The organism is Flavobacterium sp. SP2 (genome assembly GCF_057626655.1).
On sequence record NZ_JBVHBT010000002.1, the window covers coordinates 403,700 to 461,370 of the forward strand.

51 protein-coding genes and 2 tRNA genes (2 of these 53 running past the window's edge) are annotated in these 57,671 nt (G+C 33.5%); 21 read left to right on the forward strand and 32 right to left on the reverse strand.

The features are described 5' to 3' along the window. From ACZ098_RS06255 to ACZ098_RS06275, 5 genes are all read right to left on the reverse strand, one after another. Positions 1–657: the 5' portion of an efflux RND transporter periplasmic adaptor subunit gene (locus ACZ098_RS06255; protein WP_487310884.1), read on the reverse strand. 426 nt of this gene lie to the left of the window's left edge; the window shows 657 of its 1,083 coding nt (coding positions 1–657); its start codon is at positions 655–657; its stop codon lies beyond the left edge, outside the window. A 171-nt stretch (positions 658–828) separates the two neighbouring features. Beyond that, positions 829–1,224 (reverse strand): hypothetical protein, encoded by a 396-nt coding sequence (locus tag ACZ098_RS06260; protein WP_487310885.1) that lies wholly within the window; start codon positions 1,222–1,224, stop codon positions 829–831. A 150-nt stretch (positions 1,225–1,374) separates the two neighbouring features. Continuing rightward, positions 1,375–1,833: a hypothetical protein gene (locus ACZ098_RS06265; protein WP_487310886.1), complete on the reverse strand. Its 459-nt coding sequence runs from the start codon at positions 1,831–1,833 to the stop codon at positions 1,375–1,377. A gap of 8 nt (positions 1,834–1,841) precedes the next feature. Then, positions 1,842–2,807: an OmpA family protein gene (locus ACZ098_RS06270; RefSeq protein ID WP_487310887.1), complete on the reverse strand. Its 966-nt coding sequence runs from the start codon at positions 2,805–2,807 to the stop codon at positions 1,842–1,844. 342 nt (positions 2,808–3,149) lie between these two features. Beyond that, the gene (locus ACZ098_RS06275) at positions 3,150–3,911 is read right to left on the reverse strand and encodes an exodeoxyribonuclease III (protein WP_487310888.1); all 762 of its coding nucleotides are present in this window, start codon (positions 3,909–3,911) and stop codon (positions 3,150–3,152) included. Positions 3,912–4,080: 169 nt separating this feature from the next. On the opposite strand from ACZ098_RS06275, the gene ACZ098_RS06280 reads away from it, so the two are divergent. Continuing rightward, on the forward strand, positions 4,081–5,883 hold the full coding sequence (locus ACZ098_RS06280) for a GNAT family N-acyltransferase (RefSeq protein WP_487310889.1): 1,803 nt from the start codon (positions 4,081–4,083) through the stop codon (positions 5,881–5,883). 60 nt (positions 5,884–5,943) lie between these two features. Here ACZ098_RS06280 and thiL read toward each other — a convergent pair whose 3' ends face one another. Further along, entirely contained in the window at positions 5,944–6,990 is a 1,047-nt protein-coding gene (gene thiL, locus ACZ098_RS06285; RefSeq protein ID WP_487310890.1) for a thiamine-phosphate kinase, read from the reverse strand. 95 nt (positions 6,991–7,085) lie between these two features. On the opposite strand from thiL, the gene ACZ098_RS06290 reads away from it, so the two are divergent. Further along, positions 7,086–8,015 carry a 1-phosphofructokinase family hexose kinase gene (locus ACZ098_RS06290; RefSeq protein WP_487310891.1) on the forward strand — a complete coding sequence of 310 codons (930 nt, stop codon included), beginning with the start codon at positions 7,086–7,088 and terminating at the stop codon, positions 8,013–8,015. A gap of 149 nt (positions 8,016–8,164) precedes the next feature. Here ACZ098_RS06290 and lepA read toward each other — a convergent pair whose 3' ends face one another. From lepA to ACZ098_RS06330, 8 genes are all read right to left on the reverse strand, one after another. Further along, entirely contained in the window at positions 8,165–9,961 is a 1,797-nt protein-coding gene (gene lepA, locus ACZ098_RS06295; protein WP_487310892.1) for a translation elongation factor 4, read from the reverse strand. Between the two features lie 125 nt (positions 9,962–10,086). Continuing rightward, entirely contained in the window at positions 10,087–10,446 is a 360-nt protein-coding gene (locus ACZ098_RS06300) for a hypothetical protein (protein WP_487310893.1), read from the reverse strand. A gap of 1 nt (position 10,447) precedes the next feature. Further along, a complete protein-coding gene (locus tag ACZ098_RS06305) occupies positions 10,448–10,930 on the reverse strand; it encodes a DoxX family protein (RefSeq protein ID WP_487310894.1) in 483 nt (160 codons plus the stop codon). A 33-nt stretch (positions 10,931–10,963) separates the two neighbouring features. Next, entirely contained in the window at positions 10,964–11,575 is a 612-nt protein-coding gene (locus tag ACZ098_RS06310; protein ID WP_487310895.1) for a GIN domain-containing protein, read from the reverse strand. An 81-nt stretch (positions 11,576–11,656) separates the two neighbouring features. Then, a complete protein-coding gene (locus ACZ098_RS06315; protein WP_487310896.1) occupies positions 11,657–12,010 on the reverse strand; it encodes a hypothetical protein in 354 nt (117 codons plus the stop codon). Between the two features lie 145 nt (positions 12,011–12,155). After that, on the reverse strand, positions 12,156–12,641 hold the full coding sequence (locus ACZ098_RS06320) for a hypothetical protein (RefSeq protein ID WP_487310897.1): 486 nt from the start codon (positions 12,639–12,641) through the stop codon (positions 12,156–12,158). Position 12,642: 1 nt separating this feature from the next. Beyond that, the gene (locus ACZ098_RS06325; RefSeq protein ID WP_487310898.1) at positions 12,643–13,536 is read right to left on the reverse strand and encodes a hypothetical protein; all 894 of its coding nucleotides are present in this window, start codon (positions 13,534–13,536) and stop codon (positions 12,643–12,645) included. Between the two features lie 73 nt (positions 13,537–13,609). Next, positions 13,610–14,818: a helix-turn-helix domain-containing protein gene (locus ACZ098_RS06330; RefSeq protein WP_487310899.1), complete on the reverse strand. Its 1,209-nt coding sequence runs from the start codon at positions 14,816–14,818 to the stop codon at positions 13,610–13,612. Positions 14,819–14,923: 105 nt separating this feature from the next. On the opposite strand from ACZ098_RS06330, the gene dusB reads away from it, so the two are divergent. After that, complete coding sequence (gene dusB / locus ACZ098_RS06335) at positions 14,924–15,916, forward strand: tRNA dihydrouridine synthase DusB (protein ID WP_487310900.1); 993 nt, start codon at positions 14,924–14,926, stop codon at positions 15,914–15,916. Here the strand turns inward: dusB and ACZ098_RS06340 are convergent. Together ACZ098_RS06340 and rbfA are read right to left on the reverse strand one after the other, a co-directional pair. Then, a complete protein-coding gene (locus tag ACZ098_RS06340) occupies positions 15,913–17,121 on the reverse strand; it encodes an ABC transporter permease (protein ID WP_487310901.1) in 1,209 nt (402 codons plus the stop codon). The genes dusB and ACZ098_RS06340 overlap by 4 nt on opposite strands. Beyond that, positions 17,122–17,514: a 30S ribosome-binding factor RbfA gene (rbfA, locus tag ACZ098_RS06345; protein WP_487310902.1), complete on the reverse strand. Its 393-nt coding sequence runs from the start codon at positions 17,512–17,514 to the stop codon at positions 17,122–17,124. A 205-nt stretch (positions 17,515–17,719) separates the two neighbouring features. On the opposite strand from rbfA, the gene mce reads away from it, so the two are divergent. The 3 genes from mce to ACZ098_RS06360 all read left to right on the forward strand — a co-directional run bounded on the left by mce (position 17,720) and on the right by ACZ098_RS06360 (position 18,676). After that, a complete protein-coding gene (mce, locus tag ACZ098_RS06350) occupies positions 17,720–18,121 on the forward strand; it encodes a methylmalonyl-CoA epimerase (RefSeq protein WP_487310903.1) in 402 nt (133 codons plus the stop codon). A 98-nt stretch (positions 18,122–18,219) separates the two neighbouring features. Then, positions 18,220–18,293, forward strand: a tRNA-Ile gene (locus tag ACZ098_RS06355). A 182-nt stretch (positions 18,294–18,475) separates the two neighbouring features. Further along, the gene (locus ACZ098_RS06360) at positions 18,476–18,676 is read left to right on the forward strand and encodes a PID-CTERM protein-sorting domain-containing protein (protein ID WP_487310904.1); all 201 of its coding nucleotides are present in this window, start codon (positions 18,476–18,478) and stop codon (positions 18,674–18,676) included. Positions 18,677–18,707: 31 nt separating this feature from the next. Here the strand turns inward: ACZ098_RS06360 and ACZ098_RS06365 are convergent, their stop codons facing one another. Continuing rightward, complete coding sequence (locus ACZ098_RS06365) at positions 18,708–19,295, reverse strand: riboflavin synthase (RefSeq protein WP_487310905.1); 588 nt, start codon at positions 19,293–19,295, stop codon at positions 18,708–18,710. A 60-nt stretch (positions 19,296–19,355) separates the two neighbouring features. Here ACZ098_RS06365 and pdxA point away from each other — a divergent pair, with 60 nt between their 5' ends. From pdxA to accC, 6 genes are all read left to right on the forward strand, one after another. Beyond that, positions 19,356–20,402 (forward strand): 4-hydroxythreonine-4-phosphate dehydrogenase PdxA, encoded by a 1,047-nt coding sequence (pdxA, locus tag ACZ098_RS06370; protein ID WP_487310906.1) that lies wholly within the window; start codon positions 19,356–19,358, stop codon positions 20,400–20,402. Positions 20,403–20,497: 95 nt separating this feature from the next. Beyond that, the gene (locus ACZ098_RS06375; RefSeq protein WP_487310907.1) at positions 20,498–21,040 is read left to right on the forward strand and encodes a YceD family protein; all 543 of its coding nucleotides are present in this window, start codon (positions 20,498–20,500) and stop codon (positions 21,038–21,040) included. A gap of 9 nt (positions 21,041–21,049) precedes the next feature. After that, positions 21,050–21,244 (forward strand): 50S ribosomal protein L32, encoded by a 195-nt coding sequence (gene rpmF, locus ACZ098_RS06380; RefSeq protein ID WP_487310908.1) that lies wholly within the window; start codon positions 21,050–21,052, stop codon positions 21,242–21,244. A gap of 149 nt (positions 21,245–21,393) precedes the next feature. Continuing rightward, entirely contained in the window at positions 21,394–22,383 is a 990-nt protein-coding gene (locus tag ACZ098_RS06385) for a beta-ketoacyl-ACP synthase III (RefSeq protein ID WP_487310909.1), read from the forward strand. A gap of 32 nt (positions 22,384–22,415) precedes the next feature. After that, a complete protein-coding gene (accB, locus tag ACZ098_RS06390) occupies positions 22,416–22,898 on the forward strand; it encodes an acetyl-CoA carboxylase biotin carboxyl carrier protein (RefSeq protein WP_487310910.1) in 483 nt (160 codons plus the stop codon). A 97-nt stretch (positions 22,899–22,995) separates the two neighbouring features. Continuing rightward, positions 22,996–24,342, forward strand: coding sequence for an acetyl-CoA carboxylase biotin carboxylase subunit (accC, locus tag ACZ098_RS06395; RefSeq protein ID WP_487310911.1), 1,347 nt, complete (start codon positions 22,996–22,998; stop codon positions 24,340–24,342). A 153-nt stretch (positions 24,343–24,495) separates the two neighbouring features. On the opposite strand, the gene pbpC is transcribed toward accC, so the two are convergent. From pbpC to ACZ098_RS06410, 3 genes are all read right to left on the reverse strand, one after another. Further along, entirely contained in the window at positions 24,496–26,871 is a 2,376-nt protein-coding gene (gene pbpC / locus ACZ098_RS06400) for a penicillin-binding protein 1C (protein WP_487310912.1), read from the reverse strand. A gap of 101 nt (positions 26,872–26,972) precedes the next feature. After that, positions 26,973–32,696: an alpha-2-macroglobulin family protein gene (locus tag ACZ098_RS06405; protein WP_487311210.1), complete on the reverse strand. Its 5,724-nt coding sequence runs from the start codon at positions 32,694–32,696 to the stop codon at positions 26,973–26,975. A 199-nt stretch (positions 32,697–32,895) separates the two neighbouring features. Further along, positions 32,896–33,339, reverse strand: a complete 444-nt coding sequence (locus ACZ098_RS06410; protein WP_487310913.1) for a nucleoside deaminase — start codon at positions 33,337–33,339, stop codon at positions 32,896–32,898. Positions 33,340–33,400: 61 nt separating this feature from the next. On the opposite strand from ACZ098_RS06410, the gene ACZ098_RS06415 reads away from it, so the two are divergent. The 3 genes from ACZ098_RS06415 to ACZ098_RS06425 are packed head-to-tail and all read left to right on the forward strand — an operon-like array spanning position 33,401 to position 37,135. Next, complete coding sequence (locus ACZ098_RS06415) at positions 33,401–34,333, forward strand: energy transducer TonB (protein WP_487310914.1); 933 nt, start codon at positions 33,401–33,403, stop codon at positions 34,331–34,333. 28 nt (positions 34,334–34,361) lie between these two features. Beyond that, on the forward strand, positions 34,362–36,143 hold the full coding sequence (locus tag ACZ098_RS06420; RefSeq protein WP_487310915.1) for a 1-deoxy-D-xylulose-5-phosphate synthase: 1,782 nt from the start codon (positions 34,362–34,364) through the stop codon (positions 36,141–36,143). Between the two features lie 38 nt (positions 36,144–36,181). After that, positions 36,182–37,135: a DUF3078 domain-containing protein gene (locus tag ACZ098_RS06425; RefSeq protein ID WP_487310916.1), complete on the forward strand. Its 954-nt coding sequence runs from the start codon at positions 36,182–36,184 to the stop codon at positions 37,133–37,135. A 30-nt stretch (positions 37,136–37,165) separates the two neighbouring features. Here ACZ098_RS06425 and ACZ098_RS06430 read toward each other — a convergent pair whose 3' ends face one another. From ACZ098_RS06430 to ACZ098_RS06450, 5 genes are all read right to left on the reverse strand, one after another. Next, positions 37,166–37,969, reverse strand: coding sequence for a M48 family metallopeptidase (locus ACZ098_RS06430; RefSeq protein ID WP_487310917.1), 804 nt, complete (start codon positions 37,967–37,969; stop codon positions 37,166–37,168). Further along, on the reverse strand, positions 37,969–38,400 hold the full coding sequence (locus tag ACZ098_RS06435; RefSeq protein WP_487310918.1) for a magnetosome magnetite crystal formation protein family: 432 nt from the start codon (positions 38,398–38,400) through the stop codon (positions 37,969–37,971). The genes ACZ098_RS06430 and ACZ098_RS06435 overlap by 1 nt, the downstream gene beginning before the upstream one ends. Next, a complete protein-coding gene (locus tag ACZ098_RS06440) occupies positions 38,397–38,801 on the reverse strand; it encodes a DUF2752 domain-containing protein (protein WP_487310919.1) in 405 nt (134 codons plus the stop codon). Before ACZ098_RS06440 ends, ACZ098_RS06435 begins: the two co-directional genes overlap by 4 nt. A 3-nt stretch (positions 38,802–38,804) precedes the next feature. Next, complete coding sequence (locus tag ACZ098_RS06445; protein WP_487310920.1) at positions 38,805–39,143, reverse strand: TM2 domain-containing protein; 339 nt, start codon at positions 39,141–39,143, stop codon at positions 38,805–38,807. 83 nt (positions 39,144–39,226) lie between these two features. Then, a complete protein-coding gene (locus ACZ098_RS06450; RefSeq protein WP_487310921.1) occupies positions 39,227–40,183 on the reverse strand; it encodes a 2-hydroxyacid dehydrogenase in 957 nt (318 codons plus the stop codon). A gap of 366 nt (positions 40,184–40,549) precedes the next feature. Between ACZ098_RS06450 and ACZ098_RS06455 the strand changes: the two genes are divergently transcribed. Next, entirely contained in the window at positions 40,550–41,479 is a 930-nt protein-coding gene (locus ACZ098_RS06455) for a magnesium transporter CorA family protein (protein WP_487310922.1), read from the forward strand. On the opposite strand, the gene mgtE is transcribed toward ACZ098_RS06455, so the two are convergent. The 5 genes from mgtE to serS form a co-directional block, all read right to left on the reverse strand. After that, positions 41,476–42,828, reverse strand: coding sequence for a magnesium transporter (mgtE, locus tag ACZ098_RS06460; RefSeq protein ID WP_487310923.1), 1,353 nt, complete (start codon positions 42,826–42,828; stop codon positions 41,476–41,478). The two genes, ACZ098_RS06455 and mgtE, sit on opposite strands and share 4 nt — an antisense overlap. Further along, positions 42,818–43,597: a 16S rRNA (adenine(1518)-N(6)/adenine(1519)-N(6))-dimethyltransferase RsmA gene (gene rsmA / locus ACZ098_RS06465; protein ID WP_487310924.1), complete on the reverse strand. Its 780-nt coding sequence runs from the start codon at positions 43,595–43,597 to the stop codon at positions 42,818–42,820. Before rsmA ends, mgtE begins: the two co-directional genes overlap by 11 nt. Positions 43,598–43,644: 47 nt before the next feature. Beyond that, a complete protein-coding gene (locus ACZ098_RS06470; protein WP_487310925.1) occupies positions 43,645–43,956 on the reverse strand; it encodes a DUF4286 family protein in 312 nt (103 codons plus the stop codon). A 130-nt stretch (positions 43,957–44,086) separates the two neighbouring features. Next, positions 44,087–45,862, reverse strand: a complete 1,776-nt coding sequence (locus tag ACZ098_RS06475; protein WP_487310926.1) for a tetratricopeptide repeat protein — start codon at positions 45,860–45,862, stop codon at positions 44,087–44,089. Positions 45,863–46,041: 179 nt separating this feature from the next. Continuing rightward, on the reverse strand, positions 46,042–47,313 hold the full coding sequence (gene serS / locus ACZ098_RS06480; protein ID WP_487310927.1) for a serine--tRNA ligase: 1,272 nt from the start codon (positions 47,311–47,313) through the stop codon (positions 46,042–46,044). A gap of 180 nt (positions 47,314–47,493) precedes the next feature. Here serS and ACZ098_RS06485 point away from each other — a divergent pair, with 180 nt between their 5' ends. Continuing rightward, entirely contained in the window at positions 47,494–49,410 is a 1,917-nt protein-coding gene (locus ACZ098_RS06485) for a M1 family metallopeptidase (RefSeq protein ID WP_487310928.1), read from the forward strand. Positions 49,411–49,471: 61 nt separating this feature from the next. Here the strand turns inward: ACZ098_RS06485 and ACZ098_RS06490 are convergent, their stop codons facing one another. After that, positions 49,472–50,620, reverse strand: a complete 1,149-nt coding sequence (locus ACZ098_RS06490) for an MFS transporter (RefSeq protein ID WP_487310929.1) — start codon at positions 50,618–50,620, stop codon at positions 49,472–49,474. 288 nt (positions 50,621–50,908) lie between these two features. On the opposite strand from ACZ098_RS06490, the gene rseP reads away from it, so the two are divergent. The 4 genes from rseP (at position 50,909) to ACZ098_RS06510 (ending at position 56,448) form a co-directional block, all read left to right on the forward strand. Then, entirely contained in the window at positions 50,909–52,237 is a 1,329-nt protein-coding gene (gene rseP, locus ACZ098_RS06495; protein ID WP_487310930.1) for an RIP metalloprotease RseP, read from the forward strand. A 129-nt stretch (positions 52,238–52,366) separates the two neighbouring features. Then, a tRNA-Asn gene (locus ACZ098_RS06500) sits at positions 52,367–52,440 on the forward strand. Between the two features lie 424 nt (positions 52,441–52,864). Further along, entirely contained in the window at positions 52,865–55,771 is a 2,907-nt protein-coding gene (locus ACZ098_RS06505) for an HsdM family class I SAM-dependent methyltransferase (RefSeq protein WP_487310931.1), read from the forward strand. Further along, complete coding sequence (locus ACZ098_RS06510; protein ID WP_487310932.1) at positions 55,771–56,448, forward strand: hypothetical protein; 678 nt, start codon at positions 55,771–55,773, stop codon at positions 56,446–56,448. The genes ACZ098_RS06505 and ACZ098_RS06510 overlap by 1 nt, the downstream gene beginning before the upstream one ends. A 399-nt stretch (positions 56,449–56,847) precedes the next feature. On the opposite strand, the gene ACZ098_RS06515 is transcribed toward ACZ098_RS06510, so the two are convergent. Further along, on the reverse strand, positions 56,848–57,671 hold the 3' portion of the coding sequence (locus tag ACZ098_RS06515) for a type I restriction-modification system subunit M (protein WP_487310933.1). The gene runs 808 nt beyond the window's last position; 824 of the gene's 1,632 nt are visible here — the last part of the coding sequence; its start codon lies beyond the right edge, outside the window; its stop codon occupies positions 56,848–56,850.

A 57,671-nucleotide genomic window follows, 5' to 3' on the forward strand; every position in this document is an offset into this window, starting at 1 on the left:
CGCAAGACGCAAATTAACTTTGGTATTAGAATGGTTCTTATTGTTAGCTTGATACTCTAAATATTCTGGTTCGGAAACATTAAAATAGGCAAACATTTGACTGTTGTCTGAAAGGCTGGTCAATAATTCTCCTTCTTCAATAAGACTACCAAGTTTTTTTGGAATTCTATCAATAGTTCCTGAAAATGGTGCTCTAATTTCGGTGAATGATAAATGAAGTTTTGCTAAAGCTACTTCAGCTCTTGCTTGTTCTAGTTTTGCTTGGGCAATATATTGTTCGCTTTTAGAAACTACATTTTTATCGGCTAATGTCTTTGCGTTTTGCAGTTCAATTTCTGCAGCTTTAGATTCGGCTTTTGCTTTTAGTAATTCGGCTTCATAAATTTTTGGCATAATTCTAAACAACAGCTGACCTTCTTTTACAAACTGTCCTTCGTCTACATAAATATTTTGAAGAAATCCTTTTTCTTGTGCTCTAATTTCGATGTTTCTAAAGGAGCGTATTTGCGAGACATATTCTTTGGTAAATGAAGTGTCTATCTTTACCGGATTGGTAACTGTGAATTTAATTGATTCTTCTTTTTCTTCTTTTTTTGTTGTGCAACTAGCAAGACACAACATGGCAATAAAGCCCATGAACACGAGTTTTTTCTTCATGATACTACTGAAAATTTAACGATTGAATTATTAGAAATAGAATTATTTCTTTAAAATAAAAAATAATCGGTATACCAAAAATGTATAAAGAAGCTGTTCAAATAAAGTAAATTATAGGCACAAGAAAGCATCAAACATCATGTTGAATTGGTAACCGATGTAAGCTGTAAATCAAATTCTAAAAACTTGCTGAACAATGTAAATAGGACAAGAATTTCCGTTTAGGTACGGAAAGCTCTCTTGACGACTGTTGAAAGGATACAAATTTGAAAGTCGTCGATCCTGATTATAAAATGAATGAACTAAACCAAAATCTCTAGTAAAATTTACGGGTTTAGCAGTATTTTTAGCATCCTTTTCAGGGTGAAATTCTTCTTCAAAATCAACGCTTGCTTCTTCAATAACCGTAATTGTGTGATTTTCGTTTGTATTTTTAAATTGATAATTTTGAGAAAAACCATCTTTAGAAAAAACAGAAGTACATTTTTGATTTTCAGAAACAGTAGCGTAGCTCTTACCGCCAAGCAAAAGAAAACTGAAGAAAACTAAAAATGTAAATACCCTCATGATGCGCCAAAATTAGTAAAATTTGAACGCCAAAAAACACAAAGAAAGTTAAGAAAAATATAAACTCACGAAATCGTTTTCTCTGTATTGATAACCAAATTAATAAGACAAAAAAAAGGTTCTAAGATGAAGCTTAGAACCTTTGAAACTTTATTTTTTTAGAATATCTCTAATAATTTTAACATGATGTGTAGTATGCAAGACTAGAAATTTCTTGGTTTGTTTCACATTCAAATCATCAAGAAATGGATGTGGAAAAAAACTATTTTTGGGTAAAGTATCCAATAATATTAACTTCCTGCGCACCTTTTCAAGATGTTCTAACAACGATTTTTCAGTACACACTTCTTCAGGTATAGCAACACTTGGCGCTTTTATTTTTCCTCTTGAAATAGTATTTGTCATAAAAACTAAACTTCTTTTCCAATTGAACTTTGGCCTATAATCATCTGGATTTGATCGTTCTAAAGCGGTCAAAACCCTAGAAAAAATAATCAAACAATGATCGATATGCCACCCAATACTAGCATTTGAAACTGTAGAATTTACTGTTTCAAAATTTTTAATATTGATTTCAAGTTCGTGGATTAAGTTATTCAGTTGCTCCATATCAAAAATTATAAATCGTTCAACATTTTAGAGATTTCGTCCAATTTTGGCGTAAGAATAATCTCGATTCTACGATTTTTGGCTTTTCCTTCTGGTGTATCGTTGCTTACTAATGGTGCAAATTCTCCTCTTCCTGCGGCAGTTAGATTTTGTTTATTAACCCCTTTATTCTCTGATAAAATGTTTACAATTGCTGTGGCACGCTTGGTAGATAAATCCCAGTTGTTCTCTACTCCGCCACCAATACTTCCAAGAATTTTATCATTATCGGTATGCCCTTCTATTAATACTGAAATTTCTGGGTTATCGGCAAGTACTTTTCCAACAGCAACAACAGCTGTTTTTCCTTCAGCACCAACTGCCCAACTTCCTGTTCCAAAAAGCAACTTGTTTTCCATAGAAACATAAACTTTTCCGTTTCTTTGTTCTACGGTTAAGCCTTTTCCTTCAAATGCTTTTAGCGATTTAGAAAGTGTTTCTTTTAGCTTTTTCATGCTGGCTTCTTTAGCTGCAATAAAATCTTCAAGTTCGCTTAAACGTTTTGAACTTGCTTCAAGATCAGATTTTAATTTGTTAAGTCGATCTTGCTCGGCTGCCAATGTTTTTTCTTTAGCTTCTAACTGGGCAAGTAACTCTCTGTTCTTGTTAATATTAGCCGTTAAAGCTTCGTTACTGTCTTTTTCTAAAGCGTTGTACGATGCTTGCAATGTTTTAAGATTTTTGTCGGCTGCAGCGAAATCGGCAACTAGTTTATCGCGTTCGGCTTTTAGTTTGTCGCGTTCGGCAGTAAGGGCATTTTTATCTAATTCTAATTGATTTCTAGATTTATTTAATTCTTCGTTGCCGTCGGCTAGTGTTCGGTTTTCTTTTTTTAAATCGGCGTATTTAGTTTCTAGCTCGTTGTATATTTTTTTAGAAACGCACGAAGTTGAAAGTGCCAGAATTAATAATCCTGCTGAAATTTTCTTAATCATCTTTTTTATGTTTTATGTAATCGAAGTAAATTTAAAGGTTCGAATTGGTTTTTAATCTATCCGAAAATATTGTTGTTCACATTGTTGTTGACAAAATTCGGTTTCGTGTTTTTGAAATTGAAATTGATTTTTGTGTTTGACTTTTGAAATTGAAATTGACTTTTGAAATTGACTTTTGAAATTGAAATTGACTTTTGATCTAGCCGTGATGGAAATGAAACTCTTTTCGCACCAAAATTGTGATTTTTCTTAGTGCAAAAAAGCGACCAACGGAAGCTCTTTTTGCAGTTAGAAAAAGCCAATTTTGATGCGAAAAAGTGAAATGTACAGCGCGATTGGCTTCTAATCAATCTCTACCAAAATCGGGCAATGATCGGAATGCTTTGCTTCGGGCAAGATTACGGCACGTGTCATTCTATCGCGCAAATTCTCGCTTACCAAATTGTAATCGATACGCCAACCTTTATTATTTCCTCTTGCTCCAGCGCGGTAACTCCACCACGAATAATGGTGCGGATCCTTGTTAAAATGACGAAAACTATCAATAAAACCCGATTTCATAAAACCATCCAACCAACTGCGTTCTTGAGGTAAAAATCCCGAAACGGTTGCGTTGCGAATTGGATCGTGAATGTCGATGGCTTGATGGCAAATGTTGTAATCGCCACAAATGACCAAGTTTGGAATCTCAACTTTCAACTTATTGATGTATTCTTGAAACTCATCCATATAGTTGAACTTGTGCCCAAGTCGGTCAATATTGGTTCCTGAAGGCAGGTATAAACACATGATTGAAATTCCGTCGAAATCGGCACGAAGGTTTCTTCCTTCAAAATCCATGCTTTCAATTCCAGTTCCGTACAATATTTTCTTAGGTTCGATCTTAGACAAAATGGCAACACCGCTGTATCCTTTTTTATTGGCAGAAAAATAGTACTGGTACGGATAACCTGCTGCGGTAATATCGTTGGTAGGAATTTGGTCTTCGGTTGCTTTTATTTCTTGAAGACAGATTACGTCTGGGTTTGCTTGTTGTAACCAGTCTAGAAAACCTTTGGTAATTGCGGCTCTAATTCCGTTTACATTGTATGAAATAATTCTCATTTAAGTGACTTTTTATGATTTTCAAATGTAAATAAAAACCTGAAAAATTATGTGAAAACTTTAAAATTATAATAAATGTTTAACCAATTTTTGAAATTCGTTATTTTACAAAAATGCTTTCAAATAGAATTACTATATTTGTTTCTTACTCAAAAACGATACAAAATAAATGGGATTAGTTACTGCTAAAGAAGTTGCGAAGGCAATTAACGCTGAAAAGTACGGGTTTTTAGGAACTTTTGCTGGCTGGTTACTAATGAAGGTCTTGAAAATTTCTACTTTAAACAAAATTTACGACAGAAATAAACATTTAAAAGATGTAGTATTCTTGAACGCAATCTTAGATGAATTTCAGATAAAGTTTGAAATTCCAGAAGAAGATTTGAAACGTTTGCCGAAAGATGGTGCTTATATTACCATTTCCAATCACCCGCTTGGCGGAATAGACGGTATTTTATTATTGAAATTGATGCTAGAACGCGAACCTAATTTCAAAATTATAGCCAATTTTTTACTTCATAGAATCGAACCTATGAAACCTTATATAATGCCTGTAAATCCGTTTGAAAATCATAAAGATGCCAAGTCAAGCGTGATAGGAATTAAAGAAACGTTGCGCCATCTTAGCGATGGAAAACCATTGGGAATGTTTCCGGCAGGAGAAGTTTCTACGTACAAAGATGACAAATTGATGGTTGATAAACCTTGGGAAGAAGGCGCTATGAAAGTTATTCGTAAAGCCCAAGTTCCTGTTGTTCCAATTTATTTTCATGCCAAAAACAGTAAGTTGTTTTACTTACTTTCTAAAATTGACGACACCCTAAGAACGGCAAAACTTCCGTCGGAATTACTGACTCAAAAAGATCGAGTTATTAAAGTTAGAATAGGGAAACCAATTTCGGTAAACGAACAAAATGAGCACAAAAGTATTGAAGATTACTCTGAATTTTTAAGAAAAAAAACCTACATGTTGTCCAATTCCTTTAATGATGGCAGCAACTTTTTGACAGTGCCCAATTTTAAATTACCAAAAAGTCCTAAGAAAATTGCAACACCAGCCAATCAAGAAAAAATGATTGATGAAGTTAATAAACTTCGTGATACCGATTGTAGATTGTTGCAAAGTAAAAACTATGAAGTATTTTTTACCAAAGCCGATAACATTCCCAATGTTATTCATGAAATAGGTAGATTGCGAGAAATTACTTTTAGAGAAGTTGGTGAAGGAACTAATGAGTCTATCGATTTAGATAAATACGACAACTACTACTACCATATGTTCCTTTGGGACGATGAAACCAAACAAGTAGCTGGAGCTTACCGAATGGGATTGGGTTCTGAAATTTTTCCTAAATACGGAATGGAAGGTTTTTATCTCAACGATTTGTTTCGATTTGAAAGTGAGCTTCATGAAATGATGCAAAATTCGATAGAAATGGGACGCGCTTTCATTATTAAAGATTATCAACAAAAACCGATGCCGCTGTTTTTATTGTGGCGCGGTATCATTCATACCACACTGCGCTATCCAGAACATAAATTTTTGCTGGGCGGAGTAAGCATTAGCAATCAGTTTTCAGATTTTTCAAAATCGTTGATGATTGAATTCATGAAATCCAATTACTACGATCCGTATATTGCACAATACGTTCATCCAAAAAAGGAATTTAAAGTTCGTTTAAAGGATGCCGACAAGGATTTTATTTTTGACGAAGCCGAAGCCGATTTGAATAAATTCGATAAAATTATTGACGAGCTAGAACCAGGAAATTTACGCTTACCAGTTTTGATAAAAAAATATATTAAACAAAATGCGCGTTTGGTAGCATTTAACGTTGATCCACTTTTTAACAATGCAATTGATGGCTTAATGTACATTCGTATTGCCGATATTCCAGAAAGCACTATGAAACCGGTAATGGAAGAATTCCAGGCAGAATTAGAGCGAAAACTTGGTGAAACCAAAGAATAGTTTTTCTATCCAACTATAAATTAAAAAGGCTACAAATAATTTTTGTAGCCTTTTTTAATTTTATTCCTCAAGAGCATTCCAACCGCGAGCTTTTAGCGGAATTTTAGTATTGGCTCTGGTTATCAAATGCGTTCCTTCACTTTCTTGAACCATATGACCAATTACGGTAAAATTTGGATTGGCTTTTATTTTGTCAAAGTCTTCCATTGCAATAGTGAAAAGTAACTCATAATCTTCACCGCCATTAATAGCAACGGTTGTAGAATCAATATTGAATTCTTCACAGACATTAATAAATTGTGGATCAACTGGAATTTTCTCTTCGTATAAATTACAACCTACTTTACTTTGTTTACAAATATGAATGATTTCAGACGATAATCCATCTGAAATGTCAATCATAGAAGTGGGTTTTACTTCTAATTTTTCTAGTAAAACTTTAATATCGTGACGTGCTTCTGGTTTTAATTGTCTTTCAATCAAATACGTATACGCGTCCAAATCAGGTTGATTGTTAGGATTCACTTGAAACACTTGTTTTTCACGTTCCAAAACCTGCAATCCCATGTAAGCTGAACCTAAATCGCCAGAAACCACTAATAAATCACCTTCTTTCGCACCACTTCTGTATACAATTTCGTCTTCATTTGCTTCACCAATTGCTGTAATTGAGATAATCAAACCTTTTTGTGACGAAGTAGTATCGCCACCAATAACATCAACGTTGTAAAATTTGGCAGCCAAAGCAATTCCGTCAAATAATTCTTCCAATGCTTCTAGCGGAAAGCGATTAGAAACTGCAACTGAAACCGTTATTTGTGTCGCTTTCGCATTCATCGCGCAAATATCAGAAACATTGACTACAACTGCTTTATAACCCAAATGGCGTAAAGGCATGTAAGACAAATCAAAATGCACACCTTCAATCAATAAATCGGTGGAAACGACTACTTTTTTATCTTTAAAATCTAAAACAGCAGCATCGTCACCAATACTTTTTATGGTTGAAGCATTTTTTACATCAAAATTTTTTGTCAAATGTTCAATCAATCCAAATTCGCCCAATTGCGAAAGAGATGTTCGTTGCGGATTTTTATCTTCTATCATTTTTTCAGTTGCAAAGTTTAAAGTCGCAAAGGTACAAAGATTTTTTGCCACAGATTCACAGATTTTTCGCATCTTTATAGTAATAAACTTCTTTTATGAAAAATCAAACTATTGTAACGCTAACCATAAATCCATCATTAGACAAATCAACTCATTTTACAGGATTGGTTGCCGAACAAAAAATTCGTTGTGAAAAACCACGATACGATGCTGGCGGTGGCGGAATAAATGTTTCAAAAGCCATTGCTAAATTAGGCGGAACTTCTACTTGCATTTTTACTTCGGGTGGTTCATCGGGTGAAATGTTGGAAGAATTAGTTGCAAATGAAAATCTGGAAAGTCGTGTTATCAAAACCAAAAATTGGACCAGAGAAAACTTTATAGCTTTTGAAAATAAAACCAAAGCACAATATAGATTCGGATTCCCTGGAAATGAATTTTCGAATGATGAAAAAGAGGAGATTCTGAAAACCATAAAAGAATTAAAAACCGATTACCTAGTAATCAGCGGAAGTTTGAACGAAGGTTTGTCTACAAATTTCTATCAAAAAATTGCAGAAATCGCTAAAGAATCAAATATTAAAGTTATTGTTGATACTTCTGGAGAAGCTTTGCAAAAAGTTTTAGAAACTGGCGTTTATTTAATCAAACCCAACATTGGCGAATTGGCAAAACTAATTGGCGTCGAACGATTGGAATTACCAGAAGTAGAAAAAGCAGCCAAAAAATTAATTGAAGATAAAAGTGCCGAAATTGTGGTAGTTTCACTTGGAGCAGATGGAGCAATTTTAGTCACAAAAGAGGAAACGTATTTGGTAAAAGCACCAAAAGTAGAAAAGAAAAGCACGGTTGGCGCAGGCGATAGTATGGTTGGCGGAATGGTTTGGGCATTATCACAAAATAAATCCCTAAAAGAAGTTATCCAACTAGGAGTTTGTTGCGGAACTGCTGCCACGATGAACGAAGGAACACAGCTTTTCAAATCGGAAGATGTGAAAAAACTTTTAAAGGAAATACAATCTTAATTTTTCACCATATAAGATATTTAAGGTCATTTAAGATTTCTTCTATGTTCTTAAATTTCTTTTATGGTTTATAATATAAAAAACCCGACAACTTGCGTCATTGGGTTTGTCTATTATCTCTTCGTCTATTATCTTTTATCTAAAAAAAATTAATCATTCAACTTCAAAACAGCCATAAATGCTTCTTGCGGAATTTCAACATTTCCTACCAAACGCATTCTCTTTTTACCTTTTTTCTGCTTTTCAAGAAGTTTACGTTTTCTAGAAATATCACCACCATAACATTTAGCGGTAACGTCTTTACGTAACGCTTTTATAGTTTCACGAGCAATAATTTTGGCTCCAATTGCAGCTTGAATCGGAATGTCAAATTGTTGTCTTGGGATTAATTCGCGTAGTTTCTCGCACATTTTTTTACCAATATTATAGGCATTACTTTCGTGAATCAAAGCCGAAAGCGCATCCACAGATTGAGCATTCAACAATACATCAAGTTTTACCAATTTCGATTGTCTCATTCCGATTGGTGTATAATCGAACGAAGCGTAACCTTTAGAAACCGTTTTCAATCTGTCATAAAAATCGAAAACTATTTCTGCTAAAGGCATGTCAAAATTCAATTCAACTCGTTCCGTTGTTAAATACGTCTGATTGGTAATCACTCCACGTTTTTCGATACACAAACTCATTACATTTCCTACATAATCAGATTTTGTAATGATGGTTGCTTTTATGTATGGTTCTTCAACACGATCTAATTTTGAAGGATCAGGTAAATCAGATGGATTATTAATTACAAAAGAAACTTCTGGTTCTTTTTTGGTGTAAGCCAAATACGAAACGTTGGGAACAGTTGTAATTATAGTCATATCATATTCACGTTCCAATCGTTCTTGAATAATTTCCAAGTGCAACATTCCTAAAAATCCGCATCGGAAACCAAATCCCAAAGCTGCTGAACTTTCTGGAGTAAATACCAATGAAGCATCGTTCAACTGTAGTTTCTCCATCGAAGCACGTAAATCTTCGTAATCATCTGTATCAACAGGATAAACTCCGGCGAAAACCATTGGTTTCACATCCTCAAATCCAACAATCATATTGGTAGTAGGTGTTTTTGCATCTGTCAAGGTATCACCAACTTTTACTTCTTTCGCTTCTTTAATTCCAGATATCAAATACCCAACATCACCAGTAGAAATTACATTTTTCGGAACCTGATTTAACTTCAAAGTTCCTACTTCATCAGCAAAATATTCGTTTCCAGTAGCCATGAATTTAATCTTCTGACCTTTTTTGATTTCGCCATTTTTTACACGGAAAATAACTTCAATTCCACGAAACGGATTGTAATGTGAATCGAAAATTAATGCCTGTAATGGTTCGTCTTTATTTCCTTTTGGAGCAGGAATTTTTTCAATAATTGCAGCCAAAATATTTTCTACACCAAAACCAGTTTTACCTGAAGCGTGGATAATATCTTCCAATTTGCAACCTAATAAATCGATAATATCGTCGCTAACTTCTTCAGGATTAGCACTTGGTAAATCTACTTTGTTCAAAACCGGAATAATTTCCAGGTCGTTTTCTAAAGCCAAATATAAATTAGAAATTGTTTGAGCCTGAATACTTTGTGCCGCATCTACAATCAATAACGCACCTTCGCAAGCCGCAATAGAACGTGAAACTTCGTAAGAGAAATCTACGTGTCCTGGCGTATCAATAAGGTTTAAAACATATTCTTCACCTTTGTACGTATATTCCATTTGAATAGCGTGACTTTTTATGGTGATGCCTCGTTCACGCTCCAAATCCATGTTGTCAAGCAATTGTGCTTTTTCTTCACGAGCTGTAACGGTTTGTGTTGCACCAAGAAGTCTATCTGCAAGCGTACTTTTTCCGTGGTCAATATGTGCAATAATGCAAAAATTTCTAATGTGTTTCATTCGTCAATTTCAATATCAAGTTCAAATTTCAATAGCAATTCTAATGCAATTAATCTGCAAATATAGACTAAAAGTTTTTGATTGTAGATTGAACAATAATTAATGTTGAGCGAAGAATAAAAATTTTATCTTTTATTGAATTTTGCTTTAAAAAAAGTAGTGTCATTTTCAGAAAAAAGCACTCTTCGGTTGTCTTCATTTTGAAATTCGAACGTATCGTTTACCACAAATTTTACTTCGGTAAATTTATAGCCAGTTTCTCCAGTAATTGTTATTTGAAATAAACTGTCTTTTTTAATTTCTTTCATTTCGGTGTCGTAATCCCAAGACAAAGGTTTGTCGTTTCCACGAATTCCGACTTTTTTTACGTTTTTAATTTCAGATGCATCTAATGTGAAAACCACCGTTTTTTTATACGATTTCTGAACACAACTTGTCACTAATAATGTAAATAGTATTGCAATTATTGTTACTATATTTTTCATCTTATGCTTTGTTTTTAGTTACTAAATAATCCATTCCAAATCGTCCACAACCGATAATTAAATAGAACATGGCGACCCAAAGAAATCCCATGGCAGCGAGACAATTCCACAATCCGTTTTGAATTTGTTGCATAAAAATGGCAACCAACATGGTGCAAATTATTAGAAATGATGTTATTCGTGTTTGAAGTCCAAACAGTAAAAAAAGTCCACCAACAGCTTCTGCGAAAGCGCCCATCCAAGCAAAAAATGAAGGAGCGATGGCAAAAATTCCACCATAACTAGCCACATCATTTGGAAACCAAAAGGCGACTTCAAATAAACCTAGATTATTATCGGCAGGCGACCAAGGCATTCCAAATTTATCTGCGCCAAAGTTAAAAGCAAGTAAGTAACCACACACGATTCGTGGAATAGTTAAAAATAAATCTTGTGACCAATGAGGCAACAAAATAGGTTTTGTAATTTTAGTTAGTAGTTTCATTATTTTTGAAATTGATTTTTGAAATTGAAATTATTATTTGTTAACATTCACAATAGTTCCGTTTCCAGATTTTATTGATTCCGTAATAGTAGTAGCATTTACCTTTGCACTTCCATTGCCACGACAAGTTATTTTAGCATTTTTTGCAATTAGTTTTTCGGCGTTAAGATTTCCATTACCCTTACAAACTACCTCAAGATTATCAACAATTCCCGACAGTGTAGTACTGCCATTTACTGGATTTATAGATTTGAAATTTTTGCTGTTGATGTTAGTAACAGTTAAACCAGAATTACCATTATTGTTAACTTCCATTAAGAAAGGCATTGTAATTTTGACTTTTATATTGGTGTCTTCAATATACAATTTGTTGTCACGATTTCCTTTTAGTGCTATTGTTAATTGTTTGTCGTTGGCATCTTCAACTAATGACAATATGCTGTACAAATTATCATCAATAGTTATTGTAATAGAATAGGGTTTTCCTACTTCTATTTCGAGTTTTCCATCTAAATCATCAAAACTTACTTTATTGAAATTTTTGTAATTGTAAGTTTTTGTAATTGTTTTTCCTGAACCTTTTAGTTGTGCGTTTGCAACAGTTGACGTCAAAGCCAACAATAGTGCAATTATTAATTTTGTCATTTTAATGTTTTTTAAAGTTGTTTTTTGAAGTTGAAATTGATTTTTGAGATTGAAGTTGATTGATGAATGAAACGCGTTTACTTATCTATAGTTCATTCCTAAATTCAAATCGCCTTTTACTTTTAAAGTTACTGATGCGTATTCGTTTCCGGTATTTTCTATTATTAGAGCTGTATTTTTCTCGGTTTTGATTGTTATTGTTTCTTGTGGATTGATAAGAATTGGAGAATGACTTCCGCCATCAATTGGTGCTTGATATATTTTTAATATTGTTACACCTTCGTTTTTTAAATAAGTTTTAAAAGAACCGTGATTGTTGTTTCCTAAAACAAAACTTTCTTTGGGTTTAATCGAAGTATTTGAATTTAATGAACCAAAAACACCACAAGAAGTAACAAGTAAAAAAGTAGCGAATAATGCAATAAGTGATTTCATAATTTTAATTTTTAATGATTAATAACAGGACAAAATTGCGCCATTAATCATCGCCAATCGCTTCAAATTATGATTTGAGACTTAAATTTTAAGAATTAATTTATTTGATACTGCTTGAAAAACAATAGTTTATAATTTGATGCCTTTATTGATAGGAAGTTGGGCTGCATTGCGCAAATGGTTCAGCGGCAGTTGAAGAAAAAGTATATTCTTTTACAAAAAGCTCCAATAATCTTTGAAACTCTTTTTGTTTTTCTTCAGAAATTAGGTTTTCGGGAAGTACATTTTTTAATTTGAAATTATAAATGAAATAATCGATTTTGCCATTTGGAGCAAAATAAATTCGTTGAAAACATCTGGTTTTGGTTTCCCATTTGAAGTTGTTTTTGTTTAAAAACGAACCAAAATCTTGAAGTAATTTAGTGTAAGATTCTTGTAATTTTTGTTGTTGTGCTTCTGTTTTGAAAATGGCTTTTGTACTATCGACGTGAATAGCCGACTTGTATTCTAAATCTAATTTTTCGATACTAATTCCAATTTTTTGTGCTTCTTCAATTGAAAAAACTTTAGATTGTGAATACATTTTATTTGACACTAAAACGAGTAAAAGTATTTTAAAAACTGATTTCATATTAGTATTGGTTGATTATTTGATGCATTCCGGGTTCGCAAGTTAATAAATGCCATCCGCCAAAAACAATGTAAATTCGATTATTACTTTTAAGAAGTTCATTAGTTTTTTGTAATAAAAATTGGTCTCTTATTTCTTTTGATTTCCGTCCAATTTCTTGAAATCTTCCATTTTTATCAAATGGATTCGTTGGTTTTAACGAATTGATTTCAAATGGTCTACCAACTAATTTTTGATAATTTTCCTCGAAATAGTCAAAGGATTTTTCATTTGGTGAAAGCGATAATTTTCCTTTTTTAATAATGTAATTAGCTAAAAATTTATTGTAATTGGAAACAATCGAATCGTAATTTGTGACTTTACTGTCATAAAGAGACCAAAGCAATCGCTCGGTAATGAGGTAAGTTAGAAATTCTTGCCTTGAAAATAATTTGGAAAGTTCTTTAAGCTCGTAATCAATTTCTGGATCACCATTAACAGTTTTAATTTTCAAACTATCGGATAAGTATTTCAATAATCCAATTTCACCATCTTTTAAAATAGCTTCTTTCTTTGAATCATATTTTTTTCCGTCAACAGAACCACCTTCGTTTATAGCTATGGAAGGATTTGTTTTTAAAAATGATTTTTCAATATCTTGAAACATTTTGTTATTTACATCACTATTATCGGTTAGATGTTCAACACCGCAAAACGTTATTGATTTATCCTTTTTTTTTAATTCAATAATGTAAGGATTGGATGGTAAATGTCCAAAACTATCGAGTTTTATATCTAAATAGCTTTTGGTTTTAAAGTTTTGAGTAACTGAAGTTTTAATTTTCTCATTCTTATTACAAGAAATTAATAGGAACAAAATACTAAAACAAAAAAAAGGTGTGATTGAAAATTTCATTTGATTGATGATTGAAACTTTGATTAAGTAAAAATAAATCTATTCAAATCAATAAAATTGTAAAATTGTAATCTCAAGAAATCAAATTCAAATATTCTTTAGGAGTTTTTCCAGTATTTTTTTTGAAAGCGCGATTGAATGTAGCTTTAGAGTTAAATCCGCAATCATAAGCAATTCCTAATAAGGTAGATTTTTTATGTTCGCCATTACTAAAACTATTTTTTACAGCTTCAATTCTATAATTATTGATGCAATCGTTAAAGTTCATTTGAAAACCTTGATTGATGGTTTTGGAAATTATAGAAGCATTGGTTTCAAGTTTTTTTGCCAAATCAGTAAGCGTCAATTCAGGGTTTTGATATAACTTTTCTTCTTGAATTAAGGTCTCAATCTTAGATTTCCAAAGTGAAATTTCGGGTGAATTTGTTTCTTCAAATGTTTCGTGCTGAATGTCAATTATAGTTTCGGTTTCATCTGAACTATTCGAATCCAATAAAAGAATCGGATTTCTATCAAAAAAAGACATTTTAAACGGAATAGTAGAGTTTATCGGATTGGAATATCCAGTAATTGCAATGTAATACATCACAATCGAAAAGAACATGTAAAACCACCAACTGCCTTGATACGATTTTATTTCAGGGAAAAAGTAGCCAATAATATCAAATGCTATTGGCAAAAGTAACATCACCAAAAAAGCAATCAAATAGGTTTTTATCCATTTGAATAAAATAGAATCGGCAAAGCTAACCACTTGAAACATTAATTTTTTGTACACATTATAATAACGAATACTCAAGATAAAATAGACAATCATTGAAATCAAACCTAGCTTTTGATACCATTCGTCAAAATCTTTATCCATTCCGCTAGCATAGAAATAATTATCACCTAAAATGAACTTGTCATAAATCCAAATGGCAACAATGTATAAAAAGTAAAAAAAACCAGGAATTAAATGAAGCGTGTCTTTTTTAGAAAATTTGAAAGATGGATTTAATAAACTTTGTGTGTAAAAATAAATGATCGGACCAATAAAAAATAAATGCTGAAATGGCGTGTAAAACAAAAAATCTCTATAGGGTTGATTGTCGTACCAACCTGCAAAACCTAACATCCACGGTGCAATGAACAAGCTACATAAAAATATAAAAATGCTTAACCAATAGTTGGATTTATTCTCGGTTCGAATAGCTTTTAATAACAACAAAATGCTGTAAATTATTCCTTGTGTAAAAGAAATAAGTAATACCGAACTATAAAATCCAAACTGAAAAAGCATTGCGAAGTTTTCGTAAAAATAATTATTAATTTTAAATGATTGTCACACATAAGATTAAATTTCATAACTAAATATTCTTAACTATCTTTGCAAAAAAATAAAGCAATGCCCAAAATAGGCAACATCATATTACCCGATTTTCCGCTGTTACTTGCGCCAATGGAAGACGTGAGCGATCCACCATTTCGTAGACTATGCAAATTGCACGGTGCCGACTTAATGTATTCTGAATTTATTTCTTCGGAAGGATTGATTCGTGATGCAGTAAAAAGTCGTCAGAAATTGGATATTTTCGATTACGAACGACCAGTTGGAATTCAAATTTTTGGTGGCGATGAAGAAGCGATGGAGATGTCGTCTCGAATTGTCGATGCCGTTCAACCCGATTTGGTAGATATCAATTTTGGTTGTCCTGTAAAAAAAGTGGTTTGTAAAGGCGCAGGCGCAGGAGTTTTGAAAGATGTAGATTTAATGGTGCGGCTAACCAAAGCAGTTATTAAAGGAACATCGCTTCCAGTAACGGTTAAAACGCGTTTGGGTTGGGATGAAAATTCTATCAATATTGATGAAGTAGCCGAACGTTTGCAAGATATTGGAGTGCAAGCTTTAACGGTGCATGCCAGAACGCGTGCTCAAATGTATAAAGGTCATTCGGATTGGAGTCATATTGAACGTGTGAAAAACAATCCTAGAATTACGATGCCTATTTTTGGAAACGGCGATATCGATTCTCCAGAAAAAGCATTAGAATATAAAAATAAATTTGGCCTTGACGGAATGATGATAGGTCGTGCCGCCATTGGATATCCGTGGATTTTTAACGAAATCAAACATTACTTCGCAACAGGAGAACATTTGGCAAAACCAACCACTGCCGATAGAGTTGAAGCAGCAAGAAATCACTTAACATGGTCAATGGATTGGAAAGGTGAACGACTTGGAATTGTAGAAATGCGTCGTCATTACACCAATTATTTCAAAGGAATTGCGAATTTTAAAGAATACCGATTGAAATTGGTAACCATCGAAGATCCAGAAGAATTGTTCAAAGCTTTAGACGAAATTCAGGAAATCTATTCTGATTATCAGGTTTTTTAATCAAGTAATTTTTTTCCAACGCGACTACTCGCAATTAAACTGGCAATAAATCCTAGTGATACAATTGTAACAAAAACTATCACGATATTCAATACATCAAAAACTACTGGATAAGCTAGCGTTTCTGTAATCATGATAAGTTTATACTGTTGCTGAACGACCACTATAATAATCCCCAAAACTAAGCCTATAATTCCACCAAAAATACTTAATAACGTTCCTTGAAGTAAGAAAATTTTACGAAGACTTTTTATTTCAGTACCTAAATTAAACAACGTTTTCAAATTTGCTTTTTTGTCCAATATCATCATGATTAACGCTCCAATTAAATTGAACAGTGCGATAATTATAACCAATGTAAATATTAAATAAATAGCAATATTCTCGGTATTCAGCATTTTATGTAACGTAGCATTCAGTTCTGCCCTATTTTTGACCGTAATTTTCTGCTTCGAATTGGACAAAATGTTTTCAATCTCTGTTGTTACTACTGCTTCATCAGCATTAGGTTTTAATTTAAACTCAATTCCCGAAACCTGATTGGTCTTAAAATCCATTACTTCTTGAACCAAACCCAAGTCGGCAAAAACATATTTGGAATCCAAGTCATCATTTATGGCATAAATTCCAACTGGAATAAGCACTTCATTTTTAAAAGCTTCTTCTGGAGTATCAATATTTCCTTTCCCAGGCTTAGGAACAAAAACTTCAAATGGACTACTGAAATCAAATAACCCCAACGATAATTTATTCGAAATGCCGTAACCAATAACAACCTGATACGTATCGGGCTTCAACCATTGTCCGTTAAAAAGTTTTTGAGATGCTTTGTTAACTTCGGTGTACTGTTTATCAACACCTTTTAAATAAGAAATTTGCTGTTTTCCATCAAACGAAAAAAGAACACGTTCTTCAATTATCTTACTAAAACTAGCAATTCCGACCGTATTTTTAAGTTTGTTTTCTTGCTCTGAAGATACCAAAAAAGATTTTCCAACGCTAGGATTCGCTTTTAAATCGGGATCAAAATCATTAGAAAACGAAAGACTAAATTCTCGCAAACCACCAAAAACCGAAAGCACCACAAACAAAGCCATTGCTCCAACAATAATTCCTGCAGAAGCAATTCCAGTAATAATGTTGATAGCATTATTCTTACTGAAACTAAAAATATACCGTTTGGCAATGTAGAGTGGAAAATTCACTTACGCCTTTTTTCGTTTTTCTAAAAGATCACGATTCTCAATAGGATTTTCCTTTTGCGAAAGCGCATTATCAATCTTTTCAATATAATCCAGCGAATCATCAATATAAAAAGAAAGATTAGGCACTTTTCTCAATTGCAATTTCACACGCTGCGATAAATCATGCTTAATCAAAGGCATATTCGATTTTACAGCAGCCAATATTTCTGCTGCTCTATCTTGTGGAAAAACGCTTAAATAAACTCTTGCAACACCCAAATCGGTCGTCACGATAACCTTAGAAACCGAAATTACCAAATTCGTAAGTCCGTTTTTTCTCACCTCACCTTGAAGAATATCTACCAAATCATTCTGTAGCACACTTCCTATTTTTTTCTGTCTATTTGTTTCCATGTTGCAAAAATACAATTTTTTCTCTTAAATAATGTCATCCTGAGCTTGTCGAACGAAGAAGCTCATGGCTTGGTCTTTACCAACCATCCATTTTCCAGCTTTCCGTTACAATACTTGCAAAAAGAGCAAGTATTTCCGCTACAATCTGGGCTATTTCAAGTTATCATTTTAATTTTTGTTAACTTTGTAAAAGAAATTACAAGTAATGAGAAAAATTGAACACATTGGTATAGCCGTAAAAAATCTAGACGAATCCAATTTAGTATTCGAAAAACTATTTGGCGCACCAGCTTACAAGCAAGAAGAAGTTGCCAGCGAAGGTGTAAAAACATCCTTTTTCATGAATGGACCTAACAAGATAGAACTTCTCGAAGCCACAACTCCAGATAGTCCAATTGCAAAATTTCTAGAAAAAAAAGGAGAAGGAATTCATCATATTGCCTTTGACGTAAAAGATATTGTATCCGAAATTGAAAGACTAAAAAACGAAGGATTTACAATACTAAACGACGTCCCTAAAAAAGGTGCCGACAATAAGTTGGTTGCATTCCTTCATCCCAAAACAACCAACGGAGTATTAATAGAGCTTTGTCAAGAAATTGAATAACCTATTTGATTTAGAGATTATTATAAATATTATCAAAATCCTACTTCAAAATATTTGCAATAAATTAAAAATAGTAGTAGGTTTGCAACCTCAATATTGGTCCTATAGCTCATTCGGTTAGAGCAACTGACTCATAATCAGTAGGTGCTTGGTTCGATTCCAAGTGGGACCACAAATTTTAAGACCTCTAATCGAGGTCTTTTTTTATTTAATAAAACTAATTGTGCATTTTTTACGTTAATATCAAAAAGCAAAGAGGGTTTTTGTTAAGAAATCGTCAATTAACTACCTTCAAAATCAATTTATAACTTAAAAAATTTTTAAAAATAGTTTTTTTTTATACATTTACACCGTATGAATCTTGTCCCAAACAAAAATACGTTAATATTCTTAGGATTAATTAGTTATTCCGCATCATTTGCGGCACCTAATCCACCTGAGCCAATTCCACCACCAGTTGGTTTACCAATTGATAATGGTGTCATTGCGCTTATTGTTGTATCTTTAATTTATAGTTTTTATAAACTATCAAAAATAAAAAAAGCCTCGAATTAAAATTCGAGGCTTTTTATTGTGTTTTCAATTCTTATCTGTTGGCATATAGTTTAGAGACGTACTTACCAATAACATCAAATTCTAAATTAATTTGAGTTCCAACTGCAAAATTCTTAAAGTTGGTATGCTCGTAAGTGTATGGTATAATTGCCACACTAAATTCGTTTATTTTAGAATTCACCACTGTTAAGCTAACTCCATTAACTGTTATCGAACCTTTTTCAATAGTCATATTATTAAGATTCGCATCATATTGAAAAGTATAATACCAACTACCATTTGCTTCTTCAACAGCAATGCAAACACCTGTTTGATCTACATGCCCTTGTACAATATGACCATCAAGTCGATCTCCTAGTTTCATCGCGCGCTCCAAGTTAATCAAATCTCCCACTTGCCAAGTTGCCAAATTGGTTTTCTCGATAGTTTCTCTTATCGCTGTTACAGTGTAAGAACCATCTTCTAGTGCAACAACGGTTAAGCATACTCCATTGTGAGCCACACTTTGATCTATTTTTAATTCAGAAGTAATACTCGAATTTATAGTTATATGTAAATTATCATTCTCACTTTTAAGCTCTTTAACAATTCCTAGAGTTTCAATTATTCCTGTAAACATTTGTCGTTTTATTTTACTAAATTTGCACTTCAAAATTAGCAATAAATAAGCAAAAGTGTCATGAAAAAAGCAGAAAATATAATTGTTGGAATTTCAATTGGAGATTTAAACGGTATTGGAAGCGAAGTAATTCTAAAAACTTTCGAAGATACTCGAATGTTAGAACTATGTACTCCAGTAATTTTTGCTAATGTTAAGATTCTATCGTTCATCAAAAAAAATCTAAATTCGGAAACTGCATTACACGGAATAGATAAAATAGAACAATTAGTCATCGGAAAAATCAATGTTTTAAATGTTTGGAGAGAAGGTGTAGATATCAATTTTGGACAAAATGATGAAAACGTCGGAAAATACGCCATCAAATCTTTTGCCGCAGCAACCAAAGCTTTAAAAGAAGGATTGGTAGATGTTCTAGTAACTGCGCCAATCAATAAATACAACATTCAATCTGAAGATTTTAAATTCCCAGGACATACTGATTATTTAAATCAAGAATTAGAAGGAAACGCTTTGATGTTAATGGTTCAAGACAATTTACGCGTGGGATTATTAACCGATCACATTCCTGTAAACGAAGTAGCGTCGCACATAACCGAGAAACTAATTTTTCAAAAGATTGAAACTATCAACAAAACCCTGAAACAAGATTTTGGAATTACAAAACCAAAAATTGCATTATTGGGATTAAATCCACATTCTGGCGATAATGGAGTTATTGGCAAAGAAGACGACGAAATTATTAAACCCGCTGTAAAGAAATTATTTGAAAAAGGAATATTAGTTTTCGGACCTTATGCAGCCGATGGTTTTTTTGGAAGCAATCAATATGAAAAGTTTGATGCTGTTATTGCGACCTATCATGATCAAGGTTTAATTCCGTTCAAAACGTTATCATTTGGAAGTGGCGTGAACTATACAGCAGGACTAAATAAGATAAGAACTTCTCCAGATCACGGCACAGCCTATGAAATTGCAGGAAAAGGTGTAGCAGAAAATAGCTCATTTAAAGAAGCAGTTTATCTTGCTATAGACATCTATAACTCAAGAAACGAATATTCTGAGTTGGTAAAAAATCCACTAAAAGTTAAAGAAAAACACTTATAAACAAAAAAATGTTTATAACGCTTTTGGAATTAAAATAGTTTTATATCTTTGCACACCCAAAGCCGAACCGTCGGATTGGACAAATTGATAATCAGATGAAAGTAACAAATGAATTTTTAATTCCATTTATTGGGTTAAAGTTAGGTAAACATCGATTTGATTTTCAAATAAATAAGAAGTTCTTTGATAACTTTGACTATCACGAATACGAAGATTGTGATATAAAAGTAGACGTAGTTTTAGAGAAAAAAAGCACCATGTTAGAGCTTGATTTCAAACACAAAGGTACCGTTAACGTTCCTTGTGACTTAACTAACGAAATGTTTGATTTACCTGTTAAGGCGAAATTACATCTTGTGGTTCAGTTTGGAGAAGAATTTAACAACGACAATGAGGAATTATTAATTTTACCTCATGGTGAGCACCAAATAGATGTTTCACAATACATTTATGAGATGATTGTACTTTCTGTTCCGTTAAAAAGAATTCATCCTGGAATAAAAGATGGAACTTTGAAAACTGAAACTCTAGAAAAGCTAGCAGAATTATCAATAAAAGAACAAAAAAAAGAGAGTAAAAAAGAAGAAAATATTGACCCACGTTGGGACAAATTAAAACAACTATTAACGGATAAATAATATAGTAAAATGGCACATCCTAAAAGAAAAATCTCGAAAACAAGAAGAGATAAGAGAAGAACTCACTACAAAGCAACTGCTGCTACAATTGCAACTTGTCCAATTACAGGAGAAGCACATTTATACCACAGAGCTTACTGGCACGAAGGAAAAATGTACTATAGAGGACAAGTAGTTATTGATAAATCAGTAGCTGAAATTTAATATACATTTCAATTATCATACAAACTCTCACTAACTTTGTGAGAGTTTTTTGTTTTATTATTTTTTTTAATAAAGAATATAACTAAATTATTTTTTGTAATTTCCACCTCTTTTAAATTTATAATTTTTAAGAGATTTAAAATAGTATTATGAATTCAATAACAGCAGCAATTACAGCAGTTGGTGGTTATGTACCCGATTTTGTATTATCCAATAAAGTATTGGAAACAATGGTAGATACCAATGACGAGTGGATATTAACTCGTACAGGAATTTCTGAAAGAAGAATCTTAAAGGATTCAGGAAAAGGAACTTCCTACTTAGCCATAAAAGCAGCACAAGATTTAATCGCTAAAAGCAAAATCAATCCAGCTGAAATAGACCTTATCATTATGGCGACCGCTACACCAGACATGCTTGTTGCTTCTACTGGAGTTTATGTAGCTTCCCAAATTGGCGCTGTAAACGCTTTTGCTTATGATTTACAAGCCGCTTGTTCAAGTTTTCTATTCGGAATGTCAACTGCCTCAGCTTATATACAATCAGGAAAATATAAAAAAGTACTTTTAATTGGTGCTGATAAAATGTCATCTATAATTGATTATACCGACAGAGCAACTTGTATTATCTTTGGTGATGGTGCAGGTGCAGTTTTATTTGAACCTAATTATGACGGCTTAGGCGTTCAAGATGAAATTTTAAGATCGGACGGAATTGGTAGAGAATATCTAAAAATTGATGCTGGCGGATCTATTTTACCACCATCAAAAGAAACTGTAGAAAACGGTCAGCATTATGTTTTTCAAGATGGTAAAACTGTATTTAAATATGCAGTGTCCGGAATGGCAGATGTTAGTGAAAAAATTATGACACGTAACAATCTTACCAACAATGATGTAAATTGGTTGATAGCGCACCAAGCTAACAAACGAATTATTGACGCCACAGCTTCAAGAATGAATCTTGAAGATGACAAAGTTTTAATAAACATTCAAAAATACGGAAACACTACATCTGCAACATTACCATTATTGTTGCACGATTTTGAAAACAAATTCAAAAAAGGCGATAATTTAATTTTTGCTGCTTTTGGAGGTGGATTTACTTGGGGTTCAATATATTTAAAATGGGCATATTAATTTAAAGAACAAACTAACTAAAAAAAATAATCATGGATTTAAAAGAAATTCAAAACCTAATTAAATTTGTAGCCAATTCAGGCGTTGCAGAAGTAAAATTAGAAATGGACGATGTTAAAATTACCATTAGAACAACTTTAGAAAACGCTGCTCCAGAAGTAACTTACGTGCAACAAGCACCAGTTCAAACTGCATTGCCAGCCGCAAATACAGCAGTATTACCAGCTGCAGCAACTACTCCAGTTGCAACTCCTGCAGCCGAAGACAATTCGAAATATGTAACTATAAAATCACCGATGATTGGTACATTTTATAGAAAACCAGCTCCAGACAAACCAATGTTTACTGAAGTAGGAAATTCTATTCAAAAAGGAGATGTTCTTTGCGTAATTGAAGCTATGAAATTATTTAACGAAATTGAAGCTGAAATTACAGGAAAAATTGTTAAAATTCTTGTTGACGATATGTCTCCAGTAGAATTTGACCAACCATTATTTTTAGTAGATCCATCTTAAGCTATTTTAAATTAAGAATTATAAATTATAAATGACAGCATTGCTTTCATTCGTAATAATTTAAAATTTAAAATTTCTAATTTAAAATTATATATAGATGTTTAAAAAAATATTAATTGCCAATAGAGGTGAAATTGCTTTAAGAGTAATTAGAACCTGTAAGGAAATGGGAATAAAAACAGTTGCAGTTTACTCTACAGCTGACGCTGAAAGTTTGCACGTAAAATTTGCAGACGAAGCAGTATGTATCGGACCACCGCCAAGTAATTTATCCTACTTAAAGATGTCCAGTATTATTGCAGCAGCAGAAATTACAAATGCAGATGCAATTCATCCAGGTTACGGATTCCTTTCAGAAAATGCTAAGTTTTCTAAAATTTGTCAAGAACATGGTATCAAATTCATCGGTGCTTCTCCAGAAATGATCGATCGAATGGGCGACAAAGCTTCGGCTAAAGCAACCATGAAAGCCGCAGGTGTTCCTTGTGTACCAGGTTCTGAAGGATTATTAGAATCGTACGAACAAGCTTTAGAATTATCTAAAGAAATGGGATTTCCAGTAATGCTAAAGGCTACTGCCGGTGGTGGCGGAAAAGGAATGCGTGCCGTATGGAAAGAAGAAGAGTTACTTAAAGCCTGGGAAAGCGCTCGTCAAGAATCGGCTGCCGCTTTCGGAAACGATGGTATGTATCTTGAAAAATTAATCGAAGAACCACGTCATATTGAAATTCAAGTAGTTGGCGATGCTTACGGAAAAGCATGTCATTTATCTGAAAGAGATTGCTCAGTTCAACGTCGTCATCAAAAACTTACCGAAGAAACTCCGTCGCCATTTATGACCGACGATTTAAGAAATAGAATGGGTGAAGCTGCTGTTAAAGCTGCCGAATTTATAAAATATGAAGGTGCCGGAACTGTAGAGTTTTTGGTGGACAAACACCGTAATTTCTACTTCATGGAAATGAATACCCGTATCCAAGTTGAGCATCCAATAACAGAACAAGTTATTGATTACGATTTGATTCGTGAGCAAATAATGGTTGCTGCTGGAATTCCGATTTCTGGTAAAAACTATTATCCAAACCTTCATGCTATTGAATGTAGAATTAATGCCGAAGATCCATACAATGATTTTCGACCATCTCCAGGAAAAATTACGGTATTGCATTCGCCTGGCGGACACGGAGTTCGCTTAGATACTCACGTTTACGCAGGTTACACAATTCCACCAAATTATGACTCGATGATCGCCAAGTTGATTACAACAGCGCAAACACGTGAAGAAGCCATCAATAAAATGAAACGTGCTTTGGATGAGTTTTACATTGAAGGAATAAAAACAACAATACCATTTCATAGACAACTAATGGACGAACCCGATTACGTTGCTGGAAATTATACTACCAAGTTCATGGAATCTTTTAAAATGAACGAAATAGAATAAATAATCTAAACCGCCTTCGAAAGATAGGCGGTTTTTTTATGTCTTTTTTTCAGGAGCTATTTCCAGCTTTCCACTCCAATCTTTTTATTTTTAAAGAAAAATAAAAAGGATTTCCATTGCAATCTGGGCTAAGGCATTCATTTTCATCAGAAATTATTCCCTAATAATCTCGATTTTCCTTCTAATCTCGTTTCCAAATTCATCGGTTACAGTTATGTAATGAAATCCTGTATTAGCTTCCACTTGCATTTCATGAAACGTCTGCGTGGTTCCTTTGTAAATAGCATCAACATACCAATACAGTTTTGCGTCTTTATTGGAATGCACTACTTTCATAATTACAGGCTGAATTTTCCCACTAAAATTTTTGGTGAGATAGATTTTACTATTGGTTTTAGGATAAATAAAATCCATATTTGACTGTTGCGTTTGTAAGCAATCGGCTCGAAATGGTGGTAAAGGTTGGTAATCGATATGCAAACTTTTATAATAATATTCCATAACTGGAGGCAAAACGAACCATTTTTTATTGACTATAGTATCTACATTTTCGCAACTGCTATTAACTCGAAATTGTTGTGTGGCATCAAGATGAACCAATTTATGATACGAACAAATACTAGTTTTGAGCCCTTTCCTATTGATTAACTGTTTGGTTTTTGGACAATCATCTTGCGCTAAATGTCCACTTTTAGTGCAAACTTCAGCATATTCTAAATCGTTTAATGGTGTTTGAAACCATTTTTTTCTTGGTAACAAATTAAACACGTCAAACAAAATTGGAGCAGCGCTTTCAACACCTGTAAGTTGCGGACGACCTTCGCCATTAGCATTTCCTACCCAAACTCCAACAACATATCTTGAATTGGTACCTATTGCCCAAGCATCGCGATTTCCAAAACTAGTACCCGTTTTCCAAGCTAATTCTATCGAAGAATCATAAAATTTCCACGCTTCATCACCTTCTGGACGGTTTACTTCTTTCATAGCATTGTAGGTTAAGTAAATAGAACCTGCACCAAGAATGGTTTTCTGGTTGCTGTTTTCACCAAAATCTTGTGTAAAACTTTTATCGTAATTGAGTTCTGCAAATTCTTGAGTTCGGTATTTTCCGTTGGATTTGTTGAAGTAATTTACTGTAGACGACAAATTAGCATACGTTCGGCATAAATCCCAAAGATTACTTTCTGCACCACCAAGAATAAGTGAAAGTCCGTAATGATCTGGATGTTTATTGATGTTTTTAAGTTTGAATTTTTGCAATAATTCATAAAAATTATTCACTCCATGTTCTTGTAACATCAACACTGCTGGAATATTTAACGAACGTGATAAAGCTCTTTGCGCTGGAACTGCACCATCAAAAGTGAGATTGAAATTCTCTGGCGTATAACCCGAAATTTGAGTTGGAATATCAGCAACTAATGTATTGGGCAAAATTTCTCCATCATCAAGCATAGAAGCAAATAGTAAAGGTTTCAGAATACTGCCAGTACTTCTTGGTGCTCCAATTACATCTACATCTTTATCGTGATCTTTATCGGTTGCCGAGTTACCAACGTAACTAATTATGTTGCGGTTTTGGATATCGATTACGAGGATGGCAAGGTTGTGCACTTCGTTTTGCTTGTACTGATTGTAGTATTGATTTGCAATTTGATTTACTCGATTTTGCAACGAAATATCAATAGTGGTTTTGATTCGCTTTCCTTCGCTGGCTTTGGCTGCACGTTGTAATAAATGATTTGCTATTTGCGGAATAGAGTATGGTTTTTGAGGCAAAGGCTCTGTTATTGATAAGTCGTAAGTCAGTTGATCAATGATTTTTTCATTATATAATTTTAATAATAGAGTATTTCTTTTTTTGAGTAATTTCACTTGGTTTTTGCCAGGATATATTAGACTTGGAGCATTAGGTAAAACTGCTAAGGTTGCACTTTCTGCCCAAGATAACTGATTGGCCTGAACTCCAAAGTAACGCCAGGCGGCCATTTCTAATCCAACGACATTTCCACCATAAGGTGCATGAGCTGCATACAATTCGAGAATTTTTTCTTTGGAATGTCGGAATTCTAGTCGTGTGGAAAGAATGATTTCGATTGCTTTTTCAAAATAATTTCGCTTCTTATTTTTTCGAGATAATCGAATAACCTGTTGTGTTAAGGTACTTCCACCACGAACTACCTTTCCAGCAGCGCGATTTTGTTGCACTGCTTTTACCATTGCAACCGGATTGAAACCAAAATGTTGGTAAAAATGTTCGTCTTCAAAATAGACGATGCATTTCTTAAACTTTTCGGGTATACTATCGTTGGCAGGAAAACGCCATTGTCCATCGCGAGCAATCTTGGCTCCAAGAAGTTCTCCTTCATTACTTTCAATTACAATAGAATATGGTGCTTCAAAAAGTGTTCTTGGCAACGAAAAATAATAGACAAGTAAAAGAACAAATGCTATTGCAGATTTCTTTTTGTTTTGTTTTATATAATCTGTAATGCGATTGTAAACCGCTTTCAATTTTTCTTTCATTTTTCTATTTTAACCACAAAGGAACGCCAAGAAGGCACTAAGTTCACTAAAGATTTTCTTGTGTTCTTTGTGCCTTTCTCGAGAACTTTGTGGTTAGTTTTTTACTTCACCACTTCAACCCATTGTCCTTTTGTTCGCGCTAAAAATTCATGATCATACATGGCTTCGCATTGAAGTCCTGGCAAATAATAATTTCCAAGATAGGAAGCATTTAAAAGAATTTTGAATTTACGCGTTTCATTAGCACTAAGGCTGAAATAATAATTGGCTCTGTCGTCGCGAATGTCTATATAATCGGCAACATTGTTAGTAGCATCTCCAAAATCAGTATACCGTGTATTGACAATTTCGAATCCGGAAGGTAGAATTTGCGATAAAGCTATGTTTTCTACTCGTTCATTTTTACGATTAGTTAAAGTAACCTCAGCATAAAATTCGGTTCCTTGGGCAATTTTAGTAACTGCTATTTTACCTCCTTTTCGATCTTTAAACACAACACTTGCAGACAAATTATTTTGAACAACTTGCTCTTGTCCAACTGGCAAAATACCACTATTGGAAACTCTTACGAAAATAGTATTGTTTTTATTATTTTTAATTGTTACCGAATTCGCTCCTGTTTTTATAGCTAAATTTCTTTGTGAAATCGTTTTGTTAGTATTGATGACTATTGCTTTTCCGCCATTAGTAAACTGAATATTTACGCCTTTACTTCCATTAGATTTTGCAAATTTTGACATTGCATACAATCCGTAAGCTGTAGTTTGTGTACTCATCCATTCGGTGCTGGAAAGGTTTTTGGCTAAAACAGTTGCCATTGCAAATGCTTTTTGTTTTTGACCTAGTAGCACTAACGTTTCCAATGCCATGGCGCGATTTCTGTCTGACGATCCATAATAATAGTAATAATCATTTTCAGGTTCTTCATCAATTTTAGATTTGCTTAACAATGCTAATCCTGCCGCATTTTGTTTTATAATGGCATAGGTTGCTGCCAAACGCAATTTACTTTCATTAGATATTCCAACGGTTTCACGCAATCTATTCATCGAAGCTAAATCGGCTGAACCTGCAATTGCCAAGGTGTAAAGTCGGTAAGATTGCGCTAAATCATTTCCATATTTTTTCTCAAAACGCCATTGCTTAGCTTGCTTCTGCTGATAGGAAATCCATTTCGATTTGAAATTTATAGGTAAAACATATCCTTTTTTCTCTGCTTCGATTAAGAAATGTCCAGCATAAGATGATCCCCAATCGTCGGCATCCGCATTGCCTTGCCAGTACGAAAATCCTCCGTTTGAAAGTTGGAAATTATTTAATTTCTGAATTCCAGCGGTAACATTTTTCTGAATTTTAGATTTGTAGTTGGCATCCAAATCCATCACATCAGAAAGATACAATTGTGGAAAAACAGCCGATGTGGTTTGCTCTACACAACCATGTGGATATTGAATTAAATAATCCAAACGGCGACTGAAATCTACTGTTGGAACCGATGAAACTTCCAGTTTTGCAGCGTTGCTTCCGCTTACGCCAAATGTTTTCCAAGCAATGGTTTTAGTACTGTTGGGTTCAATAATAACATCTGTAAAAGTATTGGTTACCGGATTCGGATTGGTCACATCAATTTCTACATCATAGGTAGATTTTTCTTTTCCTGATGTGGCAATAATTTGAACTTTTCCTAAACCAGTTATACTTCCTACTTCCAAGTTGAAATAGGCCATTTTTTCATCTGGCTCGGTGAATTTCACGATTTGTGACGCACTTCCAATTACTCGTACTGCATTGTTAGTTTTTATTTGAAGTGTTACGTTCTTGATGTTTCGCTCCGTAGCAAAAAGCGTTACCGGAATAGTAACTTTTTCTGACGGAGATATTTTTCTTGGAAGCGAAGCCAAAACCATCAACGGACTTTTCACTTGCGTGGTTTTTTCTGCCATTCCGTAAGCACTAGTTTTAGCATCGGCAGCCACAATCATAGTTCGCACAGAACCAATGTACTTTGGAAGTTTTATCTTATGATTTGCAGAAGCACCTTTTTCCAGTACAAACGGACCAAAATATAGGACAACCGGTTTAAAACGATTGGCTTTTTTAGCTTTTCCACCGCCTAAATCGGCATCGCCACCAATAGAGAAAACTTGATTTATTTTTCCGCCATAAGCACCAATAACGTCATCATAAATATCCCAAGTTCGAACACCTAAGGCTTCGCGAGTATAAAAACTATCCCAAGCGTTGGGCGTTTTAAAACGAGTTAAATCTAGCAAACCTTCATCTACAACAGCAATGGTATAAGTCATTCTTTTACCTTGTTTTTCAGAAACTTTTACAGTTACAGTTTGCTCTGGTTTTAAAACCTCTGGAATGGAAAGTATAGGTTCTAGAACTGTATTTTTATCGATAACTTCAATTGGGACAATACCGTACATGCGAATTGGCGAATCATTTTTGGTTGTAGCATGAGGTTGTAAAAGTGTGATATTAATATATACATTTGGAGCCATTTCACTAGTAATTGGTAACTCCACACTAGTTTCGCCATTTTTGGTTTTTGCCCAAATTGTTTTAACAACTTTTGTTCCGTTTTCTATTGAAATCATTGCTCGTCCACCTTCACTTGATGGAAAGAAAATCTTAGCAACATCGCCCACAACATAGTTGGTTTTATCAGTAGAAAATCGCAACATATTAGCCGAAGTACCATCGGTATTTCTAGATTTTGCCGACCAATATGGCATATCGAAATATACTTTTGTTCCTGTTGCATGACCGCCTGTTGGATCTGAAACGCGAACCAAATAATTACCCCATTCATCATCTGGCACCGAAAATGAAACACTTCCTTTTCCAGTAGCATCGGTATTTATGCGAAATGTTTTGTAGGCTATTGTTGATGTAGATGAATTGTAACTGGATAAATTATCGTTAGAAGCATCCCACCACCAACGCGATTCCAATTTATAAATGCGAACATCAAGATCGTTGACCGGTTTTGGACGCCCATTTTCTGCAACTGTTGCAATTTCAAAACGTGCAACTTTTCCAGTTTGCAGCATGCCATAACGATTTTCTGCTGGCGATTTAATTCCAACGTACGTTTGATATGCCGAATAAGAAGTAGAAGCTACATCAGTACTAACATCGCCACCATTTTCGTAAACTTTGGTGATGAAAGCTGCTTTTAGCATTCCTGGTGCTTGACTTTGTAAGGTTGGTTTTATCGGAATTGCTACGCGACCATTTCCATCGAGCTTCCCTGAAAAAATATTGACTTCTTCGGTTGAGAAAGTACGTGTTGGATCATCGAAAACATATTTATCAAATCCTTTAAAAGCAGTTGCTTGTTGCGAAAATTTTGCTTGAACTTCAATTTTCAAATCTTTTGCTACAGCACCATGAAGCCACAAAACTTGTATATTGTTTATATTATTTTTACTCGTAGAAAGCACCGCTTCGTTGAAACTATTTTTAATTTTAAGACGATTTGGTTTAATCGTTTCAATTTTGACGCTTTTATAAAATCGAGCACCACCAATACTTACAACCGCTTCCCAATTTCCTGTTGGCGCAGACGATTCTGTTGGAACAACAAATTTGTAATGATTTAATTCGCTTAATTTCTGTACGTTTTGATAAACAGTTTTTCCATTTGGATCATTCAATTTGAACTTTACTGGATGTGCATCTGGTAATTTATTGGCATTATCATTTAGTATAAACGACATGAATAAGGTATCGCCAGGACGCCAAACACCGCGTTCACCATATAAATACCCTTTCAATCCTTTTTGTAACATTTCGCCAGAAACATCAAAATTACTTACAGATAACGATAGTTCATCGTCCAATTTAATGTAAGTACTGTTTTTTCCTTGCGTAACAATGGCAAAGTAGGCGTATTTTTCTAATTGAAACGATGCCATTCCATCACTATCAGTAGATGAAGTGGCTATTTTTTGTTGCTGGAAATTATATAAATCAACAGTTGCACCCGAAATTGCTTTTGTAGAAACAATATCGCTTACAGCAATAACGACCGATTTATCGGTACCACGTTTTGCAATTATTCCTAAATCGGTCGCTAAAATATTAGTTCCAACTTTGGTATTATAATAGTAATAATCAGAACAAGCGTCTTGACTTTCACGATAATCATAATCTTCTTCATAGTAATAATCATCGTAACTGTTTCCGCTGTAATTCACATCATTTTCATCAACTTCTTCTTCCTCGTTCTCTTCAGAATCAGTTAGATTTGAGGTACATTTATATAAAGAATAACTTTTCTTAAACGAAAATTCTACTCTATAAATGGCGCCAGGTTCGGGTTCGATAATTTTAGAAATATCCAAGGCATAGGTATTCCACTTGGTGTAATTAAGTAAATTATTCTGCTTTAATTCGATAGTAGATTTGGCAATGGCTTGGCTTACTTGTTTGAGATTTCGGGTTCCATTGATTTGATTATCTTGTAAAAACTGTAAGATATTGTCTTTGTAAATTTTGTAAATTTTTACATCAACTGCTTTTAAATTGGCAGCTTCAAAATTGATTTTTAAATTATTAGAACTAGGCAGAATTGTACCACTTTTTACTAATTTTACTCCAGGATTTATTTGATCAAAAACTACTTTTTCAGAATAATTGGTCTGCATTTTATCGCCGTAGTTACTTTCAATTCCCTGAAAAACCTCGACTAATTTAGTTCCAGAAAAGGCTTCCTCAATTACTGATGTAGCAGCAGACTGAGGTGCTATTTCATCTTCATAATCTATACTTTCCGTTGAAACCGAATCTACTGCAACTGCTGCAGAATCTACTGCTTGTGCAATTGTTGCTGTAGAATCGACCACTACCGCTTGCGCAATTTCTGGTTCAACCGAGGCTTCGTTATTGTAAAACACCTTTAAAACATTACCCATGGTGGTAAATTTTAAATTATTGGTATTTTCTATAGCAATTAACCCTTTAAAATCCTGATCTTTTTTTAACGGATCAGAAAAATTGATTAAAATCGATTGATTGTTTTCGTCTCCAACTTCAATTTTTAAAACTTTAAATTCCTTACTTCCCGGAATTACAAATTTAGTTTCTCCTTTGGTATCAATGTCTACATCGTCGCCATCATATGCAATGTCTATTTCGCTGTCGTCGTTGTAGCGTTGAATGCTGTCGATAACAAACTTAAATTCGGTTTTAGTACTTGATGCTTTGTCGAATTTTACTTTTAAATCGGTATCATTTTGTGTGGCCTTTATTATTTTTTGGGCATCCTCAAAACTCAAATCATCGGCGGTTTTCAAAGTTCCGTTAAGGTAATACAGGTTTTTGCTGTAGGATTGTAAATCTTGAGTAGTAACTATAAAATCTTGTTTGATGGTTTTTACAGAAAATTTAAAATCTACCAATTCTTTGGGAACGGTTGTATAAATTTTGGATAGTTTTAAGGTAATTTGATATAGCGTATTTTGATCTAATTTCTCTTTAGGTACAAATGCAATTGTGTTGTTGGAAAGCGCAATTACTTTTCCGCTTACAGATGGTGAAATGTCAAATAAATCTTCATCGAGTTCTTGATTGGGTTTCCAATCACTTTTGTTCGAAACCAATTGCACTCTAAAATCGGAATTGACAGAAACAAATCCTGAGGTAAAACTCGAGATATAATCTTTGTATAATGAAAAGTCAGAATTAAAATCGGCAGCCGATTTTTTAGAACACGAATGCAACATAAAAATTGCAAGAAACAAACAGATTGCTTTGCTGGCTTTTTTCTGAACTTTTTTATTTTTTTTTACTTGGTCAGAAAGAACACTCATTTTAGGGAATGAGTGCATTAAAATACGATCTCGGAATGAGTGTTTCATTGTGATAGAGGTTTTATTGGTTGGAACTTCTTTGTTGAAAATTGCAAATTTTAACACTTCGCAATTAGTAGCATAACTAAAAATATAGTGTTATTATTGTAGTAAATGTAAAATAAATTTTGGACTAATTTTCTTGTAAAAAGTAGAATTTCTATTTTCTTTTTTTTGCAAAAAATTCTTTCATGAGGTGTGTTGCTTCGTTTGCCAAAACACCTTGTTTTACTTGGGTTTTCGGATGTAATTTGGTTCCCATCGTTAAAAATCCACGCTGTTCATCTCGAGCTCCAAAAACTATTTTAGAAATCTGACTCCAATACAATGCACCAGCACACATTTGACAAGGTTCAATGGTAACATATAAAGTACAATCTTTTAAATATTTTCCACCAAGAAAATTGGCGGCTGCGGTTATCGCTTGCATTTCGGCATGAGCCGTAACATCATTTAACAATTCGGTTAGATTATGACTACGAGCAATGATTTTGCTATCGATTACTATAATTGCACCTACAGGAATTTCACCTTTTTCAAAAGCAGTGTCGGCTTCTTGCAAAGCTTTTTTCATGAAGTATTCGTCGGTGAAAATATTTTCCATAGAACAAAAGTACTATTTTGATACTATTTTTCGTTATTTTTAAAATCAGAAAGTACTATTTATGGAAAGTAAACTCAGAATCACAATTCCAAAACCATGTCATGAAGATTGGAATTTAATGACACCCGAAGAAACTGGAAGATTTTGTTCGGTTTGTAGCACAGGAGTTGTTGATTTTACCAACAAAACTACTGCTGAAATTGAAGATTATTTTAGTAATAATAAAGGAAAAAAAATCTGTGGTAGATTTAAAAATAGCGATGTCAATACGTTTGATATCAAAATCCCAAAAAGTGTTTTAACACAACAAATACCATTTCAAAAGGCATTTTTATTAACACTTTTTATCGTAATGGGAACCACTCTTTTTAGTTGTAAAAACCATAATGATGAAAATCTTGGTAAAGTAATTGTTGAAGATACTATTATTAAAAAAGAGCCTATAATGGGATTGTCTTTACCTCCAAAGGATTCTATAAAAAAAATCAAAGATGTTGTTCAATTTCAAAAACCTAAAAAAAACATTGAAATTATAACTGGCGAAGTTACTGATACTAAAATCGAACAGGCTAAAACTCAAACTGTATATGAATCTGATGAAGTATACGGCATGCCAGGAATTAGTATTTATCCTGAATGCAAAGGCGGAATACAACTATTTAAAGATTTTGTACTTAACAATTATACATTTCCACAAAAAGCGAATAAAATTAATGGCATCTTACGAGCAGGTTTTACCATTGAAAAAGATGGGTCGCTTAACGGTGTAAAAATTTTAAAAGATTTAGGAAGTAACAGTGGTGAAGCGTTACTAAACGTTTTAAAAAAATCTCCAAAATGGCATCCAGCAGAATATCAAGGTAAAAAAACGAAGTTCGATTTTGAAATAACCCTTTACATTTCCAATGATACTATTTTTAAAACTTTTAGTAAAAAAATTTCTGCTAAAATAGATTCGATCGAATTAACAAGAATTACAAAATTCGACCATTAAAAATCTTAACTTTGCTTTTTAAAATCAAATGAAAGGCAACTTACTCCAAACCATCAACAATCCATCCGATTTGAAAAAATTGGAAGCATCGCAATTGCCACAATTGGCTAAAGAATTGCGCGATTTTATTATTGATGTAGTTTCGGTAAAAGAAGGCCATCTTGGCGCAAGTCTTGGCGTAATTGAACTTACAATTGCCTTGCATTATGTTTTTGATACACCTAATGATTTGTTGGTTTGGGATGTTGGTCATCAAGCATATGGACATAAAATTTTAACCGAAAGAAAAGAAAACTTTCATACCAATCGGCAACTTGGTGGTATTTCGGGTTTTCCAAAACGTAGTGAAAGTGTGTATGATACTTTTGGTGTTGGACATTCTTCAACTTCTATTTCTGCCGCTTTGGGAATGGCGATTGCATCAAAACTTCAAGGCGAAAACAAACATCATATTGCCGTAATTGGAGACGCTTCCATTGCAAGCGGAATGGCTTTTGAAGGATTGAATCATGCAGGAGTAACCGATGCTAATTTGTTGGTAATTTTAAACGATAACGCTATCGGAATTGATCCAAGTGTTGGCGCTTTGAAAAACTATTTAACTTCGGTTAAAGAAGGAAAAAATCCGAAGCAAAACAACATGATTAAGTCGTTGAATTTTGATTATTCTGGACCAATTGACGGACATGATTTTGGTTCATTAATTTCAGAATTAGAGCGACTAAAAAAAGTAAAAGGACCCAAATTTCTTCACATCATAACTACCAAAGGTAAAGGTTTGCAGCAAGCCGAAGACGATCAAGTAAAATACCATGCTCCCGGAAAATTTGATAAAAATACAGGTGAAATTCATCCAAAATCGGAAGAAAATTTACCTCCAAAATTTCAAGATGTTTTTGGATTGACATTAGTCGAATTAGCTACCAATAATCCAAAAATTATAGGCATCACACCTGCCATGCCGAGCGGTAGTTCGTTAAAATTCATGATGGATGCTTTTCCCGAAAGAGCTTTTGACGTTGGAATTGCCGAACAACACGCAGTTACATTGGCGGCCGGAATGGCAACGCAAGGTATGGTGGTTTTTTGCAACATCTATTCTACCTTTATTCAGCGTGCTTACGATCAAATCATACACGATGTTGCCTTGCAAAATTTACCAGTTATCTTTTGCTTAGACCGCGCTGGTTTAGTTGGTGAAGATGGCGCAACACATCACGGCGTTTTTGATTTGGCGTATTTGCGATGCATTCCGAATATAATTATTTATGCTCCAAAGGATGAAATCGATTTGCGAAATATTTTATATACCGCTTCTTTAGGTTTGAATCATCCCATAGCAATTCGATATCCTAGAGGAAGAGGAAAATTTGCAGATTTCAGAAGTCAGATTTCAGAAGTCAGATTTCAGAATATCGAAATTGGCAAAGCACATTTGCTGAAAAGCGGCACTAAAATTGCAGTTTTATCCACAGGATTTATTGGGCACAATGTCACTTTGGCATTGGATGACGTTTCAAATAGTCCTGAAATTGCTCATTACGATTTTGGATTTGTAAAACCTTTAGACGAAACGCTTTTACATGAAATTTTCGCATCGTTTGAAACTGTAATTACTATTGAAGATGGAACAATCAAAGGTGGTTTTGGTAGTGCAATTGCTGAATTTGCTACAGAAAAAAAATATACTTCAACCGTCAAAATTCTAGGTATTCCAGATCAATTTATAGAACATGGTTCGATTGATGAATTACAACAAATTTGTAAAATTGACGTTAAAAGTCTAAAATCTCTTTTTTCTGAACTTTGAAAAAACGATTTTTGTAATTCTAAACAAATACGATTTTAATGAATTTACTTAAAAAAACACTACTGTTACTATTGTTTTCTTGCCAATTTAGCATCGCGCAAAGCATAATTCAAACCTCAATAAAAGATACTACTTCACATTGGTCAAGTAAAAATACAGTTGGTTTAGACATCACACAAATAGCATTTATGAATTGGAATGCTGGTGGAAACAGCTCTATTTCGGGATTATTAAAAGGCAACTTTATCCGAAAATACGATAACAACAACACCAAATGGCTTAACGAGCTTATTGTGCGTTATGGAGTAAACAAGCAAGATGGCATTGAATTAAGAAAAACAGACGATGCGTTTCAGTTCAACTCTACTTTTGGATATCGAAAAGATACTGTTTCCAATTGGTATACTTCGGCAAAATTCAATTTTAGTACGCAATTTACCAACGGTTATTCCTATCCAAATACTGAAGATGCAATTTCCAAACCGTTTGCACCAGCATATATTTTCTTAGGCGTTGGTACAGAATATGTAAATAAAGAACAAAAAATATCTATTTACATGTCGCCGCTTACAACTAAAAGTACCTTGGTATTGGATCAAAGATTGGCTAATCAAGGAGCATTTGGAGTGATCAAAGCGGTTTACGACGAAAATGGAGTCTTGATTTCTGAAGGAAAAAAATCCAGAACTGAATTAGGTATTCTTATTAACGCTGCCCACAAACGAGAAATTTATAAAAATGTGGTTTTAGACAATCGCCTGAGTTTGTATTCCGATTACATTAATCGTTTCGGAAATATTGACGTTGATTGGCAAATGCAGCTGGATTTAACCGTTAATGAATATGTAAAAGCAAATATTGGCGTACATCTAATTTATGACGATGACATCAAAGCCAAAGAAGAAATTGCTGGCGAGCAAGTTATTGTTGGTCCAAAATTGCAGCTTAAACAATCGTTAGGAATTGGTATTGTTTACAATTTCAAAGTGTAAACAAGTAGTTGGCAGAAAATCTAAATAGTTTTATTCGGCATTTTTTACCTGCATTTGAAAAATCTCCCATTTTTCTTTGCTAAGTGTTTGTTGCTTTTTAAACTTTTTCCCTTTAATGTATTCAAGTATGTACTTCGCTCGTTCTTCCGATTCTGGATGCGATGCAATCCATGAAAAAGCATCTGGCATTTTTTCTTCTTGCGCCAATTCGTACATAAAATCGGCCATAGGTTCTGGACTGATATTGGCTTCAAGTAAATACTCTACACTAGCAATATCGGCTTCTTTCTCTAATGATCTATCGTAGGCAGAAGAGGAAAGTGTTTGTAAAATTTGCTTCAGTATTTCAGCGCCTTGTCCACCAGTTGTTGCAGCTAAAATTACAGACAATCCAATTTCTTTGGATAATTTTTTCATTACATGATTGTTCTGAATGTGGGCAATTTCATGTCCTAAAACACCTTGCAAAGCCTCTTGCTTTTTACAATCGGTAATTAAACCTGTAAAGACAACTAAATGATTATTAGGTAGCGCAAATGCATTAACCTCATCTTTTTGTACAATATGAATTTTTAGCGTATCGCGTTCAATGTTGTTGGCCTCGCAGATTGGTTTTATAAGTTGATCTAATGCAGCAACTATCGAATCATTGGTTATTACATTTTCGGACTGTGCAATGTTCTTCCAGATCATATCGCCCAAATTATTCTCAATAGAAGCGCTGTGTTCTTTAACTTTAAAAATAGTTACAAAATCGATTCTAGAAAGTGAAAACCATAATCCAAAGAATACAATTACGGTAATAAAACCTTGAAATAAAGTTTTGTTTGCCATTATGCTTTACAAATTAAATTAGTTAAACTTCCAAAAAACCATTGTTGAATGTGCTTGCCTTTTCTGGTTTGTACCGCACTGTATATAGTAGATATGAACTCCACAATATTAAAAATAATAACGGTAAACAAATAACCAAAGTAGTAATTAGATGACGATTCTCCTCCAAAAAGAATAGAAATTGTCCACCAAAACCCTACGCTATTCATACACAATAAAGTGAGTTGTGAAAATAAAGCTTGTAAACAATGCCAACGAACAAAATAAGTGCCTTTTCTATTTGCAAGAAAAAAGAAGAATGTGGCAAACAAATTTATAATAGGCAATGGAAGTCCTGCAACCAAGGCTACCAAAGACATCAAATAACTATTGGATGCTTTTTCTGCTTCATGATCGGAAGGCTTGTACGGAAATGTAGTTTCGTTAATCATAATCCTTTTTTAATATTCCAAAACCAGTTAAGTACAACTAAAATTACAAAAATAATGGCTAACCATTTCGTTCGAACCGTTATTTCAGCATTGTTGTAAAAATTATAAAACGATTGCTTTTTTTTTACAACATCTATCAAAATCCAAATTGGAGCTATTGTCATGATTAAAAAAACAAAAACTCCAAACGGATTCATTAAAACGGATTGAATAGGTTTTCCTTCCCACATAAGTTTTACAGCACGAGTTGTACCGCAAGACGGACAAGGATATCCTGTTATATTTTTGATCATACATGCACCATAGTTGGTTTTTGCTGACAAAAATACACTGTAACCAAGATATAAATAACCTACAAAACAAGCTAGCAATACAAAAATGTACAACTTGTTTTTAGTCATTATTTAGTAAACTGAATTTTGAAACATTTCCATGTTTTTCTCACGGGTAGCGCCCTGAATCAAAAACCAATCAACAATCTTCCAAATTCCTAATCCACCACAGGTTAGCAACTTACCAATACCTAATCCTGTATCGCCAATATAAAAACGATCCGCTCCAAAGTATCCTGCAAAAATTGATAAAAGTAAAGCTGTTGATGGCTCTTTAAATTGCAAGGTCTGAATTAAAGGCCATTTAGCATCATCCATTTGTAAAAGTCTATCTCTAACTGCCATTAAATGATGTCCTTCGAAAAACTTAGAATTGGCCATCATGAACATGTCTACTTTACTTGATTCCATAAAAAAAATTGTTTTGGTTGGGTTAATTAATTGCTTGCTAAAATATAAAAATTTAATTATTTGACGATACGATTCTATAAAAGTTACGGTACTTTGTAAAATTTATTGATTTTATCTACTATAGTCTGCGCCAATTTCTCATGACTTTCAAAGGTCCAACCAGCAATATGTGGTGTTAATAAAACATTTTCTGCTTGAAGCAAATATTGAAATGCTGCAGGTTTTTCAGAATCAATAAAAAGATTTTCGAAGGATAACTTTTCGTATTCCAACACATCCAATCCGGCGCCAAGAATTTTACCTGATTGTAATGCTTCGACCAAATCGGCCGTTACTACATTATTCCCGCGTGAAGTATTGAGGAACCAAAAAGGTTTTGAAAACCCATTGATGAATGCTGAATTAACCATCTTATCCGTTTGTGGTGTCCATGGAATGTGTAAACTCAACACATCCGACCTTTGTTGTAATTCTTGCAGTGCAACTTGTGTCGCATTTTTATCGCCAACATTTTCTAGAATGTCGTAACACAAAACGGTGACATCAAACCCTTGCAATTTTTTGGCAAATGATTTTCCCATATTGCCGTACCCTATTAACCCTATGGTTTTGTTTTCAAGTTCGTAACCGCGATTGCCTTCACGAATCCATTTTCCTTCGCGCACTAGTTTGTCGGCGCGGTTTAATTTATTCAGTAACGACAATAACATTCCAAGCGCATGTTCGCCAACGGCGTTTCGATTGCCTTCTGGTGCGGCAATGAGATGAATTCCTTTTTGGATGGCATACTCGCAGTCGATACTTTCCAAACCTGCGCCAACGCGTGCTATGAATTGCAAATTGATGGCTTTATCTAGAAATGTTTTATCGATTTTGAATCGGCTTCGGATTACGATGCCGTGATAATCTTGAATTTTATTTTCGATTTCCTCTTTGGATGATGTAAAATCTTCTTCGTTAACGAAACCTGCTTCTTGCAATTGATTCCATAACAGCGGATGGTTGCTATCGATGTGAAGGATTATGGTTGTTGAGTTCAAGTTGTATCTTTTTATCACTTCGAGGCAAAGCAAAAAGTGAAATTTAAGGTATAAAGATATTATATTTTGTGTAAATGAAACAGATACAAAAGACATAAATTATCTAGCCCAGATTGCAGCGGAAATACTTGCTTTTTCTGCAAGTATTGTAACGGAAAGCTGGAATAGGGTTTGTAGAAAAGCCCGAGCCATTTGCTCCTGAAAAAATTTAAGGTAGTATTAAGAAAATGAAGTGGTTTAAAGGCTTACTTTTGCGCCAAAATAAAGTAATCCACGATGGACAGTTATTATAGGAAGCACAGTTAAACTTGAATGAAGGCAACATAAAATGGGGTTCTTTATTCGCTAATTTTAAAGAATACATTTATGAAAACCTTATTCAAAAATAACGTTTCGGGCGTTGTTGCAACTGAAAAATGGGATGAGAATTGCTGGATTGCAATTGAAAATCCAACTGCTGATGACAAAAATTATTTGTTGAACGAACTGCAGATTCCAGAATCTTTTTACAACGACATTGAGGATGTTGATGAGCGTGCTCGAATTGAAACTGAAAATGGCTGGTACTTAATTATTTTACGAATTCCTTATAAAAGTAACGATTTAAAATTGCCTTTTACGACCGTTCCGCTTGGAATTGTTTTTAAGGAAGGTATTTTGGTGACTATTTGTTTTCATAAAAGCGAAATGTTACACGATTTTGTTTCGTACACGCAACGCAAAAATATTACTATTAACAGTCATTTCGATTTTGTGTTCAAGATGCTTTTATCGTCTAGTGTTTGGTTTTTGAAATACTTAAAACAAGTAAATCAGCGTATAAAACTTGCCGAGGACAATCTTGAAAAATCGATTAAAAACGAAGAATTGCAGGCATTGCTTCAGTTGGAAAAATGTTTGGTTTTCTTTATCACCTCATTAAAAGGCAACGATGTTTTGTTTCACAGAATAAAAAACATTAAATCGGAAAAAGAAAATTTTGACGCTGAGCTTATTGAAGATGTAAGCATTGAACTGAATCAGGCGCAAGAAATGTCGAATATTTACAGCAACATTCTTACCGGAATGATGGATGCGTATGCCTCGGTAATTTCGAATAACCTGAATGTGGTGATGAAACGCCTGACTTCGATTTCGATTATCCTGATGATTCCAACCTTGATTGCGAGTTTGTATGGAATGAATGTTCCGAACGCATTGGAGAACAATCCGAATGGTCTTTGGATTATTGTTTTGGTATCTATAGTTTTATCGGTAACTGGCGTTTTCTTATTTAAAAAGAAGAACTTTTTTTAGAATCCAAGGATGACTTTGGCAATAGAAAAGTAAATTAATATTCCGCAAATGTCGTTGCTGGTTGTAATAAATGGTCCGGTTGCCAGTGCTGGATCAATTCCTATTTTATCTAATAATAAAGGTACAAATGTTCCTATTAACGACGCAATTATGATTACAGAAATTAATGCTGTGGTGATTGTTAAAATTATTTTGGTGCTTTCACCAAGTAGAAAATAACTACCTAAAAATAGAATTGTTGCCAGAATAACTCCGTTTAATAAACTTAACGATACCTCTTTCACCAAGCGATTGAACAACGAACCGCTAAGTGTATTGTTAGCCAAACCCTGAACTATAATTGCTGACGATTGTACACCAACATTACCAGCCATTGCAGCAATTAATGGTGTAAAAAAGAATAATTCTTTATGAAATTTCATGGCTCCTTCGAACAAACCAAGCATGTGAACAGAAATGAATCCGCCAAAAAGAGCTAATACCAACCAAGGTAAACGTGCTCTTGTTAAATCGAGAATACTATCATCGGCTTCAACGTCTTGCGAAATACCGGCAGCCAATTGGTAATCTTTATCGGCTTCTTCTTTCATTACATCCACGATATCGTCGATGGTAACTCGGCCAACCAATCTTCCCATTTCGTCTACAACTGGAATAGCTTCCAAATCGTATTTTTGCATGATTCGTGCCACTTCAACATTAGGCGTATGCACTTTAACGTAATCTACTTTTTTAATGTAGACTTCGCTAATGTGGGTTTTGGTCGAAGTTGTGAGTAAATCTTTTAGTGACAAACGTCCTTTTAATCGGTTTTCGTCATCTACAACATATATTGAATGTACGCGAGTTACATTTTCGGCTTGCGCGCGCATTTCTTTCACGCAGGTAAGAACGGTCCAATTTTCATTGACTTTTACCAATTCTTTTTCCATCAATCCACCGGCTTCATCTTCATCGTAACGAAGCAAATCGACAATGTCTTTGGCGTGTTCTAAATCTTCTAATTCGGATATTACTTCTTCTTTTTTGCGTTGCGGCAATTCAGAAATAATATCGGCAGCATCATCGGTATCTAGTTCGTCTAATTCTTCGGCAATTTCTTTGGCAGATAATCCACGAAGGATTTTTTCACGCAAATCGTCTTCCAATTCAGGAAGAATTTCGGCAGTAACCTCGCTATCAAGAATCTTAAAAACATAGGTGGCTTGATCGGCTTCGAGCTCTTCAAAAATTTCGGCAATATCAGCATGGTGCATTTCATTCAATAAAACGCCAAGTTCTGTGTCGTTTTTTTCTTGTATGAATTGCTCTATTTGAACTAAAAGTTCTTTACTGATTTTAAACTGCATTGGCCTCGATTTTTTGGGTAAGTTCGATAAATTGCTCTACCGATAATTGTTCTGGGCGAAGATCAAAAATAGTATCTTCTCGCAGATTATCGGACAAATTTAATGCTTTTAAACTGTTTCGCATAGTTTTTCTTCGTTGTTGAAACGCCATTTTTACAACGGTGTACAGCATTTTTTCGCTGCAAGGTAATGTGAAGTTTTCTTTTCGTCGCATTCGCATCACGCCCGATTTTACTTTTGGTGGCGGAATAAAAACATTTTCGTCTACGGTAAAAAGATATTCGACATCATAAAATGCTTGTGCTAAAACGGATAGAATTCCGTAGACTTTACTTCCTTTTTTAGAACAAATTCTTTCGGCCACTTCTTTTTGAAACATGCCCGAAAATTCTGGAATTTGGTTACGGTATTCAAGTGCGCGAAATACAATTTGTGTAGAAATATTGTATGGAAAATTTCCAATGATGGCAAATTGTTTTCCTTCGAAAATTTCGTTGATGTTGTATCGTAAAAAATCTTTAGAAATGATTCTGTCTTTTAATTTTGGATAGTTTTCATCAAGGTAGGTTACCGATTCGGTATCGATTTCAATAACATAAGTATTGATGGGTTTTTCCAATAAATATTTGGTTAAAACACCCATTCCTGGTCCAATTTCTAGAACGTCGTCATAGCCTTCTAGGTTTAAGGTGTCGGCAATATCTTTGGCGATGCTTTCGTCTTTTAAGAAATGTTGCCCGAGGTGTTTTTTGGCTTTTACTTTTTCCATGTTTTTTCTCGCAAAGACGCAAAGGCACAAAGCGGTTTGTTTTAAAATTAATGTTCAGAAATCAATTCCAATTCGGTTCTAAAAGCTAACATTTTGTCTCCAAAAAGTGCTAAACCTTCATCACGCAATCTCGGCGCATCTTCATCGTAATATTTTTGTAATGTTTCTTTAGTATCGGTAGTGTATTGAATAGAATAGGTTGTTCCGCCCATTTCTTCTTCTATCAAAACTTTCACCATTTTTGCCGATGAAAATTTTCCTGTTGCTAGAACATCAGCAATATGTTTGGTTTGCATCCATTGCATCCACTGGTCGTGAACGCTTTCGTGAATATTAATTGTTACGTTATAAATGATCATAGTAATTGTTTAATTTAGATTAACGATTTTGATAGCAACTAATAATAAAAATCGTCTACTATTTAATATTGATTTTTGAGTTTGACCTTTGAAATTGACTTTTGAAATTGAAATTGATTTTTGAAATTGACTAAATATCCTTATCACCACGTAATCTTCGGTATTTTTTCTGTGATTCTACGAAGAAAATACTATCGGCATGGTTCATAATTATGGCTTCATAGAGCGGTTTTGCCTTTTCAGCATCATTCAATTGATTGTAAATTTCTGCCGAATAAAAATTGGCTTCATCTATATAGATGCATTCTTTATGGTTGTCCAATATTTGTTTGTAAAAACTTAATGCTTGTGGCATATCGTTCAAATTTTCGTAAATTTTACCAATTCGCAACAATGTTACGGGTTCAATTTCTGAGTCTTTATTTTCTTTTAGGATAGTTTGAAAAGCGGTTAATGCATCCTGTTTTTTATCCTGAAAAAGTAAAAAATCAGCTTTAGCAAATTTCTTTAAGGCAACTTGTAAGGAATCTTGCGATTTACTGTCGTTCAACAACAAATATAAATCTAAAGCATCGTTGGCAATCAATTGTGTTGAAGCCGATTTTAATACCTTAACTTGATGTTCTGCCCAAGAAAAATCGGTTTTGTAATAACTAGTTTTGGCAATTTTTAAACTGGCTTCCTGACCAATTGGACTGTTATTGGATTCGTTTTCTATTTGAGAATAGTACAACAATGCTTGATTGAACTTTTCTTCAAACAATAAAATATCGGCCAATTCCATTTTTATTTCTGCAACTTGAGTCGGCTTTAAAGGCATTTCCAAAACATTTTTCAGAATAGTTTTTCCTTCTTCTGCCTTTTTTAAATTGAACGAAACAAAATGTGCTTTAAGCTTTAACAGTGATAAACTGAAAGGACTTACGCCAAATTCTTTTATAAGATTATCCAATTCTAAATCGATTGCCGCATATTCTGCTGGTTGCGATTTTTTGATTTTCATTTCCATCAAATAAGTATTCGACTGAATTTGCAAATCTAAATCTTTGGTGTTTTCTAACACAAATCCTAAAATTTCTTTCGCCGTTTCATCATCATTCTCTTCGATGGCAAGCTGCGCTAAATTTACAATATTCGAGAACGATTCTGGATCGCGTTTGTAAATAGCTTTTTCTTGAATAAAGGCTTTTCCGTACTCTTTTACTTGCACGTAGTACCAGCTTAAATATTGGTTCCAAAATAAATCTTGTGTTTTTTGAACTCTAACTAACAATGCTTTTTTTAATGCTGCATTAAAGGTTTCTGTTGCATCTTCGGTCATGAATCGCGACAATTGATTTTGAATCATGAGCGAGTTTTGAGGATTGGCGTACGACTCTACCAGAAACTTTTCAATCATCATATCGGTATCGCCTTTCTGTCCGTAAAGCAAAGCCATCTGAAAATTAAAATTAAATTTCGGTTCTAAATCAAGTGCAATTTGGTACGATTGAAGAGCAAAATCCAACAACGATTTTTTCTCGAAAACATACGCTATTTGATATACCTCATTGGCATTTTTTCTAATTTTATCTAATGCTAGGTTATACTGTTTGTTGGCTTTATCCTGCATTTTCTGCAATTGATAATTGTAACCCAACTCAACCAACATATTTCCTTGTTTGTATTTTTCAAAACGTTCTTGAATACTTTTTTCTGCTTTGTCAAATTGTAATAACTGCTGATAACACTCTATAACTTTCTGAAAATAATTGTAGTTATTGGGTTGTAATTTCAACAAATCTTCATACGCTATTTGCGCTTTTTCAAACTCGCCTCGGTCAAAGTAGTTTTGCGCCAGTTGCTCAGATTGTGCCTGAACGAAAAGCGTAAAACTTAAGAAGATTAAAACTAGTATTTTTTTCATATATGTAGAATTTGTTTTTTTAAGGTCATGTCTGTTATCAATTTTCAATTGTTTGTGTTTGCGTACGCCAACTTGCTGCAATTGCGATTTCATTGTGAGTCTTTAAAAAACAATGTACTAAAGTAACACTTTTTGTGCCAATTTAGTACATCATAATAATAAGATTAACTTTTTATTAATTAGTTAATAATATCGAAACCTGTATATTTTCGTAACACTTCTGGAATTACAATTCCTTCTGGTGTTTGATAGTTTTCCAAAATTCCGGCAAGAACTCTTGGTAAGGCAAGTGAACTTCCGTTTAGTGTGTGTGCCAATTGGTTTTTCCCGTCCTTATCGCGGAAACGCAATTTTAAACGTTGTGACTGAAACGTCTCAAAATTAGATACTGATGAAATTTCCAACCAGCGGTCTTGTGCTGTAGAAAAAACTTCAAAATCGTAGGTTAATGCTGATGCAAATCCCATGTCGCCGCCACAAAGACGTAAAACGCGGTAAGGCAATTTCAATTCATCAAGGATTTCTTTCACATGATCTACCATTCCTTCTAATGCTTCATATGATTTATCAGGATGCTCCACGCGAACAATTTCTACTTTATCAAATTGGTGTAAACGATTCAATCCGCGAACGTGCGCACCATAGGAACCAGCTTCACGACGGAAACATGGTGTGTAACCGGTGCACAAAATTGGCAAATCTTGCTCGGCGATAATTACATCTCTAAAAATATTGGTAACTGGAACCTCAGCAGTTGGAATTAAATACAAATCATCGGTAGCATCATGATACATTTGACCTTCTTTGTCTGGCAATTGGCCAGTTCCATAAGCCGATGCTTCATTTACCAAATGCGGCACCTGATATTCTAGATAACCTGCGTCAGTATTTTTATCCAAAAAGTAGGTGATTAAAGCACGTTGCAATTTGGCTCCTTTTCCTTTGTAAACGGGAAATCCTGCACCAGTTATTTTAACTCCCAATTCAAAATCGATAATATCATATTTCTTTACCAATTCCCAATGAGGCAATGCTTCTCCATGCAGTTTTGGAATTTCACCAGATTCGAAAACATTTAAATTTTCTTCTGGAGTTTTTCCAAACGGAACAATATCCGCAGGAAGATTAGGTAAAAGATACATTTTCTGCGTTAACTCATGAGTTAAAACATCCAACTTTTCGGCAGCAGCTTTACTTTTTTCTTTTAACGCAACATTTTTTAACTTTAAAATTTCAGCTTTAGCTTTTTCGCCATTTTTCATTAAATCACCAATATCTTTGGATAGTTTATTGGATTCAGAAAGCGCATTATCCATTTCTGACTGAACACTTCTTCTGTTCTCGTCTAACTCAACAACTTGCGCTACAAGCTCTTTGGCATCCATATTTCGTTTGGCCAAAGCTGTAATTACTTTCTCTTGATTTTCTCTAATAAAGGCTATCTGTAACATGACTTAATTTTTATAAGGAAGCAAATTTATGAAATTGCTTTTTATTAATTGGATAAAGTAAAATATAATCTTTTTGATTGTAAATACATCTAAGATAACTGTTTACACGTATTTTAATATATGTTTATAATTTTGAACTTAAAATATTTAGTATATTCGCAAAAAAAATACACTATCAAAATGAAAAATACCTACATATTAGCCTTTTTATTGTCATTTTCACTTTCTTTCGCACAAGATGACGATGCCGTATTTAACAAAATGGTAGAATCTGAAATGAAATCGGCATCAAAACTAGTAAATTTGGCAGTAAACCCAAACACTACCAATTATGATATTACGCAACAAACCCTTAGATTCTCTGTAGATCCAGCCGTTTACTTTATAAATGGAACGGTGCAAACGACTTACACTGCATTAAGTGATATGAATACTGTAACCTTTGACCTAACCAATCAATTAACCGTAAGTTCTGTCAAAAAAAATAATGTAAATCTGACTTTCATTCAAAACACCAACAACGAGCTTGTTATAACATTACCTACTACACAGTTAGCTGGTACGGCAGCAACTGTAGAAATTATTTATTCTGGCGCACCAGCAAGTGGCGAGCAAGCATTTACAGCCGGTAATCATGCAGGAACACCTGTAATTTATACACTATCTGAGCCTTTTGGCGCAAGAGATTGGTGGCCTTGCAAACAAGACTTGAACGATAAAATTAATAATTTAGACGTTTACATAACTGCGCCATCACAATACAAAAGTGTTTCTAATGGTTTAGAAATGTCGCAAACTGTAAATGGAAATCTGAAGACAACGCATTTCCATCACAATTATCCAATACCGGCATATCTTGTTGCTATTGCCGTAACAAATTATACTATTTACAATCAAACAGCAGGAATTGCACCAAACACGTTTCCTATTGTAAATTACATTTACCCTGAAACTTTTACACCAGCGGTTCAAAATCAACTTGATCAAACTCCTATTATCATGAATATTTTCGAAACGCTTTTCGAAACTTATCCATTTCATAACGAAAAATACGGTCATGCTCAATTTGGTTGGGGTGGCGGAATGGAACATACTACTGTTTCATTTATGGGAAGTTTTGAAAGAAGTCTTATAGCTCATGAACTCGGACACCAATGGTTTGGAGATAAAATTACTTGCGGTACTTGGAGAGACATATGGTTAAACGAAGGTTTTGCCGAATACCTTAGCGGTCTTGTTATTGAAAACATAGACGGAAATACTAGTTTTGTAAATTGGAAAAATTCAAAAATAAATAATATTACCTCAGTTACCAATGGTGCCGTATATCTTACCGAAGCTGAATCAACTAATGTAGGACGAATTTTTAGTAGTAGACTTACTTACAATAAAGGCGCAATGGTAGTGAACATGCTTCGCCTTAAACTAGGCGATGCACTATTCTTTCAAGGTGTTAGAAATTATTTAGCCGATCCAAATATCGCTTTCAAATATGCAATTACACCGCAATTACAGACACATCTTGAAACAGTATACGGACAAAGTCTTCAAGAATTTTTTAATGACTGGGTGTACAAACAAGGATATCCAACCTACACTATTACCGCACAAAATTGGGGTAACGGACAAGCAAAAATTACCATCAATCAAACCCAATCTCATTTTAGCGTGTCGTTTTTTGAAATGCCTGTTCCTGTAAGACTTACTAGTGCTTCAGGCGCGATTTACGATGTTACCTTAAACAATACTACCAACAATCAAGAATTTATAATTCCTGTTCCTTTTCAAGTCGCTAATGTTATTTTTGATCCAAACAAAAATATTATATCCAAAAACAATACGGCTACTTTAGGAAATGCTAACTTTGAACTTGATAAAGCAATTGCTGTTTATCCTAATCCAACTTCAGATGAAGTTCACATTCAATTACCATCAGACGTAAATATTGAAAACTGTACCCTATTCAATAATTTAGGACAAAAAGTTTTTGAATCGACTACCTCCGATTTTTCAATAGCTACGCTAGCAACTGGAATTCATATTATACAAATCACCACTTCTAATGGTACTTTCTACAAAAAGATAATCAAAAAATAATACCAAAAAAATTAATTTAATGAAGTCTTTGAATTCGTTTTCAAAGACTTTTTTTATAGTATCAATTCAGATCTTTTACCTTCGAAACCATAAAAACGATCACTATTCCGAAAATTCCAATAAAAGCAAACGACCACCTCAAACTAAACAATTCAGAAATAAAACCAATAACTGGCGGACCAACTAAAAACCCAAAAAAACTAATGCTAGAAACTACTGTTAATGCCTGACTTGGAGCAACGGTTTTATTTTTTCCAGCCAAACTGTAAACTGCTGGTACAACAGAAGAAACACCCAATCCAACAATCATAAAAGCAACTGTTGCTGGAATTAAATAAGGTAAAAGTACCGCCAAATACAATCCGCCAGAAATTAAAACACCACTTATTTGAAGCAATCGTTTCATACCAATTTTTTCAATTAAGTTATCTGCAAGAAATCTTCCGCTTGCCATCATAATCATAAACGATGTATATCCTAAAATAACTAATGATGGTTTTACCTTTATAATTTCCTTAAAATAAACACCACTCCAATCGAACATAATTCCTTCACTGGCCATGCAACAAAAGCTTATTATTCCCAGCCACACTAAGGAGCTATCTGGTTTAGAAAATAATTTTTCAGATTTTGTTGCACTCTTTTCTTTAACTCGTATTAGAAATTTATAATTCAACGCTGCAATTGCAATAATAATTCCGAAAACAAGTATAAAATGATAGGTTGTTGCAAGTTTCAAGAAAACCATCAACAAAGCAAACAAGGCTCCAGAGAAACCTGCAAAACTCCAAACACCATGAAAAGAAGCCATAATTGTTTTCCCCAAAAGCGACTCTGTATGAACTCCTTGTGTATTTATAGCAATATTGCAAAGATTTCCAAATAATCCAAAGAATAGTAAACCCAAAGCCAATTGCCATATTTCGTTTGCAAGTCCTAAACTAGTCAAACTTAAATCATAAAATACTAAAGCGAATAAAGCAATTCGATAACTGCCGAATCTTGTTACTAATTTTCCAGAAAATGGCATGATAAGCAACTGACCAAGTGGCAGTACAAAAAGCAACTTTCCTAAATCACCTTCGCTTAATTGTAGTGCTGTTTTAATATCGGGAATTCGGCTAGCCCAAGAAGCAAAGGTAAATCCCATAGCAAAATAAAACGAACTTACTGCAAACCGAATCCTATTCAAATATGCGCTCTTAGCCAATTTATAAGATTTTTTAAACTGGGGTTGCTTTTTTAAATTAAGAAGAAAGTTAAGATTTATCAAGATTTAAATAAATTTAAATAGTATAAATCCAAAAATACAAAAACTTTATTTGAAAGATAAGTACTAAATTTATAAACTCCAATACTATTTTGGTTCAAAATTTGCTTAAAAATTACTACAACATTAGAATTAACAAACATTTAAAAGACACATTTGCAATTAGTAAAAAAAATAAACATAAAAACATTACTTTTGCTTTTTATAAAATTACACCACAGAAATTAAATGATACAAGTAGCACAAATTATCTTCATATTATCAGTATTAGTAATACTTCACGAATTCGGACATTATATAGCAGCCAAAATATTTAAAGTAAGAGTAGAGAAATTCTACTTGTTTATGGACGCAGGGTTTTCTTTAGTTAAGAAAAAAATTGGCGATACCGAATGGGGAATTGGATGGTTACCAATTGGCGGATATGTTAAACTATCAGGAATGATAGACGAAAGTATGGACACCGAACAAATGAAACAGCCAGCACAACCTTGGGAATTTCGATCTAAGCCAGCTTGGCAACGTTTAATTATTATGCTTGGCGGAATATTTGTAAATATTGTTTTAGCATTAGTAATTTACACTACAATGTTTTCAACCGTAGGACAAAAATATATCTCTACTAATGTGGTTCAAAAAAATGGACTTGCTTTTGGTGAAGTTGGAAAAAGTGTGGGTTTCAAAAATGGAGATAAAATTGTTTCTGTTGATGGTGAACCAATACAACAAAACTTTAATCGATTAATAATTGATGTTTTATTAAGCGATAAAATAGAAATTGTGAGAAATGATAAAAAACAATTCATCACTTTATCCGATGAACAAAAAGGTTTGATTTTAGGTTCCGAAGGTAAAAATTTCACAGGACCAAGATATACTAACGCAGTTGTAGATTCAATACTTCCAAAATCCGAAGCACAAAAAGCAGGCTTACAAAAAGGGGATAAAATTATTGGCATAAACGACAAAAAATTCAATTACTACGACGAATTTACAGAAGAATTAAAAATTGTCAAAAAACCTGTACAACTAAACGTAATTCGTGCCAATCAAGAAATTAAATTAAACGCAAACGTAAATAAAGAAGGTAAACTAGGTTTTTTCACCGAGTCTCAACTTGATAAAAAAAGTCTGCAAGTCATAAACCATCTATCACTATCTGAAGCCATACCAGCAGCTGCTAAAGAATCTTGGCAATTATTAGTGTACAACGTAAAACAATTCAAATTAATCTTAAAACCGAAAACCGGAGCATACAAACAAGTAAAAAGTCCAATTGGGATTGCGAGAATGTTACCTGATACTTGGGATTGGGAGTTCATTTGGGGCTTTACAGCACTTTTTTCAATAGGATTAGCATTCATGAACCTACTTCCAATTCCAGGATTAGATGGTGGACATGCACTATTTACTATTGTAGAAATGATTACAGGTAAAACTTTGAACGAAAAAGCGGCAGGTTATGTTCAAACGTTTGGAATGATTATCTTGCTGAGCCTAATGGCTTTAACCTTTGGTAAAGATATTTACCAATTGGTAGTCGATAAACTTTTGTAAAAAAAATTAATTTTTTTTACAAATTTATTTGCAAAACCTAAAAAACGTATTATATTTGCAACCGCTTAACAGATGATAAGCGAACAATAAAAATAGAAAAGTTCTTATTTAAACTAAAAATATACAGTTTCCTTCTTAGCTCAGTTGGTTAGAGCATCTGACTGTTAATCAGAGGGTCCTTGGTTCGAGCCCAAGAGAGGGAGCTCTTCTGGATATGCCACCGTAAAGGTGGCATTTTCGTTTTATAACGTTTTCTATATCAAATAGTTACAAGCATGAAAAGCGGTTCGATAATTCAGTTTCAAAAGGTGTGCTTTTTTTGACTACTGATCGAACCGCTTTATTTGGTCTAAAAAAAGACTTTATTCTTTTTCAGATTCTCTCCATCATAATTGTGCTTTCACCCTAGTAAATACTTGATACACTTATATATATTTTCTCATTACTAGGAGAATTTTAACCAAGACAAACTTTTGTTTCACATTCATATCCTAGAAAATAAGTACAAGTAAGCCTACATCAAAAAATTAGACATTTTTATTTTAATATACACATATTAAAACTTAAAAATTGTAATTTTGTAGGTTAGACGCAACTCATTTTACTTGCTTCTCAATAAATTTATTAATGAGTTTAATTAAAAATGTTTCCGAACCATTCTTACAGGGTCTAAATAAATTAGGCTTTGAAGGAGAGGATTTATTATTTTTAGTTGATGAATTAGAGCTTCCTGACCCAAATCTTAACTTCTATTTAGAAACAGCAAGAGAGCTCAAAGCTACTGCAGTGTACTTCCGTGCACAATTAAATGGGAGCTACAAACCTCAAGTTTATCTTTTTGACTTTACCAACAAAGGCCTAGATAAGCAACAAGATAGCATTATTGCCAACATTCAGACAAATCTTTGGAGTAGCGGGGAAGTGCCTTTAGCTTGTTTCTTTTTTAATACTGAAATAAAAATAGTTGATTGCACAAAGCATATAACTAAAGATTTCAAGCCTGAGTATTTAACGTCTAATTTAAATCTTATTGGCAAGTCTCATGACCTATATAATGAGCAATTTGCGGTAAAGATTAAAACAGGGCTTTTCTGGGAACAAGAAGAGCTCAAAAAAAAGTTCAAGTTTCAAAACTCAGCTTATGACACTCTTATAAAAAATATCAGACACGTAAGTGAGGTTTTAAAACAAAATTTTTCTCAATCATCTTCGCTGATTAACAAGATTATTGTACAAGCAATACTTATCAAATACTTAGAAGAACGTATCGACAGTAATGGCAATAAACTACTTTGCGAAAAATATTTTAAAAAGTATGACAACTCTAACACATTTACTGAAGTTCTATGCAAAGGAAAATTTGTTGACTTGTTAATTGATTTAAACAATGACTTCAACGGTAATGTATTTTCTTGGGCTGATGATGAAAAAAAACAACTAAAATCTTTAGACTTAAAAATTTTAGCAGAATTCTTATCCACAGACAAAGCAGATATTAGTTCACGACAAACTGAATTACAGTTTGATTTAAGATACTTTGAGTTCAAGTATATTCCTGTAGAATTAATAAGTCGTTTATACGAAGAATTCCTAGGTGAAGACAAACAAGAAAAAGGGTTATTTTATACACCTTCTCACTTAGCGAAGTTACTTGTTGACGAATGTATCCCATTAAAAAAATATGAAGATTTCAATCTTGATTCTTTCACAATTTTAGATCCTGCATGTGGCTCTGGTATTTTTTTAGTCGTGGCTTTTAAACGACTCGTGCAAATCTGGAGACTTCAAAAGCAAATGAGATTTCCAGATATTAAAGATTTAAAACTCCTTTTAAAAAATATTTACGGTGTTGATAAGGAAGAACAAGCCATTAGATTAGCTTCTTTTAGTTTGAGTCTAGCCCTTTGCAATGAACTGAACCCTATAAAAATTATAAATGAATTACGGTTTGACGATTTAACAAAGGAAAATCTTTTTCATTCCGACTTTTTTGACTGTAAAGCAATTCAAAATAAAAAATTTGATTTAGTTATTGGTAACCCGCCATTTGTAAGGGGAGCTATTTCTGAATACTCTAATAAATGGCAATTAGAAAACAAAAGTGTCAAAATCCCACAAGGACAGATCGCCTTAAAATTCTTGTCAGAAGCTTTTTCGTATTTAAAAGAGAGTGGACTATCTTGTCTTATTATTAAATCATCAGGACTGCTTTATAACAGCACATCTAACGATTATAAAAAAGTTCTTTTCTCAAACTTCAATGTTGTACAAATTTTTGATTTTACTGCTCTGGCTAGAAACAAGTCGCTTTGGGATAACGGAGCAGATGTAGCATGTGCTGCTATTTTTGCAAGAAATGAGAAACCTAATTTAAATAAAAATCTCTTACATCTTACTTTTAGAAGAACTATTGCAACAAAAGAACGTATTTTTTTTGAAATTGACGATTATGACTTTCATTTCATAAACTTACAGACTGTTATTAACAATGAATTCGTTTGGAAAAACAATTTACTCGGAGGGGGAAGAATTAGGAATCTTATAGAGAAAGTCCAAACTCAACCAAAATTAATAGATGTTTTAAATGACAATAATAGTTTTATGGAAGAGGGATTTGAAATTGGAAGTAAAAAAAACCTATCTCCAGACTATATTTACAATATTCCATTTTTAACAACAAAAGGAATTAGTGAAAATGAAATTTATTACGATCTATTATCGTCGATAGATAGAGAAACTAAATTTTCTAAGATTCCAAAGGAGGAAGCTTTTTTAGCACCAAATCTAATTATTTGGGAAAATATTGGGGTAAATAGATTTCCAATATTCCTAAACAACATCTCCTTTTCTTTTAAAAGAAGAATGATATCTATTAAATCTAAAAATAATGATGAATCCTTTCTAAAAGAGATACACAAATCGTTTAACAGCTATTATAACTTCTATAAATTCTATTTTCTCGCATCAAGCGCAGAAACATTAATCAATCGAAACAACACCTTCTTATTAAAGGATTTGAAAAACTTACCATTTATTGAAGATAGTTATATTTTCTCTGATTTTGACTTATGTATTATCGAAGATTGTATACAATTTCAACAAGATTTTTTTATTCATGGTGAAAACTCAATATCAGTCAGATCAATTAGACCTAACAAGTTAAAAAGCATTATTACCAATTACGGAACTGAATTCTCAAGAGCATTAAACACTATTTACGCAGAAAATGAAGGAAGAAAATTCAGATTGACAGATGTTGTAGAACTAAACAACTCTTTAATCGCTACTGTGTTTAAATTTGACATTGAATGCGCAGAACCAAACTTTCATAAAGATTTGTCAGAACTCAATATTGAAAGTTTAACAGACAATGTAATCTTAGAACAACTTTCCATAAAAAGAATTATCAAACTATATCCTCAAAAAGATACTATTGTATTTGTCAAACCAAATCAATACAGGTACTGGATTTCTCTAACAGCATATCGAGATGCCGACAAATGTTTCACTGACTTTTCAAATGCAGGTTTTTAATGATAGCAGAGGACAACATATTTAATTCATCTCAACCCGATATTAAGCTCCCTAAAAACAAGATTATTAGTCTTGTTCAAGAATGCATGATTGAAACTGTTGTACATTTCAAATCATATAAAAAATCTGAATATCATAAGAAAAAAAATCTTAATGAAAATGATTTAACACAACTATACACTAAACAAGCTCAAATATTAATTCGCCAAAAGGGATATCCATTTAATATCGAAGGACAATATCAAGATATTTACAACCAAAGCAAAGGGTTCTCTGATTTCTTTTTTTATCCAAATGAACAAGGCGTTGAACTTTCTTCTATTTATTCTGTAGAAAGTAAAAGACTACCATCACCAGAAACAAACCGAGAAAAAGAATATGTGATTGGAGAGAAAAATAATGGAGGTATTGAAAGGTACAAATCCCAAAAGCATGGAAAAGGATTGTTAGAGTGTGGTATGGTGGGTTTTATTGAAGATAATGATTTTAGTCATTGGCTAACAACAATTAATAATTGGATTTCAGAATTAACAAAAAACCCAATATTAGAATGGGGAAAAGACGAAATGCTTTCTCAAATCCACAACGATATTAATTACTCTATTTTGCAATCTATTGCTCATAGAAAAGGAACTAATGATATTAGTTTAACTCACTTATGGATTTCTATAAATTAGATTACAAAGCCATTTTTTTTGTTTTGAAAGTGCAATATAATTTAGGGTACCTGTCTCCCTTTATTGAGCTACACAAAAATAAAGATTTTTTATCTTTTAGTAAATAATTGTAAAATATAAAATTAAACAAAATATATAGAATGTTAGCAATTCTATATCAACGCCAGTCACACCGTTGACAACTAGTGTTCTGTCGTTAGTCTTTGAAAGCCATTGTCTGTATTGAGTTTTCGTTTCATTGTCTGTCGGCTGTGCGTTGCATTTTTTATTTTTTTAAGGATCGGGAAATTTTTCAAAAATAATTTTGTCTTGCGTTGGCTTTGCAAGCTCTTTGACAAAGTTTTGTTTTGAGCGTTGGCTAGTGGGGCTTTGGCAATGTGCTTGCAAATAGCGTGGTCATTAAATAGGTTTTAATCCTAATTCTTTCAAGTATTTGTTGTGTTTTTCTGTGTTTACTTTTATGCTCTTGTTTATTTCAATCAATTTAGAATTTACCTCTTCCAAGTCAATTTGTATTTCGTCTTCTGAAGTACTCACATATCTTGAAATGTTCAGGTTGTAGTCATTCTTTTTGATTTCATCCAATGAAACTCTACGAGAATAACGCTCTCTTTCATTTCGGTATTTGTAAGTGTCAACGATGTTGTCTAGATGCTTTTCGGAAAGTTCGTTTTGACGTTTTCCTTTTACAAATTGTTCACTAGCATTAATGAACAAAACATCATCTTGTTTTTTACATCTTTTCAAAATCAAAATGCAAACAGGAATTCCTGTCGAGTAGAATAAGTTTGATGGTAAACCAATTACTGTGTCAATGTAATTTTCTTTCAATAGTTTTTCTCTGATTCTTGCTTCTGCACCACTTCGGAATAGAACTCCGTGAGGCAGAATAATAGCCATTGTTCCTTCTTTAGATAAAAAGTGAAATCCGTGCAAGAGAAAAGCAAAGTCCGCTGCTGACTTAGGTGCTAGTCCATATCCTTTAAAGCGAAAATCTTCTGCTAAAGTGTCGTTTGGCTCCCAACGTAAGCTAAATGGAGGATTAGCTACAATAGCATCAAACTCAATTTTTTTGCTCGGATTAATTTCATTAAGCAAATCCCATTGATTGAGCAAAGTGTCTCCGTGGAATATCTCAAACTCTGTGTCTTTCATACCATGCAATAGCATATTCATTCGGGCAAGGTTATAAGTGGTAACGTTCTTCTCTTGTCCGAAAATTT

Excerpts from the sequence above, each read along its gene's own strand:
- ACZ098_RS06260 (WP_487310885.1), bottom strand. The coding sequence starts at position 1,224 with ATGAGGGTATTTACATTTTTAGTTTTCTTCAGTTTTCTTTTGCTTGGC.
- ACZ098_RS06265 (WP_487310886.1), bottom strand. The coding sequence starts at position 1,833 with ATGGAGCAACTGAATAACTTAATCCACGAACTTGAAATCAATATTAAA.
- ACZ098_RS06270 (WP_487310887.1), bottom strand. The coding sequence starts at position 2,807 with ATGATTAAGAAAATTTCAGCAGGATTATTAATTCTGGCACTTTCAACT.
- ACZ098_RS06275 (WP_487310888.1), bottom strand. The coding sequence starts at position 3,911 with ATGAGAATTATTTCATACAATGTAAACGGAATTAGAGCCGCAATTACC.
- ACZ098_RS06280 (WP_487310889.1), top strand. The coding sequence starts at position 4,081 with ATGGGATTAGTTACTGCTAAAGAAGTTGCGAAGGCAATTAACGCTGAA.
- thiL (WP_487310890.1), bottom strand. The coding sequence starts at position 6,990 with ATGATAGAAGATAAAAATCCGCAACGAACATCTCTTTCGCAATTGGGC.
- ACZ098_RS06290 (WP_487310891.1), top strand. The coding sequence starts at position 7,086 with ATGAAAAATCAAACTATTGTAACGCTAACCATAAATCCATCATTAGAC.
- lepA (WP_487310892.1), bottom strand. The coding sequence starts at position 9,961 with ATGAAACACATTAGAAATTTTTGCATTATTGCACATATTGACCACGGA.
- ACZ098_RS06300 (WP_487310893.1), bottom strand. The coding sequence starts at position 10,446 with ATGAAAAATATAGTAACAATAATTGCAATACTATTTACATTATTAGTG.
- ACZ098_RS06305 (WP_487310894.1), bottom strand. The coding sequence starts at position 10,930 with ATGAAACTACTAACTAAAATTACAAAACCTATTTTGTTGCCTCATTGG.
- ACZ098_RS06310 (WP_487310895.1), bottom strand. The coding sequence starts at position 11,575 with ATGACAAAATTAATAATTGCACTATTGTTGGCTTTGACGTCAACTGTT.
- ACZ098_RS06315 (WP_487310896.1), bottom strand. The coding sequence starts at position 12,010 with ATGAAATCACTTATTGCATTATTCGCTACTTTTTTACTTGTTACTTCT.
- ACZ098_RS06320 (WP_487310897.1), bottom strand. The coding sequence starts at position 12,641 with ATGAAATCAGTTTTTAAAATACTTTTACTCGTTTTAGTGTCAAATAAA.
- ACZ098_RS06325 (WP_487310898.1), bottom strand. The coding sequence starts at position 13,536 with ATGAAATTTTCAATCACACCTTTTTTTTGTTTTAGTATTTTGTTCCTA.
- ACZ098_RS06330 (WP_487310899.1), bottom strand. The coding sequence starts at position 14,818 with ATGCTTTTTCAGTTTGGATTTTATAGTTCGGTATTACTTATTTCTTTT.
- dusB (WP_487310900.1), top strand. The coding sequence starts at position 14,924 with ATGCCCAAAATAGGCAACATCATATTACCCGATTTTCCGCTGTTACTT.
- rbfA (WP_487310902.1), bottom strand. The coding sequence starts at position 17,514 with ATGGAAACAAATAGACAGAAAAAAATAGGAAGTGTGCTACAGAATGAT.
- mce (WP_487310903.1), top strand. The coding sequence starts at position 17,720 with ATGAGAAAAATTGAACACATTGGTATAGCCGTAAAAAATCTAGACGAA.
- ACZ098_RS06360 (WP_487310904.1), top strand. The coding sequence starts at position 18,476 with ATGAATCTTGTCCCAAACAAAAATACGTTAATATTCTTAGGATTAATT.
- ACZ098_RS06365 (WP_487310905.1), bottom strand. The coding sequence starts at position 19,295 with ATGTTTACAGGAATAATTGAAACTCTAGGAATTGTTAAAGAGCTTAAA.
- pdxA (WP_487310906.1), top strand. The coding sequence starts at position 19,356 with ATGAAAAAAGCAGAAAATATAATTGTTGGAATTTCAATTGGAGATTTA.
- ACZ098_RS06375 (WP_487310907.1), top strand. The coding sequence starts at position 20,498 with ATGAAAGTAACAAATGAATTTTTAATTCCATTTATTGGGTTAAAGTTA.
- rpmF (WP_487310908.1), top strand. The coding sequence starts at position 21,050 with ATGGCACATCCTAAAAGAAAAATCTCGAAAACAAGAAGAGATAAGAGA.
- ACZ098_RS06385 (WP_487310909.1), top strand. The coding sequence starts at position 21,394 with ATGAATTCAATAACAGCAGCAATTACAGCAGTTGGTGGTTATGTACCC.
- accB (WP_487310910.1), top strand. The coding sequence starts at position 22,416 with ATGGATTTAAAAGAAATTCAAAACCTAATTAAATTTGTAGCCAATTCA.
- accC (WP_487310911.1), top strand. The coding sequence starts at position 22,996 with ATGTTTAAAAAAATATTAATTGCCAATAGAGGTGAAATTGCTTTAAGA.
- pbpC (WP_487310912.1), bottom strand. The coding sequence starts at position 26,871 with ATGAAAGAAAAATTGAAAGCGGTTTACAATCGCATTACAGATTATATA.
- ACZ098_RS06405 (WP_487311210.1), bottom strand. The coding sequence starts at position 32,696 with ATGAGTGTTCTTTCTGACCAAGTAAAAAAAAATAAAAAAGTTCAGAAA.
- ACZ098_RS06410 (WP_487310913.1), bottom strand. The coding sequence starts at position 33,339 with ATGGAAAATATTTTCACCGACGAATACTTCATGAAAAAAGCTTTGCAA.
- ACZ098_RS06415 (WP_487310914.1), top strand. The coding sequence starts at position 33,401 with ATGGAAAGTAAACTCAGAATCACAATTCCAAAACCATGTCATGAAGAT.
- ACZ098_RS06420 (WP_487310915.1), top strand. The coding sequence starts at position 34,362 with ATGAAAGGCAACTTACTCCAAACCATCAACAATCCATCCGATTTGAAA.
- ACZ098_RS06425 (WP_487310916.1), top strand. The coding sequence starts at position 36,182 with ATGAATTTACTTAAAAAAACACTACTGTTACTATTGTTTTCTTGCCAA.
- ACZ098_RS06430 (WP_487310917.1), bottom strand. The coding sequence starts at position 37,969 with ATGGCAAACAAAACTTTATTTCAAGGTTTTATTACCGTAATTGTATTC.
- ACZ098_RS06435 (WP_487310918.1), bottom strand. The coding sequence starts at position 38,400 with ATGATTAACGAAACTACATTTCCGTACAAGCCTTCCGATCATGAAGCA.
- ACZ098_RS06440 (WP_487310919.1), bottom strand. The coding sequence starts at position 38,801 with ATGACTAAAAACAAGTTGTACATTTTTGTATTGCTAGCTTGTTTTGTA.
- ACZ098_RS06445 (WP_487310920.1), bottom strand. The coding sequence starts at position 39,143 with ATGGAATCAAGTAAAGTAGACATGTTCATGATGGCCAATTCTAAGTTT.
- ACZ098_RS06455 (WP_487310922.1), top strand. The coding sequence starts at position 40,550 with ATGAAAACCTTATTCAAAAATAACGTTTCGGGCGTTGTTGCAACTGAA.
- mgtE (WP_487310923.1), bottom strand. The coding sequence starts at position 42,828 with ATGCAGTTTAAAATCAGTAAAGAACTTTTAGTTCAAATAGAGCAATTC.
- rsmA (WP_487310924.1), bottom strand. The coding sequence starts at position 43,597 with ATGGAAAAAGTAAAAGCCAAAAAACACCTCGGGCAACATTTCTTAAAA.
- ACZ098_RS06470 (WP_487310925.1), bottom strand. The coding sequence starts at position 43,956 with ATGATCATTTATAACGTAACAATTAATATTCACGAAAGCGTTCACGAC.
- ACZ098_RS06475 (WP_487310926.1), bottom strand. The coding sequence starts at position 45,862 with ATGAAAAAAATACTAGTTTTAATCTTCTTAAGTTTTACGCTTTTCGTT.
- serS (WP_487310927.1), bottom strand. The coding sequence starts at position 47,313 with ATGTTACAGATAGCCTTTATTAGAGAAAATCAAGAGAAAGTAATTACA.
- ACZ098_RS06485 (WP_487310928.1), top strand. The coding sequence starts at position 47,494 with ATGAAAAATACCTACATATTAGCCTTTTTATTGTCATTTTCACTTTCT.
- rseP (WP_487310930.1), top strand. The coding sequence starts at position 50,909 with ATGATACAAGTAGCACAAATTATCTTCATATTATCAGTATTAGTAATA.
- ACZ098_RS06505 (WP_487310931.1), top strand. The coding sequence starts at position 52,865 with ATGAGTTTAATTAAAAATGTTTCCGAACCATTCTTACAGGGTCTAAAT.
- ACZ098_RS06510 (WP_487310932.1), top strand. The coding sequence starts at position 55,771 with ATGATAGCAGAGGACAACATATTTAATTCATCTCAACCCGATATTAAG.